The sequence below is a fragment of the Paracoccus luteus genome (genome assembly GCF_004522155.1).
GTDB lineage: Bacteria > Pseudomonadota > Alphaproteobacteria > Rhodobacterales > Rhodobacteraceae > Paracoccus > Paracoccus luteus.
The window spans coordinates 223,488-278,504 of record NZ_SDEA01000004.1 but is presented as its reverse complement, the minus strand read 5'-3'; the positions used below and the strand labels follow the sequence as shown (position 1 = coordinate 278,504).

Here is a 55,017-nt window from a genome sequence, read left to right as displayed (position 1 = left end):
GCGGCTGACCGACGCGGCGGGCCTGATGGGCATCCCCTGCCTGTTCACCGAGCAGAACGCCCGGGGCCTGGGGTCCACCGTCGATCAGCTTGCCGTGCCGCCCGGCGCGCTGCAGCACAAGCAGTTCTTCGACGCCTGCCGCGAAGACGGCTTTCTTGACCGCGTGCCCGCGGACGCGCATGTGGTGGTCGCGGGCTGCGAGGCGCATGTCTGCGTCCTGCAGACGGTGTTGGGCCTTTTGGCCGCAGACCGCAGCGTGTGGGTGGTCCGCGACGCCTTGGGCTCGCGCCATGCCCAGAACAAGGACGCGGCGGTCCGCCGGATGGAGCGTCACGGCGCCGAGGTCGTCACGACCGAAATGGTGGTGTTCGAATGGCTGCAGACCGCCGAGCATCCGAGGTTGCGCGAGACGGCCGCGCTGATCCGGTAATCCGCGGGTCGCAAGGACCGTCCCGCTGATCGCCGGGCGGGCCTGACGCCCCGCTGTGCCGGGGGGAACATTGGCCCGGATCGGACGGCCTTTGCCGGGCCAGATCGCCGGCCCTGATCCGACGCATCCTCTGCCAAATCCACGACACGCCCGCGCACCACGGTTCCGCGGCGTGGGCATCGGTCGCGGCCGGCGACGCGGCACCGGCGGGCCTGCCATCCGACCCATCACCCTGCCACGTCCGCCACCCGCCCGCGAAACACGGTTCCGCTGCGTCGGCAATTCGTCCTGCCCCTTGAAGCCGCATTGGCGGTCCCCCTTCGAAGGCGCTATGCGGGACGCCGAACCCCACCCCGAGGAATCAATGTCCTATTTCCCCTCCTGGCGCCCCGCCACTGGTCCCGTGGTCATGCCGGATGAGCGGCTGCCCGCCGCGCAGTCCCTGACGATGGGCATCCAGCATCTGCTGGCGATGTCCGGCTCGACCATCGTGGCGCCGATCCTGATGGGGTTCGACCCGAACGTGGCGGTGTTCTTCTCGGGCATCGGGACGCTTTTGTTCTTTGTCGTCACCGGTGGGCGGGTGCCCAGCTATCTGGGTTCGTCCTTCGCCTTCATCGCCGTGGTTCTGGCGGTGATGGGACAAGAGGGCGCGACCATCGGCCATGCCCTGGGCGGGATCGTCGCCTGCGGCGTCCTTTATGCGCTGATCGGGGTGGTGGTCATGCTGGTCGGATCGGGCTGGGTGGAACGGCTGATGCCGCCGGTCGTGACGGGCACCATCGGCGTGGCCATCGGCCTGAACCTGGCGCCGGTGGCGGTGCAGCAACTGAACGCCTTCGGCAATCCCACGGCGGCGCACACGACCATCGCGCTGTTGACCGTGCTGTGCATGGCGATGGTCGCCTGCCACGGGCCGCAGGCCTCGCGCCGCATCTCGGTCCTGCTGGCGCTGGTGTTCGGCTATCTGCTGGTGCTGACGCTCGGCAACGGGCTGGGCATCGTGCCCGGCATCGATTTCAGCAAGGTCGCGGGCGCCGCCTGGTTCGGGCTGCCCAACTTTGCACGGCCCGAGTTCCACTGGTCCGCGATCACGCTGATCGCGCCGGTGGCGATCATCCTGGTGGCCGAGAACCTGGGCCACATCAAGGCGCTGGGCGCGATCACCGGCCAGAACATGGACCGGTATATCGGCCGGGGCTTTCTTGCCGACGGGCTGGCGACGGTGGTCGCGGGATCGGGCGGCGGCACCGGCGTCACCACCTATGCCGAGAACATCGGCGTGATGGCCATGACCAAGGTCTATTCGACGCTGGTCTTTGTGATCGCGGCCGTTGTCGCCATCCTTCTGGGTCTGTCGCCCAAGTTCGGGGCGATCCTGCAGACGATCCCGGCCCCGGTGCTGGCGGGCCTGTCGGTGTCGGTCTTCGGGCTGATCGCGTCGGCGATGGTGCGGATCTGGGTCCAGAACAAGGTCGATTTCGCCGACCCGCGCAACCTGTTCACCGTGGGCGTGGCGCTGATCTTCGGCGCGGGCGACTTTACCCTGCAGATCGGCGATTTCGCCCTGGGCGGCATCGGCACCTCGACGCTGGCGGCGCTGGTCCTATACCAGATCCTGGGGATCGGCCGAAAGCGTGAGCCGTCGTCAGAACGCGGGCATCACTGAACCCCGGAACCCAGGACGCGCTGGTTCACCAGCTTGTGCCACAGGACGGCGAACCCTTCCTCTGGCGCAAGCCCCTTTTCCAGGATCAGCGGATACGCAAGGAAATGCGGGCGTTCGGCGTCAGGGCGTGTGGCCGGAATGAACCGTTCGGCCCAGCCGCACAGGATGTCGTCGGGCGCGACGGCCCTGACCATCTCATAGTGAAAGAACGCGCTGCGCAGAAAGACGATGGATCGCCAGTATCTCGCCAGTTCCGACAGCAGCAGCTGAAAGAACGAGCCGCCGAACACCAGCAGTTTGCGCCTGCTTTTCGCATGTGGCGACATCATCAGCTGGATGACGCCAGAATTGCGCACCTGCAGCCCGTTCGACGCCTTGGTGATTTCGCCGATCAGGGGGGGCACCGGCCTGATTTCAGATACGGGCGGCGAGCATTTCGCGCCGAGATCGCCGGTGAACTCCTCGGTCCGGGTCGACATGGCCCGCGTGCGGGCGATCTCGCTGTCGTCGCGCAGGCCCAGCATGGCGTGCGCCATCTCGGCACCCAGGAACAGGTTGCCCAGCGGGCTGTAATGCGTGTCGGTGCGGCTTTGCCGCTCGGGGAACCCGTCCAGAACGTCCAGCGGATAGAACAGGTTCTGCGGCCGGACAGCCGGTGGCATCGCCCTTTCCAGCACCGATGCGACCGAACCGGGCGGCATCGAGCCGCGGAAGACGATCGGATCGGGAAACACCCAATGCGAGAAACGGATGCCCCGTTCGGCGCACCAGACCGCGCGGTGGTCGTGATTGGCGGCAAAATGCTCCTCGGCCTCGGCCGGAATGCGGGCCGACGCGCCAAAGCTGTCCAGAACGTGATGGTTGCCCCCGACAAGGATCAGGCGGCCGTCCAGCGCCACGGCGATGTTGGGGGGGACGAGCGTTCCTGCGGGAAAACCTGTGTCCACGCTGCACCTGCGAGCCAGCCCTTACCACCAAGCGTAGGACCAAAACGGCGGCGCACGGGCCAAGGTTCCGGTGCAGCCGCATCGGCATGACGTTCGGCGCAGGATCCCTCGGCCGCCCGGCGGCTTGCATCACGCCGCAACGGCTCGGCTTGGCCTCAGGCGAACGCCGGCTCTGCACCCCACGCGCGCCGCAGGGCCGGTTTGCGCCGCGCGCGCGCATGGCAGAACGGCACCACGACGACAGGGGGCCGCCATGACCGACACCACCACGCCCGCGGCGCACTGGCCGGACGGCCAGCCCGCACTCGGCACCACCGGGGACGAGGGATTCGGCAAGAACAGTCACCTGCATCTGATCGACGGCTCGGCCTTCATCTTTCGGGCGTTCCACGCGCTGCCGCCGCTGACGCGGAAATCGGACGGGTTGCCCATCGGCGCGGTCGCCGGGTTCTGCAACATGCTGTGGAAATACATCCAGGAGGCGAAGGGGCCGGACGCACCGACCCACGCGGCAGTCATCTTCGACCATTCGTCCAAGACCTTCCGCAACGATATCTATGCCGACTACAAGGCGAATCGTCCCGCGCCCCCGGACGAGCTGAAGCCGCAGTTCCCGCTGACGCGCGACGCGACGCGCGCCTTCAACGTCGCCTGCATCGAGATCGCGGATTACGAGGCCGACGACATCATCGCCACCCTGTCCTGCCAGGCCCGCGACCTGGGCGGCCGCGTGACCATCATCAGTTCCGACAAGGATCTGATGCAGCTTGTCGGCGACGGAGTCGAGATGCTGGACCCGATCAAGTCGAAACGCATCGGCCGCGACGAGGTGTTCGAAAAGTTCGGCGTCTGGCCCGACCGCGTGGTGGATGTGCAGGCGCTGGCCGGGGACAGCGTCGACAACGTCCCCGGCGCGCCCGGAATCGGCATCAAGACCGCCGCGCAACTGATTGCCGAATATGGGGATCTGGACAGCCTGCTGGCGCGGGCGGGCGAGATCAAGCAGCCCAAGCGCCGCCAGACGCTGATCGACCATGCCGACCAGATCCGCGTCTCGCGCCGTCTGGTGCAGCTGGACTGCGAGACGCCCATCGACTTTGCGATGGCCTCGCTTGAGGTGCGCGAACCGGACGCGGCGACGCTGATGGATTTCCTGAACACGATGGAGTTCCGCACCCTGACCAACCGGGTGGCGGAGCGGTTCCGCACCGCGCCCCCCGAGCCCGCGCCATCCGCCCCCGAGGCCGAGGCCGCGGCCGCCCCCGACTTTCCCAAGGTGGACTGCAGCGCCTATGTGACGATTTCGGAAGCGGGGACACTGGCGCGCTGGCTGGCTGCGGTCACCCAGCAGGGCGCATTCGCGCTGGATACCGAGACGACCAGCCTTGACGAGATGCAGGCCGAACTGGTCGGCATCTCGATCTGCCCGGCGGTGGGGATGGCGGCTTATATCCCCCTGGGCCATGTCAGCGGCGCGGCCGATCTGTTCGGCGGCGGCGAGCGCGCGGCAGGCCAGATCGACCGGGACGAGGCGCTGGCGATGCTGAAGCCGGTGCTGGAAGACCCCGCGATCCTGAAGATCCTGCACAACGCCAAGTATGACTGGAAGATCCTCGCCCGCCACGGCATCCGCATGGCGCCCGTCGATGACACCATGCTGATGAGCTATTCGCTGAACGCGGCGCTGCACAACCACGGCATGGACGAGCTGGCGCAGGAATACATCGGCCACCGCTGCCAGCCCATCAAGGAGCTGATCGGCAGCGGCAAAAACCAGATCACCTTTGCGCAGGTGCCCGTCGAGGCCGCGACCCGCTATGCCGGCGAGGACGCCGAGATCACCTGGCGCCTGTGGCAGATCTTCCGCCCGCAACTGCCCGCGGCCGGCGTGACCACCGTCTATGAACGGCTGGAACGCCCGCTGATCGAGGTGCTGGCCGGGATGGAGATGGCGGGCGTGCAGATCGACGCGCAGCACCTGAACCGCATGTCCGGGGCCTTTGCGCAGAAGATGGCGCAGCTTGAGGATGAGGCTTACGGGCTTGCGGGCGGCAAGTTCAACCTCGGCTCGCCCAAGCAACTGGGCGAGATCCTGTTCGGCCAGATGGGCATGACCGCAGGCAAGACCGGAAAGTCGGGGGCGCTGTCCACCAGCGCCGACATCCTTGAGGATCTGGCGGCCGAGGGCCATGCGCTGCCGGGCGTCATCCTGGACTGGCGGCAGATTTCCAAGATGAAATCGACCTATACCGACGCGCTGCCGACCTATGTCAACGCCGACACCGGGCGCGTCCACACCAGCTATTCCATCGCCGGGGCGAACACCGGGCGGCTGGCCTCGACCGACCCGAACCTGCAGAACATCCCCGTGCGCACCGACGAGGGCCGCCGCATCCGCGAGGCGTTCGTCGCGCCCCAGGGGCGGCGGCTGGTCAGCCTGGATTACAGCCAGATCGAGTTGCGCATCCTGGCCCATATCGCCGACATCCCGGCGCTGAAACAGGCGTTCGCGGACGGCATCGACATCCACGCGATGACCGCCAGCCAGATGTTCGGCGTCCCCGTGCAGGGCATGGACCCGATGATCCGCCGGCAGGCCAAGGCCATCAACTTTGGCGTCATCTATGGGATTTCGGCGTTCGGGTTGTCGCGCAACCTGCGCATACCGCGCGGCGACGCGCAGGCGTTCATCGACACCTATTTCAAGCGGTTCCCGGAAATCCGCGCCTATATGGACGCGACGGTGCGCGACGCGAAACGCGACGGCTTTGTGCGCACGCTGTTCGGGCGGCGCATCCACACGCCCGGCATCGCGTCCAGCGGCCCGGCGGCGGGCGGCGCGCGGCGGGCCGCGATCAACGCGCCCATTCAGGGCACGGCGGCCGACATCATCCGGCGCGCGATGATCCGCATGCCCGACGCCATCGACGGGCTGGACGCGCGGATGCTGATGCAGGTCCATGACGAGCTGGTGTTCGAGGCGGACGAGGCCGCCGTCCAGCCGCTGATCGCCGCCGCGCGCGCCGTGATGGAAGCCGCCGCCGATCCGGCAGTGCATCTGACCGTGCCGCTGGTGGTCGATGCCGGGTCCGGCGCGACCTGGGCCGAGGCGCACTGATCGTGGCGGGGCAGGGCAAGCATAATCACGGCCACGGCCACGGGCATGACCACGGCCAGGGGCATGGGCACGACCACGGACCGGGCGGGCATGGGCACGATCACGCGGCCGGTCTGGGCGACCGGGCGCTGGTCTGGGCGGTGGCGATCAACCTTGTCCTGACGGGCGCGCAGATCGTGGGTGGGCTGGCGGCCGATTCCGTCGCGCTGGTGGCGGACGGGGTGCACAATTTGTCGGACGCGCTGGCGCTGGTGCTGGCCTTTGGCGCGCGCCGGCTGGCGCAGCGGCCCCCCAGCCCGACGATGAGCTTTGGCTGGTCACGCGCCGAGATCGTCGCCGCCTTCGCCAACTATCTTGCGCTGATCGCCGTGTCCGTCTGGCTGATGGTCGAGGCGTTCGGCCGGCTTGCCGACCCGCCCCCGGTCGCCGCGGGCTTGGTCATGGCGCTGGCCGGGCTGGCGCTGGTCGTGGACCTTGGCACCGCCGCGCTGACCATGCGGCTTGCCCGCGACAGCCTGAACATCCGCGCGGCCTTCATGCACAACCTGGCCGATGCGGGTGTCTCGGTCGCCGTCCTGTTGGGCGGCGTGCTGATCTGGGCCTTCGGCTGGCGGCTGGCCGACCCGCTGCTGACGCTGGGGATTTCCGTCGTGATCCTGTGGCACCTGCGCGGCGATCTGATGCGCGTGCTGCGGCTGTTGATGCTGGGTGCGCCGGGCGGCGTCGATCCGCGCGCGGTGGCCGACACCGTGACGGCGGTGCCGGGCGTCGCCTCGGTCCACCATCTGCATCTGTGGCAGATCGACGAACGGCGCCTGGCCGCCGACATGCATCTGGTGGTGTCGGACGGCGCCGACCCTGCCGCGACGCTGCGGGCGGCCAAGACCGCGCTGGGCGCGCGCCACGCCATCGCCCACGCCACGATCGAGCTGGAAACCGCGGCCTCGGGCTGCGCGGATGACGCGCTGCGCGCCTAGCCGCCTGACGTCAGTGCGCGCCCTCGGCATGGTCGCGGTCCACGACGAACCGCTTGTCGCAATAGCCGCAATCGACCCAGCCGGTTGCGGGAGAGATCGCCAGCCACACGCGCGGATGCCCGCTGCCGCTCGCCTCGTCGCCGTCGCAGGCGACCTTCCATGCGGTCACGACCTGCGTTTCCGGGGCGGGCATGACCTCGCCGTTCTGGTCCTGGTTCGTGGACAGCGGCGTTTCGGTGATCGCGTGGCGCATCGGGGCTCTCTTGTGCTGGGGGGCAAAGGCCGGTTTAACGGCTGCGGACAAAGGCCCCGCCATTCTAGCCATCCCGCGCCCTGCGGCAAGCGGGCCGCCAAGGACCAGCCCCGATGACCGCCCCCCCGACACCCGCCGTGCCCGACGCCGCCATCCGACTGACCGGGCTGCAAAAGACCTATGCCGCCGCCGGACAGGTGCCTGCCAAGCACGCGTTGAAGGGCATCGACCTTGCCATTCCGCGCGGTGCGATATTCGGCCTGCTGGGGCCGAACGGCGCGGGAAAATCCACGCTGATCAACATTCTGGCCGGGCTGGTGAACAAGTCGGCGGGCCGGGTGGAGATCTGGGGATACGACCAGGACGTCAACCCGCGCCAGTCCCGCGCCGCCATCGGGGTGATGCCGCAGGAACTGAACATCGACCCGTTCTTCACCCCCCGCGCCAGCCTCGAGGTGCAGGCGGGGCTGTATGGCGTCGCGCCTCGCGACCGCTGGACCGACGAGATTCTGGCGCTGGTCGGCCTGACCGCGCAGGCCGAAAGCTATACCCGCCAGCTTTCGGGCGGGATGAAGCGGCGGCTGCTGCTGGCCAAGGCGCTGGTCCACCGCCCCCGCATCCTGGTGCTGGACGAACCGACCGCGGGCGTGGACATCGCGCTGCGCCAGATGCTGTGGGACAACGTGCGGGCGCTGAACGCGCAGGGGATGACGATCATCCTCACCACCCACTACCTCGAAGAGGCCGAGGAGATGTGCGACGAGATCGCCATCATCGACCACGGCACCCTTGTCGTGCGCGACCGCACCGCCGCGCTGCTGGCCCGCGCCGACAGCAAGACGCTGGTGATCGACACCGGCGGCTGGGCGGGCGCCGTCCCGACGCTGCCCGACGGGGTCAGCATCGAACGCCGGGCGGATGGGCGGCTGGCGCTGTCCTATGCGCCGGTGCGGGTGCAGGCCGACCGGGTCATCGACAGCCTGCGCGGCGCGGGCGTGCCGATTGTCGATGTGGTCATCGAACAGCCCGACCTGCAGGACGTGTTCCTGTCGCTGACCGGCAGCCGCTGACCGGATCGGGTGGGGGCGGGGACGCAGGGAGCCGGCCGGCGCGGGCAGGGCGGGGCCGAGCGGACAAGCCAGCGCGGGCAGGGCTGCGCCGAGCGGACAAGCCAGCGCGGGCGAGCAAGGCAGCGCCGCGATGCGCCCACCGCGCGGCCCCCCCCACCCGGCGGCAGGTCCGGTTCGCGGCGGGTCAGTCGCGGGCGATCATCCGCCCGATGCTGCGCCCGCCCAGCAGGTGCATGTGGAAATGCGGCACCTCTTGCACGCCATGTTCGCCCGCGTTGGTGATGGCGCGGAACCCCTTGCCGCCCGCGTCCAGCGCCAGCCCCTCGGCCTGGCAGACGCGCGCGACCAGCCGGTGGAAATCGACGATCTCGGCCTCGGACGCGTTGGCCGCGAAATCGTCATAGCTGACATAGCGCCCGCGCGGGATCACCAGCACATGCACCGGCGCCTGCGGGCGGATGTCGCGGAATGCAAGCGCGTGTTCGCTTTCCGCGACCGTGTCGTTCGGGATCTCGCCGCGCAGCATGCGGGCAAAGATGTTGTTGTCGTCATAGGCCACGGCTTGTCCTTTCAGTCGGCGAACAGATGCGGGGTTTCGGCCAGCAGGCGCGCGGTGTCGCGGTCGATGTCGCCCAGGAAACGCTGCAGCGCCGCGGCGTTCAGCTCGGCGCCGGCCCAGGGGGCGATGGTTTCCATCACCGGCAGGTCCAGGTCGCGCAGGCGTTCGGCCTCGTGTTCCAGGTCGCTGCGGACGGCGGGCACCAGCCGGTCCACGACGCCCGCGGCGCTGCCCGCGCCCGCAAGCCCGACGCGGCCGATGTGGCCGCGCACGTAGTCGTCGTCAAAGGCGGATTCGATCAGCAGCACCCGCGCCTCGGCCTTGTCGTCCACGAAATCCTGGATCAGCCCTAGCGCCGCCGGGTCAAGGCAGATCGCCACGCAGTCGGTCTGGAACTGGTCGAACAGCATCCTGACCAGCGCGCGGCGGTGGCGTTCGCGCTTTTCGACCGTGTTCTCGATGCCGCCCATGTCGGGCAGCGCGGCGTCGCGTTCGTTGAACAGGTAATCGACAGCAGGGACGTCGGTCCGGGCGCGCATCTCGGCCGTCAGCCGCTTGGCGACGTGCCATTTCTTGGCCACGATCATCAGCAGCGTGCGGCCCCGGCCCAGGCTGCCCTCGGCCTCCCAGAAGCGTTGGCCGAAGCGGCGCCCGACCCGGCCGCGCTGGGTCAGGAAGCGGAACAGCCCCCCCGCCTCGTTCGAGATCGAGAACACCGTCTCGTCGTTCTGCCACAGCGCGCCCAGCCGCTGGCGCAGCGCGATCGCCTCGGCGCTGATCTTGCGCGCGAACAGGTAATCCTGCCCCAGCAGAAGGTCGTAATGGTCGTTGTGGAACGTCACCGGCATGCCATAGTCGGTGAACATCAGCAGCGTCAGCGTCCGCGACCGGATCTGACGGCGCGGCACGACATGGGGCACGACCGTCTGGAAGAACGTCTCGTCGGGAATCCAGGTCGTCGCGAAGAACCGCATGACGTCGGGCCGTTCGTCGCAGAACGCCAGCAGCTTCTCGATGGTCTGGCGGCGCAGGCACCACCATTGCGACCCGATCATCACCTGGATGTCGTCGGGCACGCGGCGGGTCAGACGCAACCGCTTCTGCAGCTCATAGCTGGTATAGAACCACCATTTCTGCGTGCGCTCGTTGAACCAGTGGCGATAGATCAGCCGTTCGTCCTTGAAGCCGGTCTTGATCCAGTCGCTCTCCAGGAAATCGAAGTTCTCGATGTAATCCAGATCGTGGGCATCAAGGAAATCATGGGCATAGGCGGCGGACTTGATGGGCATGCAGTCGCCCGACAGCATATAGAAATGCGTGGCCGCCGGAAACGCCGCGACGGCGGCGCGCACCGCCTCCAGCGTGGCGGCGACCAGCGACCATTCGCCCCAGCCGCATTTCAGCCGCCGCGCCGCGAAGGTGACACCGGGGTTGCCGTCCAGCGCCCGGCGGATGGCGTCGTAATCGGCGGGCTTGGCGCGGGCGTCAAAGTGGATGGCGACATAGTCGCCCGACTCGGTCAGCCGCCGCGCCTGGGCGATCACGCCCTTTGGATCCTTGTGGCACAGCAGGATGAACGCGATCCGGGCCATCGTCCCTCTCAGGTCAACGAACGCCCTCGCGGCGCATTATCTTGCAGGTCCAGGTTGAATCCCGGCCGCCGATTTGATTTGTGTCCATAACGATTTTCACCGGAGGGGCAAGCCAGCGGCGGCCCCGCGACAAGGGGCACGACATGGGATTTCCCGGCACATGGATGACGGAGAGTGAAGCCCTTGCCTATCGGGTCGTGCCCAAGTGCGCCTGCTCGACCATCGGCCAGATCATGTTCCATTCCGATCATGGGCGGTATTTCGACGGCGACATCCACGATTCTACCACCGGCCTTCACAAATGGAGCCAGGAGGCCAGCCAGCCCCTGATCGAGCGCGCGGTCCGCGACCGAAAGCCGGTGATCTTCACCTGCGTCCGCAACCCTTACGCGCGCATCCTGTCGTCGTTCTTCGACAAGATCGCGGGCGTGCAGCGCAACGGCAAGCGGTATCGCGGCAACCTGGTGCCGCAGCTGATGCAGCGTTACGGCGTCGATGTGGGCAGCCCCGACAACGGGTTCCAGTTCGACCAGATCGCGTCCTTCCGCCGGTTCCTGCTGTTTGCGCGCGACACCATCCGCTGGCGCCGCCCGATGGAACCCGACATCCACTGGTCGGCCATGTCGGGCCATATCGCCACCTTCATCGCGAACGGCGGGCGGTATGACCAGATCTTCTTCACCGAAAAGTTCAACGACGGCATGCAGGCGGTGCTGGACGCGGCCGACACGCCGGTGACGGTGGACGTGGACGCCGTGCCGCGCTTCAACGAATCCGAAGGGCACGGCCCCAAGCGCGCCCACAAGGTCAGCGAGTATTTCGACGATTTGTCGCGGCATCTGGTCTGGGAGATCTACAAGAAGGACTTCCAGCTGTTCCGCTATGACTTCGACAACCCCGACAACAGGATGCCGAAAGGCCCCGTCGATCTGGACGAGGTCCACGCCAAGCTGGGGCGCTGAGACGGGCGGGCGGCGCTGAAGCGCGATCAGGTGCTCCGCGCGCGGCCTCCAGCGCGATCAGGTGCCCCGCGCGGACTCCAGCGCGATCAGGTGGTTGTCCCAGGCAAGGTCGTGGCGCGCCAGCAGGCGCAGGCCGCCCTCGTCCGCCGCCCAGACTGCGCCGCCGCCGTCGGTCAGGGTGAACCCGCCCTGCGGTGCCGGCGCGGCCCCGCACAGGTCGGCGCGGCGCAGCGTCGCGCGATGCGTGCCGTCGGCGGCAAAGATCATAGCCACCCCGCCGCGCGGCGATGTCACGACGATCCGGCCGTCCGCGTCGGCGGCGACGGATCCCGCATAGCCCTGCATCGCAAAGGCGTCCGCCTCGGGGCAGGGGCACAGCGTCAGCGCCCCGTCCGGCGGCGCGATGCCCAGCAGCGGCACGGGGTCGGCCGCGTCGCCCTGCCACTGCATCGCGAAGGCCGCCCCCTGCGGCAGCAGCGCCAGATGCCGGATCGAGTTCTGTGCCAGATCACCCGGCAACTCGCGCAGCGAGAGGATTGCGCCGGTTTCGTCCAGCACCGTCAGGTTCGGCCGCATGCGGTCGAGGTTCAGCGGCGTGCGGTCGGTCGGATCGGTCTGGATGCCGCCATTCGCCACCACCAGCCGCCCGGCGGCGTCCCGGCGCAGGTCGTGCGGGCCGATGCCGCCGCTGTCCCATTCGCCGATGCGCTGAAACCCCGCCTCGGCATCCCAGACGCCGATGCGCCCGGCCGATCCCTCGGCCACCACCTCGGACGTGTAAAGCCGCGCCCCGTCGGCCGAAAACGCGCCGTGGCCGTTGAACTGCCGTCCCGGCGGCGGGGTCAGGCGCGCCAGCACCCGCCCGTCTCGACAGTCCAGCGCGACCCCGAACGTGCCGGGACGACGGGCAAAGGCGACCGCCACGGGCCGGTCGGGGTGGGCGGCGGCGGCGTGTCCCCGGTCGGGCAGGGGGACGGCGAACACGACCGCGCCATCCGCGCCCAGGCCGTGCAGCGCATGGCTGCCGTCAGGGCGGCGCCCCGCGGCCAGATAGGCGGGCGCGCCCACGGCGGCCCAGCCCCGGCGCGGCAGGATCGCCGCCGCCGCCAGCCCCGCCAGCATCGTCCTGCGTGTCGTCATCAGTCGCCATCCTGTGCGTTGAACCCGACCGAAAGCCCCAGCCCGCCGCCGATCTCGACCTCGGCCTCGGCGCGGGCGGCCTGAACGGCCTGCTGCAGGATCTCGACCTTCAGCCGCCCCGAGGGGTCGGCCACGCCCGCGAAGACGGGATCGTCCAGCCGTTCGGCCAGCCCGATGGCGCGGTCGAACGCCGCGCGGGTGCGGGGCGCGTCGGGATACAGCGCCAGCGCCATGTCGCGCAGCCCGGTCAGCGAGCGCGTGACATTGGCAAGGCTGCGGCCCGACGCCACCGCCTCGGCCCGTTCCGGGCGCGGCGCGTCAAAGCTGCCCAGGGGACGGCCCAGCCGCTTGTCGGCAAGCGCCGTCAGGCCGGTTGCGACCTGCGTGAACAGGGCGGCGCGCGCCTCGGTCTGCGTCAGGAAATCGGTGTTGCCCGGCCCGCCGGGTTCCAGCAGCCGGGCGGCATAGCCGTCCCATTCGGCCCGCACCTCGGCCGCCATGCGGGCCAGATCGGCGGCGGTGGCGCGGCGCAGGCGGCACAGATAGTCGGCGTCGCCGGTCAGCGGGGACGGATAGACCAGCCGCTCCAGCCCCGAGAGGCCGCGCACCGCCACCGACAGATCGGCAAAGGCGGCGGGGTCGTCCACGGCGGGCGCGGCCGCGTCGATCAGCGCCTGCTGCGCACGCGGGCCGGATGCCTTGGGGTCGGGCCAGAACGATATCGCCAGCGCGCGCCCGTCCTGTTCGACCGGGCCGATCCGCAGAAAGTCGATGGCGGCCCAGGCGTCCCAGACAGCGGCAAAGCCGGGGTGCAGGGCTTGCGGCGCACAGTCCGCCTGCGCCGTGCGGTCCAGATCGGCGGTGGCATCGGCCAGACGGTCATAGGCGGGCAGGATCACGTCGCCCACCGCCTCGGCCACGTCGGCCGACGCGGGCGTCGCCATCAGCAGCGCCAGGGCCAGCGCGCGGATCACAGCGAACCCAGCCATGCCAGCACCGCATCGCGGTCCGGCGCGGGCAGGGCGGCAAAGCCGTCGCGGGCCGCCTGCGCCTCGCCCCCGTGCCACAGGATCGCCTCGGTCAGCGACCGGGCGCGGCCGTCGTGCAGATAGGTTTCGCTGCCGGTGACCTGAGCGTTCAACGCAATCCCCCACAGCGGCGCCGTGCGCCATTCGCGCCCGTCGGCGCGCGATTCCGGCCGGTGGTCGGCCAGCCCCTCGCCCATGTCGTGCAGCAGCATGTCGGTGTGGGGCCAGATCAGCTGAAAGCTCTGTTCCGGCTGGCCGGTCAGGCGATGGGTCACGAACTTGGGATTGTGGCAGGCGGTGCAGCGCAGCGTGTGGGCCAGTTCCTTGCCGCGCAGCACACGGCGGTCGTCCAGCCCGCGCCGCGCGGGAACGGCAAGGTTGCGCGAATAGAACGTCACCAGATCAAGGCTGGCGGAATCGACCTCAAGCCCGTCGCGGACACCCGGTTCCTGCCCGGCGGGCGACCGGCGGCAGTCGGCCTGCGCCGCCGTGCATTCGCCGGCGGGATCGGGATAGATGCTGTTCGACAGCCCCATGTCGCCCGCGAATGCGCCGGCTGATTGCTGCCGGATCGTCGGCGCCCCGGCCTTCAGCCCGAAGCGGCCCAGCATCGGGCGGTCGTATTCGTCCGACCAGACGATGTTGGGCCGCCCCGAGATGCCGTCGCCATCGGCGTCATCCTCGTCCGCCAGCGCCACGATGTCGGCGACCGGCACGGCCTCGAGCAGGCCGAGACCGATCATCTGCGGCGCCAGCCGGGGCGAGATCATCAGCCCCGCGTCGGGCGGCCCGAAGGCGGGCTGTTCGACGGCATAATGCGGCTGACGCAGGCTGACCGTGGTGCCGTCGCCCAGCGTGACCGGCCGTTCGGTCCAGCTCACGCCCATCCGCGCCTCGGGCCGGTGGCCGGCCAGCGCCAGATCCTGCAGCTGACCGCCATAGACCGGGTCGGGGCGCGTCGGGATATAGCCGGGGATCGTCGGCTGATCGTCTCCGCCCGGCACCGACAGGCGCAGGAACATCGACACGCGGCTGTCGTCCGGCCCCGCGGGCGGGCGGCCGCGGCCGTCCTTGACGTGGCAGTTCTGGCAGGCGCGTGCGTTATACAGCGGCCCCAGCCCGTCGCTGGCGCGGGTGGAAGCGGGCGCGCCGACCCACAGCTTGCGGAAGATGCCGTTGCCGATCTTGAAGTCCATCTCGCGCGCGACCGGCATGTTCGCCGACAGCTGCGAAAATGCGTCGGCGGTCGGGATGAACCGCGTGGTCGCCGCGCCCCCCGGCTTGGCCTCGAACGGCTCGGGCACCGTGAAGTCCGTGGGCGGGGCGGTGACTCGGGCGATCCGCCCGCGTTCCTCGTCGGTGCGGGGTATGACCGACAGATGCGGTTCGGTCCGCCAGTCGGCGGTGGCGGCGGGGCGCACGTCGGGTGGGGTCGCCGTCACCGGGTCGCTGGGCAGCTCGGGCTGGACGGAATGGGCCGCCGATCCCAGCGACAGGGCCAGAAGGCAGGCGGCGGCAAGACGGGGCAGGGCAGTCATGGGACCGGGAACCGTCGCGGGCGCGGGCGCGCGCCGCCAAAAGGGGAAAAGGCCCGGCCGCCGGGCGGCCGGTCCGATGCGTCGCGCCCCCGGACGGGCCGGGGTTCGCCGTCACTCGGCCTTGTCGGCCGGCTTGGCGTTCAGCAGGCCAAAGTTCTGGGCGCCGATCTGGTCGTGCAGCGCCAGCTGGGTTTCCAGAAAGTCGATGTGGCCTTCCTCGTCGGCGATCAGGTCGTCGAACAGCGCCTTGGACACCTGGTCGTTGACCGACGAGCAATATTGCCGCGCCTCGAGATACAGGGTGCGGGCGTCATGCTCACCGGCAAGGTCGGCCTCCATCGTCTCGCGGATGGTCTGGCCGATGCGCAGCGGGTCCAGCTTTTGCAGGTTCGGATGGCCTTCCAGAAAGATGATGCGCTGGATCAGCCGGTCGGCGTGGTTCATCTCCTCGATGGACTCGGCGCGCGACTTTTCGGCGATGCGGCCGTAGCCCCAGTCCTCTTGCAGGCGGTAATGCAGCCAGTATTGGCTGACCGCCGTCAGTTCGGACCTCAGCGCGGCGTTCAGATAGTCGATGACCTTGGGATCACCCTTCATGGTCGACCTTTCGTTCAGTTCGCCGCCCGATGGCGAAGGCCGCGCAGCGCCGCCGGCACCGCCCGCGGATCCGCCTCGACCGCGAAACCGTCCGCGGTCCGCATCGTCGCGACAAAGAGTTTCATGCACCCGCCGCAATCGGCGCGCCTGCCAAGCGCGTGATAGATCTTGCCGGGCGTCACGATCGTATCAGGATCGGCGGCGCGCATCCAGCCGACCGCCGCGCGAATCTCGGTGTCCGTGGTCTGGGTGCAATGGCAGATGATCATGGAATCGCCCTTACTGGAAAACCGCGTCCGGGTCGTCGAGGCTGTCGGACCCCTCGAACGCGATGGCGTTCAGTCCCAGCGCGCCCACCGCGCGTTCGATGGACTTCGTCTGCCGCACCAGACCGTCGATCCCGGCGGTGATCGCGGCCTCGCCCTCGGCATTGCCGGGGGCCAGCATCTGGTCATAGGCCATGCCGCCCTCGGCCTTGTCGCGCAGCGCGCCAAGCGCCGTCATCGTGGCCTCCAGGTCGGCGCGCAGCGCCTGATCGACGGCGGCGTCCTTGCCGGCCACCAGCTGCGACAGCGACGGGCCGGTCAGTTCGGTGCCGTCGAGGCGGGCATAGCGGCCCAGATAGACGTTCTGGATGCCCAGGCCGTCGAAATAGTGGCTCAGGTGCGTCTGGTCGGAAAAGCAGTCGTGCTCTTCCTCGGGGTCGTTCAGCATCAGGCCCAGCTTCATCCGCTCGCCCGCCTGTTCGCCATAGGACAGGCTGCCCATGCCGGTCAGCATGGCCATCAGCCCGGCCTGCGGGTCGTCGGTGACGGCCTTGCGCGCGGCCCCGTCCGCGTCCCAGTTCGCCGCCATCTCTTCAAGGTCGCTGACCAGCAGGTCGGTGGCGGCGACCAGATAGGCGGCGCGGCGGTCGCAGTTGCCGCCGGTGCAAGCGTCGCCCCGAACGTAATCGGTGAACGGCCGGTTGCCCGCGCCCGGCCCGGTGCCGTTCAGATCCTGCCCCCACAGCAGGAACTCGATCGCGTGATAGCCCGAGGCGACGTTCGCCTCGATCCCGCCTGCCTCGTGCAGCTGTTCGGCGATGAGCGCGGGGGTGATCTGCGCGGCGTTCACCTGCCCGCCGTTCAGCGCCAGCGTCGGGTTGGCGATGACGTTCAGGTTCGACAGTTCGTTGTCCTCGGCCGAGGGCGTGCCGGCCGCGACATAGTCGATCAGCCCCTCGTCCAGCGGCCAGGCGTTCACGCGGCCTTCCCAGTCGTCCACGATGGGATTGCCGAAGCGGAACGCCTCGGTCTGCTGGTAAGGCGCGCGCGCGGCGGTCCAGGCCGTGCGGGCGGCGGTCAGCGTCGCGTCGGACGGGTCGGCCACCAGCCGGTCCACGGCGGCCCGCAGGTCGCGCGCGGCGGTCAGGCTGTCGCCATAAGCCGCGGCGGCGATGTCGGCATAATGGGCCACCACCTGATCGGGCGCCGGTGCCGCCGAATGGGCGGGCAGCGCGACCGACAGCGCAAGGGCTGCGGCGGCGGTCAGGCGGGCGGTGGGACGGGCAGGGGACAGGCGAGTCGGACGGGCCATGAGAACTCCTCTTGGCGCATACCTGACAAAATCCATTTGTCGAGTAAAGAGCCAAGTGCAGCCCGGCCCGCCAGTGCGCCCGCGTTCAGATCGCGGGCGAGTGGCCCTTCGCCTCCATCTGATAGCCGTCGAACATGCGCGCGACCATCCGGGTCAGCGGGCGCCCGCGTTCGGGGATGGTCAGGCCGCGGTCCGTCACCGTGACCATGTCGCCGAACTGCGCCTTGACCGGCGCGAACACCGCCGCCAGCGTCGCGGGGGTAAAGCCGTGGTTGCGGATGAACTCGTCCGCGCGCACCTCGAAATCGCACATCAGCGCCTCGATCATGCGCGACCGCCAGATGTCCTCGGGCGTGAAGGCATGCCCGCGCGTGGTCGAGAACCGCCCCTCGCGGATCGCCTTGACATGGGCGCCGGTCGCGGGCGCGTTCTGCGCGTAACCCTGCGGAAAGCGCGAGATCGACGACGCGCCCATGCCGATCAGCACCTGCGCCTGGTCGTCGGTATAGCCCTGGAAATTGCGCCGCAGCAGCCCGGCCTTTTGCGCCACCGCCAGCCCGTCGCCGGGGCGGGCGAAATGGTCGATGCCGATCTCGTCATAGCCGTCGGCGACCAGCAGGTCGCGCGCCACCTCGAACAGGCGCAGCCGCGCGTGCGCGTCGGGCAGGGCGTCCTCGGGGATCATCACCTGCCGCTTGGCCATCCACGGCACATGGGCATAGCCGTAAAGCGCAATGCGATCCGGCGACAGCGCCATCAGCTTCTGGATCGAATCCGCGATCCGCTGCGGCGTCTGGTGCGGCAGCCCATACAGGATGTCGGCGTTCAGGCTGGCGATGCCGCGGTCGCGGATCATGCGGACCGCCTCGGCGGTGATCTCGAAGCTCTGGTCGCGGCCGATGGTCTGCTGGATCGCGGGGTCGAAATCCTGCACGCCGATGCTGGCGCGGGTCAGCCCGGCCTCGGCCAGCGCATCCATCCGCGCCTCGTCGATCTCGTTCGGGTCGATCTCAACGGAAAACTCGGCGCCATCGGCCAGCGGAAAGGCGTCGAAAACCGCGCCCGCGACGCGCCGCATCATGTCGGGCGGCATCAAGGTGGGCGTGCCCCCGCCCCAGTGCAGGCGCGACAATTTGACGCCCGGGGCCAGCTGCGCCTTCAACAGCTCCAGTTCGGCCAGCAGGATGTCGGCATAGGCGCGCACCGGCGCGTCCGACTGCGTGCCCTGCGTGCGGCAGGCGCAAAACCAGCACAGCCGCCGGCAGAACGGCACGTGCATGTAAAGCGATATGGCGCCCCCGGCGGGCACCGCCTGCACCCAGCGGGTGAAATCGGCGGCGTTGACGGCGGGCTTGAAATGCGGGGCGGTGGGGTAACTGGTGTATCGCGGCACGCGCGCGTCAAACAGTCCCAGCCGGGTCAGTTGCGATTCCTGTTCCATGCGCCTAGCCTAGACACCGAAAGGCGCGGACCCACATTGACCGAGATCAAGACGATACAGCCCGACTGCAACGCCCATCCGTTGCAGGTCGCCTGCCAAGCCTGTCCGATCCGCTATCGGGCGGTCTGCGCCACGTGCGAGGCCGACGACCTGGGCCGTCTGGAATCCACGAAATACTATCGCCGCTATGACGCGGGCCAGACGGTCGTGCTGTCGGGCGACCGGATGGACTTCGTGGCCTCGGTCGTGTCGGGCGTGGCCAGCCTGACCCAGACGATGGAGGACGGGCGAACCCAGATGGTGGGGCTGCTGCTGCCGTCGGACTTTCTGGGGCGCCCGGGCCGCGGCACCGCCGCCTATACGGTGACCGCCACGTCCGAACTGCTGCTGTGCTGTTTCCGCCGCCGCCCGTTCGAGGCGCTGATGATCCGCACGCCCCGCATCGCCGCGCGGCTGCTGGACATGACGCTGGACGAGCTGGACGCGGCGCGCGAATGGCTGCTGCTGCTGGGCCGCAAGTCGGCGCGGGAAAAGATCGCGTCGTTCCTGGCCATCCTTGTGCGGCGCGACGCGGCGCTGCGCCAGTCCACGCCCGCCGGCCGCATGGCCATCGACCTGCCGCTGACGCGCGAGGCGATGGCGGACTATCTGGGGCTGACGCTGGAAACCGTCAGCCGCCAGATCTCGGCGCTGAAGCGCGACGGCGTCATCGGCCTGAACGGCAAGCGCCACGTCATCGTCCCCGACTTCGGCCGCCTTGTCGCGGAAAGCGGCGACGACGCCGACGGCGGCCCGCTGAGCTGACGCGAAGGCCCGCGGCGGGGGCGATCAGCGCGCCATCAGCACCGGCAGCGTGGCGCGTTCCAGCATATAGCGCGTCGCCCCGCCCAGGATCGCCTCGCGGAACCGCGAATGGCCATAGGCGCCCATCACGATCATGTCGGCGCCGATTTCCACGGCGCGGCGGTTCAGCACCTCGGTGATGGTGGGCAGCGTCTTGGCCAGCACGGCGATGTCGGCCTTGACGCCGTGGCGCGTCAGCATCTGGCACAGCGCGCCGCCGGGGTCGGACCCTTCGGCCGAATGGGGCGCGGGATCGACGATGGCGATCTCGACGGCATCGGCGGATTTCAGCATCGGCAGGGCGCGGCGGACGGCCGCCATCGCCTCGTCGGCCTGGTTCCAGGCGATCAGGATGCGCCGCCCCATTGTCGGGATCGTCTCGGGCTTGCCGGGCAGGATCAGGACCGGGCAGCTGCCCTCGAACATCTCGGCCTCGACCACCGCCTCGGCGTCGACGGCGGCGCGCTCGCCATAGGGGCGGCTTTGCACGGCGATGTCGGCAAAGCGCGCGCGCATCCCGATCAGCCCCGACACGCCGCCCATCTGCGCGACGGCGCTTTCGGCCGACCAGCGGATATCCTCGCGCGCCAGGCGGTCGCGCACCTCGGTTTCCAGCGCGCCGGCGGCGGCCATCGCCCGGTCGATGGATTCCTGAAAGACATAGGCCGACGCACCGGCATAGTAATAGCCGGTCTGGGTATGGTCCACGCCAAGCAGGAAGACGTCCAGATGCGCGTCCTCGCGCCGCGCCAGCGCGACGGCGGCGTCGATCTGGTCGGTCTGGCCGGGCTGGGTCACGACGGTCAGGATGGTCTTGTAGCCCATGTCTGCACTCTCCTGCTTGATGCGGGGCGGCGGCGCGGTCGCCGCCGGGATGACCATACGCCGCAGGCGCCGCCTGATTTGTTGACCCAGATCAAGGTTTCGTCAACTGTTGGCGGACTAAGCATTAGGCCGAGACGGCCCCCGGAACGCGCCCGCGCGATTCGGGGGCCGGCAGGATATGGGGACAAGTCGGATGTGGGATACCTTCAAGCTGATCGCGCTGGGCGTCGTCGCGGTGTTCGCCGCGATCGCGGCCAACTATGCGCGCGATCTGGCCTATATGGTCAACGCCCTGACGGTGATGCTCGCGGCCGGGCTCACCTTCATGTGGGTGCTGCGCAACATGGAGGGCGAGCGCGTGGCCGCCCCGGCCAACGAATACCTTGACGGCGTCGTCCGCGCGGGCGTGATCGCGACCGCCGGATGGGGCGTCGTGGGCTTTCTTGTCGGCGTGATCATCGCCGCGCAGCTGGCCTGGCCGGTGCTGAACTTTTCGGACGCCGCGCAGGGTTACCTGAACTTTGGCAAGCTGCGGCCGCTGCACACCAGCGCCGTGATCTTCGCCTTTGGCGGCAACGCGCTGATCGCCACGTCGTTCTATGTCGTGCAGCGGTCCTGCGCGACGCGGCTTTGGGGCGGGAACCTCGCCTGGTTCGTGTTCTGGGGCTACAACCTGTTCATCGTGCTGGCGGCCAGCGGATACATCCTGGGCGCCACCCACTCCAAGGAATACGCCGAGCCGGAATGGCATGTGGACCTGTGGCTGACGATCGTCTGGGTCGCGTATCTGGCGGTCTATCTGGGCACGATCATGCGCCGGCGCGAACCCCACATCTATGTGGCGAACTGGTTCTATCTGTCGTTCATCGTCACCATCGCCATGCTGCACATCATCAACAACCTGGCGGTGCCGGTCAGCGTCTTCGGGTCCAAGTCGGTGCAGCTGTTCGGCGGCGTGCAGGACGCGATGACCCAGTGGTGGTACGGCCACAACGCGGTGGGCTTTTTCCTGACCGCCGGGTTCCTGGGCATGATGTATTACTTCATCCCCAAACAGGCCGAGCGTCCGGTCTATAGCTACAAGCTGTCGATCATCCACTTCTGGGCGCTGATCTTCATGTATATCTGGGCGGGTCCGCACCACCTGCACTATACCGCGCTGCCGGAATGGGCGGCGACACTGGGGATGGTGTTTTCCATCATGCTGTGGATGCCCAGCTGGGGCGGCATGATCAACGGGCTGATGACCCTGTCGGGCGCCTGGGACAAGCTGCGCACAGACCCGATCCTGCGGATGATGGTCGTCGCCGTCGGCTTCTACGGCATGGCCACATTCGAGGGGCCGATGATGTCGATCAAGGCCGTGAACAGCCTTTCGCACTATACCGACTGGACCATCGGCCACGTCCATTCCGGCGCGCTGGGCTGGAACGGCATGATCACCTTCGGCGCGCTTTATTACCTGACCCCGCGGCTGTGGGGGCGTGAGCGGCTGTATTCGCTGCCCGCGGTCAGCTGGCACTTCTGGCTCGCGACCATCGGGCTGGTGCTCTACGCCTCGTCGATGTGGGTGTCGGGCATCATGGAAGGGCTGATGTGGCGCGAGGTCGACAGCCAGGGCTTTCTGGTCAACGCCTTCGCCGACACCGTGATCGCGAAATACCCGATGCTGATCGTGCGGACGCTGGGGGGCGTGTTCTTCCTGGCCGGGGGCGTGGTGATGTGCTGGAACCTGTGGGCCACCGTGGCCCGCCAGCCCCGCGTCGCCGACACCCGCGTCGCCGTGCCGGCCGAATAAGGAAAGGGGTCCGACATGGCCATTCTCGACCACCACAAGATCCTGGAAAAGAACGCCACGCTGCTGCTGGTCTTTTCGTTCCTGGTCGTCACCATCGGCGGCATCGTCCAGATCACGCCGCTGTTCTATCTGGAAAACACCATCGAAAAGGTGGAAGGGGTGCGCCCCTATACCCCGCTCGAGCTGACCGGGCGCGACGTCTATGTCCGCGAGGGCTGCTATGTCTGCCACAGCCAGATGATCCGCCCCATGCGCGACGAGGTCGAACGCTATGGCCATTACAGCCTCGCCGCGGAATCGATGTATGACCACCCGTTCCAGTGGGGGTCCAAGCGCACCGGCCCCGACCTTGCGCGGGTGGGCGGGCGCTATTCCGACGAATGGCACATCGACCACCTGAACGACCCGCGCGCCGTGGTGCCGGAATCGATCATGCCCGCCTATGGCTTCCTGCGGAACCGCATGATCGAGCCTGCGCACGTCGCCCAGCGGCTGCAGGCGGACCGCATGGTCGGCGTGCCCTACAGCGACGAGATGATCGCCGAGGCGCGGGCCGACTTCATCGCGCAGGCCGACCCGGACGGGGATGCCGAGGCGCTGCAGGAACGCTATCCCGGCGCGCAGCAGCGCAACTTTGACCGGCAGGCGGGTGTGTCCGAGATGGACGCGCTGATCGCCTATCTGCAGGTCTTGGGCACGATGGTCGATTTCTCGACCTTCGAACCCGACCCGACGCGCTGAGAGAGGGCGGGATGGACCGTTATTCCTTCCTGCGCCAACTGGCCGACAGCTGGGTGCTGCTGGCGCTGGTGCTGGTGTTTCTGGGCGTCATCCTGTTCGTCTTCCGGCCCGGCGCGCGCCGGCTGCACCGGGACGCCGCCGAAAGCATCTTTCGCAACGAGAAGAAACCCGCATCCGGCGAACCCGTCGCTCCGGGCAAAAAGGAGGTCAAGTGATGGCCGATCCCACCTCTGACGATCCCGCCGCGGGCGGTCCCGGTGCAGACGGCCCCGGCGCGGGCGATCCCCGGCCGGCGGCGCCCGCCGCGGCCCCGACCGCAACCCCGACTGCGCGCGAGGCCGAGGTCGCCGAGAACATGGGGGTCAGCGCGACCGATCCCCACACCAGCCCGGCCAATCCCGAAAACCGCATCTCGGTCGGCCGCCGCGCAGCCGACGCCGAAAACGCCGAGCAGATCCTGCAGAACGCGCCCGAGGCGATCATTGGCGTCCGCCCCGGACACGGCGCCCGCAAACCCGTGCGCCGCAAGCCGGGCAAGCAGCCGGTCGAGGTCGCCTCGACCGGGCACAGCTGGGACGGGATCGAGGAATACGACAACCCCCTGCCGCGCTGGTGGCTGTGGACGTTCTATGCCACGATCATCTGGGCCATCGGCTATGTCATCGCATTTCCCGCGATCCCGCTGGTGACCAAGGCGACCGAGGGGTTGCTGGGCCGCACCACCCGCAACGAGGTCGCGGCCGACATCCAGCGTTTCGACGCGGCCAACGCGCCGATCCAGGCGCGGCTGACGTCCGTCGATCTGGCGGCGATCAAGGATGACCCGGAGCTGATGAACTATGCCGGCAACGCGGGCGCAGCGGTGTTCCGCACCTGGTGCGCGCAGTGCCACGGTTCGGGCGCGGCGGGTGCGTCGGGCTATCCCAACCTGCTGGACAACGACTGGCTGTGGGGCGGCACGATCGAGGACATCCACACCACCCTGCTGCACGGCATCCGCAGCCCGGACGACCCGGACACGCGCTATTCGGAAATGCCCCGGTTCGGTCTGGACGAGCTGCTGGACGACGCGCAGATCAGGCAGGTCACGCAATATGTGCTGTCGCTGTCGGGCCAGCCGCACGATGCCGCGGCCGCCGGCGCCGGCGCGACGGTCTTTGCCGAACAATGCACCGCCTGCCACCTCGAGGACGGGACCGGCGACCGCGCGCAGGGCGCGCCCGACCTGACCGACGCCGTGTGGCTTTACGGCCGCGACGGCCAGGCCGATGCGGCGACGATCCAGCGCATCGTCCACGACGGCCCGTTCGGCGTGATGCCCGCCTGGTCGGACCGGCTGAGCGAGGCCGACATCCGCGCCGTGGCCAGCTATGTCCACGGGCTGGGGGGCGGCGAATAGCCCGCTGGCCCGACCGGTCTGAACCCGGCGGGGCGCGATCTGGGCGGACCTGCGGTGACGCCCGGAACGCGGGGGCGACGACACCGGCGGGCGGCAAGGATGCCCGCCCGTCGGGTGCGGGACGACGGCGCCCCCGCCGCGGCGGCAACGGTGGCGCGGGCGGGTGCGACAATCTTGACCATGCCGGTCACATCCAACCTCTCCTATATGATCGAAGGTTCGCCGAACCCCCGCCGCCCCCGGATCGTTGATGCAGGTCATCGTTGCCCGGTGCCGTGCCCGGCAGCGCGAGCCTGCGCCACAGGAGACCCGATTCATGTCCACGACCGAGCCGGAGCCGACGCGCCTTTACGCCGCGCGCGAGCCGATCTTTCCCCGCCGGGTCCGCGGCACGTTCCGCAGCCTGAAATGGGTCATCATGGCCATCACGCTGGGCATCTATTACATCACGCCCTGGATCCGCTGGGACCGCGGCCCCGGCATGCCCGACCAGGCGGTGCTGGTCGATCTGGCGAACCGCCGGTTCTTCTTCTTCTGGATCGAGATCTGGCCGCACGAGTTCTATTTCGTCGCGGGGCTGCTGGTCATGGCCGGGCTGGGGCTGTTCCTGTTCACCTCGGCGCTGGGGCGGGTCTGGTGCGGCTATGCCTGTCCGCAGACCGTGTGGACCGACCTGTTCATCCAGGTCGAACGCTGGATCGACGGCGACCGCAACGCCCAGGTCCGCCTGTATGACGCGCCCTGGGACGCGCGAAAGATCCGGCTGCGCGCGGAAAAATGGCTGTCGTGGCTGCTGATCGCGCTGCTGACCGGCGGGGCCTGGGTGTTCTATTTCGCCGACGCGCCCACGCTGTTCATGGACTTGCTGCGCGGTCAGGCGCACCCGGCCGCCTATATCACCATCGCGATCATGACCGCGACGACGTTCTTCTTTGGCGGCTTCGCGCGCGAGCAGATCTGCATCTATGCCTGCCCCTGGCCGCGCATCCAGGCCGCGATGATGGACGAGGACACGCTGACCGTCGCCTATCGCGAGTGGCGGGGCGAGCCGCGCGGCAAGATCCTGAAGGGCGAGGCGACGAAATCCGACGTGCCCCCGGTCCCAAGGGCGACTGCATCGACTGCCTGGCCTGCGTGAACGTCTGCCCGATGGGCATCGACATCCGCGAGGGGCAGCAGCTGGAATGCATCACCTGCGCGCTGTGCATCGACGCCTGCGACGACGTGATGGCCAGGATCGGCAAGCCGCGCGGGCTGATCGACTATATGGCGCTGAAGGACGAGACGGCCGAACGCACCGGCGCCGCGCCCAAGCCGCTGATGAAGCACGTCCTGCGTCCGCGCACGCTGCTGTATTTCACCCTGTGGGCGGCAATCGGGATCGGGCTGGTCGTGGCGCTGTTCATGCGTTCGCCCTATGACCTGAACGTCTCGCCCATCCGCAATCCGCAGTTCGTCACGATGGCCGACGGGTCGATCCGCAACACATATGAGCTGCGGCTGCGCAACAAGCAGGGCGCGGACAAGCAGTTCGCCGTGGGTGTGTCCGACGACGAGGGCGGCCAGCTGCCCGCGCTGTCCATCGCGCTGGAAGGCGGCGCGCCGTTCGTGGACGTGAATGCCGACGAGACCTATCAGCAGCGCGTCTATCTGACCGCGCAGCCGGGTTCGCCCCTGGCCGAGGGGGCGCAGACGCCGTTGACCATCTGGATCGAGGATGCGACCGATGGCCGGCGGGCATCGGTCGAGACGGTATTCCATGGAACGGGCAGGTAAGATGGCGCGCGAACTGACCGGGCGGCATGTCCTGGCGATCACGCTGGCGGGGTTCGGCGTGGTGATCGGGGTCAACCTGCTGCTGGCCGTCAAGGCGGTCGGCACGTTTCCCGGCCTTGAGGTCAGGAACAGCTATGTCGCCTCGCAGGTCTTTGACCGCGAGCGTGCGGCGCAGGACACCCTGGGGTGGACCGCGACGCCGGAATACGACGGGCGCGACCTGACGCTGATGATCCGCGACCGCGACGGCAACCCGGCGCCCGTCGCCTCGCTGTCCGTGACGGTCGGGCGGCCGACCCATGTGCGCGACGACGTGACGCCCGAGTTCACGTATCACGACGGGTTGTTCCGCGCGCCCCTGGCGCTGGCGCCGGGGCAGTGGAACATCCACTTGACCGCGACGGCGCGGGACGGAACCCCGTTCCGTCAGCGCATCGACCATTTCACCGGCGGCAGGGTGCGGTGATGACGGACGTCGGCGCCGACTATGACGCGCGCTTCAGCGCCTGCCCGGCCTGCGACGCGGCGCCCTTGGCGGAACGCGTGGCCGGGCGGGTTCGGGCGGATGCGGGCACGGTCATCCTTTCGCTGCCGACCGCGCATTGCGCGGCCTGCATCACCGACGTGGAACGCGCGCTGACGGCGCATCCGGGCGTCAGGTCGGCGCGCGTGAACCTGTCGCTGCGCCGCGTGACGGTGGATGCGCCGGGGCTGTCGGCCGACGGCCTGATCGCGGTGCTGGACCGCATCGGCTTTCCCGCGCATGAACTGGACCCGGCGGCGCTGAGCGCGACGACCGCCGACCGGCAGGGCCGCGACATCCTGATGCGGATCGGGGTCAGCGGTTTCGCCATGATGAACATCATGATCCTGTCGGTCGCCGTCTGGTCGGGGGCCGACGCCGCCACGCGCGACCTGTTCCACTGGATTTCCGGGGCCATCGCCCTGCCGACCGTCGCCTTTGCCGGGCAGCCGTTCTTTGCCAGCGCATGGCGGGCGCTGCGGGCGGGCCGGCTGGGCATGGACGTCCCGATCTCGCTGGCGCTGATCCTGGCCAGCGCGATTTCCGTGTTCGAGACGATCCACCAGGGCCATCACGCCTATTTCGACGCGGCGGTGATGCTGTGCTTTTTCCTGCTGGTCGGGCGCTATCTCGATTACCGCACCCGCGCCGTCGCCCGTTCTGCCGCCGAGGAGCTGACCGCGCTTGAGGTGCCGCGCGCCATCGCGCTGGTGGACGGCGTCGAAACCCCGGTGCTGGTCGCCGACCTTGCGCCCGGCGACCTGATCCTGATCCGCCCCGGCGCGCGCGTCGCCGCCGATGGCGTGGTCGGGACGGGCAGTTCGGACATCGACCGCTCGCTGCTGACCGGGGAATCCGTGCCGGTCGCGGTCGGACCGGGGCAGGCGCTGTCGGCGGGCGAGGTGAACCTGACCGGCCCGCTGACGCTGCGCGTCACGGCGGCGGGGCGCGACAGCTCGCTGGCGCGGCTGACCGCGCTGGTGGCGGCGGCGGAATCGGCGCGCGGACGCTATACCTCGGTCGCCGACCGCGCCAGCCGCGCCTATGCGCCTGTCGTGCATCTGCTGGCGCTGGCCAGCCTGGCGGGGTGGCTGGTGGCGACCGGCGACGCGCGGCTGGCGCTGAACGTGGCGGCGGCGGTTCTGATCATCACCTGCCCCTGCGCGCTGGGGTTGGCGGTGCCTGCGGTGGTGACGGCGGCGTCCGGGCGGCTGTTCCGCCGCGGGCTGCTGATCAAGGACGGCACGGCGCTGGAACGGCTGGCCGACTGCGACACGGTGGTGTTCGACAAGACCGGCACGCTGACGATGGGAACGCCGCAGGTGGTGACGCTGGACGGGCTGGATGCGGATGCGCGCGCGGTCGCGCTGGCGCTGGCCGCGGCCTCGGGGCATCCGCTGTCGCGGGCGCTGGCCGCGGCGCTGGACGGGACGGACCCGGCCGCCATTGGCGATCTGCGCGAGGTGCCGGGATATGGCGTCGAGGGAACATGGCAAGGCCGCCCGGTCCGGCTGGGCCGCGCCGACTGGGCCGGCGCGTCGGCCGAGGCGGCGGATGCCCCCGGTGCCGCCACCTGGCTGGCGCTGGACGGCGCGGTGCTGCGGGTCGATTTCACCGACAGCCTGCGCCCCGGCGCGCGGGCCTGCGTCGCGGGGCTGAAGGCGCGGGGCCTGCGGGTCATGCTGCTGTCGGGCGACAATCCGGCCGCGGTCGCGGACATCGCCGCCCGGCTGGGCATCGCCGAATGGCGCGCGCAGGCCACCCCGCAGGACAAGGCCGCCGCCGTGGCCGATCTGGCGGGGCAGGGCGCGCGGGTGCTGATGGTCGGCGACGGGCTGAACGACACCGCCGCGCTGGCTGGGGCGCATGCCTCGATTTCGCCCGCAAGCGCGCTGGACGCGGCGCGGGTGGCGTCCGACATGGTGCTGATGGGCAGCGACCTTGCGCCGGTGGCCGAGGCGGTGGGCGTCGCCCGCAGCGCCGCGCGCCGCATCCGCGAGAACTTTGCGCTGTCAATCCTCTACAACATCGTCGCCGTGCCGTTCGCGGTGGCGGGGCTGGCCACGCCGCTGATCGCCGCGCTGGCCATGTCGCTGAGTTCGATCAGCGTGACGCTGAACGCGCTGCGGGTGCGGTGATGGAGGTTCTGGTCTTCCTGATCCCCGTGTCGCTGGGTCTGGGCGGGCTGGGGCTGGCCGCGTTCCTGTGGGCGCTGCGCCACCGCCAGTATGACGACCCCAAGGGCGACGCCGAACGCATCCTCAGCACCGAATGGGACGACCGGCCCAAGCCCAAATAGGACTGGCGCTGCCGCCGTGCTGCACGAGGCGGCGGGGCGGATCGGCGTTCGTGCGCAACCCATCGCGGCCCCCCGCGATTTCTGTTCGCCGCGCCGGACGGCGCAGGCTATACGACAGGCGTCGCCTGCCCGATCGGGGCTGGCGGTCCGGGCGCAGACCCGCAACAAGGCCCAAGCGACAATCCGGGGGGATACAGTGTCACGCATCGTCAAGCGCGCCGCCGCCATCGCTATCGCGGCCGCCACCGCCGCGCAGGCGCAGGCCGAGGACATCAAGGTCGGCCTGCTGCTGCCGTTTTCGGGCGTCTATGCCGCGCTTGGCGAGGAAATCGAGGCGGGCTTCCGCCTTGGGCTGGACAGCTTTGGCGCGGACAGCGGCGCCACTTTCGAGATCCTGCGCGAGGACAGCGAGGCCTCGCCCCCGGTGGGGCTGGCCAAGACCCGCAAGCTGATCATGCAGGACCGCGTGGATGTGATGGCGGGGGTCGTCAGCTCGGGCGTGCTGGCGGCGATCCGCGACGTGGTGGACGGCGCCAAGGTGCCGCTGATCGTCGCCAACGCCGGCAATGACGAGGCCACGGGCAAGGCCTGCAGCCCCTATATCACCCGCATCTCGTTTTCCAACGCGCAGCTGAACCGGCCGATGGGCAAATACCTTGTCGACCACGGCGTGACAAAGGTGGTCACGTTCGCCCCCGACTATGCCGCCGGGCAGCAGATGATGAAGGCCTTCGGTGATGCCTTTGTCGCCGCAGGGGGCGAGATCGTGGCGCAAGAGTTCACGCCCTTTCAGAAGACGCAGGATTTCGGCCCCTATCTCGCCAAGGCGAAAACCAGCGGCGCGCAGGCGGTCTATGCGTTCTATGCCGGCAGCGAGGCGATCGCGTTCGTCAAGCAGTATGACAGCTTCGGGATGAAGGAGGCGCTGCCGCTCTATGGGCCGGGCTTCCTGAACTCGCAGCTTTACGTGGGCGCGCAGGGTGCGGCGGCGCAGGGCATCGTGACGGCGCTGCACTATGTCCCGACCATCGACAACGCGGCCAACAAGGCCTTTGTCGCGGCGTTCACCGCGCAGGCGGGGCACCTGCCGTCCGAATACGCGGTGCAGGGCTATGACGCCGCCCGCGCGCTGGTCGAGGCGGTCAAATCCGGCGCGACCGACCGGGAAAGCCTTGCGGCGGCGCTGCCCCGGACCAGCTTTGACGGGCCGCGCGGCAAGACCGCCATCGATCCTGCCACGAACAACATCATGCAGCCGATCTATGTCTATGACACCGTGGCCGGTCCCGACGGTCCCACGCAGAAGGTGCTGGCCCAGTTGCCGGTCGAGGTCGATCCGGTGAACGGCTGCGAGATGGCCACCCTGAACTGAACGCCGCCTCGGCCGAGGCCCGGATTGACTGTAATCGGAAACAAGGGGGCGCGATGCAGGGCGATCTGGGCTTCTGGGTGCTGCAGGGCCTGAACGCCCTGCAACTGTCAATGCTGCTGTTCCTGCTGTCGGTGGGGCTGACCGTCATCTTTGGGCTGATGCATTTCGTCAACCTCGCCCACGGCGCGCTTTATGCGTTCGGCGCCTATGCGGCGGCGACGGCGGGCGCGGCCCTGGGGTTCTGGGGCGGGCTGCTGATCGCGCCGCTGGCGGTCGCGGCGCTGGGGGTGCTGCTGTATCTGGGGTGCATCCGGCGGATGCGCCGGGCGGGGCCGATGGCGCAGGTGCTGGTGACCTTCGGGCTGATCTTCGTCATGCTGGACCTGACGCGGATCGTCTGGGGCGCGCAGGCGCTGTCCGCGCCGGTTCCGGCGGTGCTGGACGGGCGGGTGGCGGTGCTGGGTGTCGAATACCCCGCCTATCGGCTGTTCGTGATCGCGCTGGGGCTGGCGATCTGGGGGGCGCTGGCGCTGGTGCTGAACCGCACGCAGATCGGGGCCATGATCCGCGCGGGCGTGGACAACGACCAGATGGCGGCCTGCATGGGCATCGACGTGGAGCGGATGTTCTTTGTCGTGTTCTGCGTCGGCTGCGCGCTGGCGGGTCTGGCGGGCGCGGTCGCCGCGCCGATCCTGTCGGTGACGCCCGACATGGGGCTGCAGATCCTGGTGCCGACGCTGATCGTCATCGTGATCGGCGGACTTGGCAGCCTGAACGGGGCGGTCGCGGGATCGCTGATCTATGGGGCGGTGCAGACCTTCGGGGCGGTGCTGTTCCCGCAGCTCGCCTCGATCCTGATCTATGGGCTGCTGGCGGCGGTGCTGATCCTGCGCCCTGCGGGCCTGTTCCCGGCGCGGGGCTGAGCGATGTTCCGCCACACCGCCCTGCGTTTCTGGACCCTTGGCCTTGTCGCCGCCGCGGCCGTGCTGCGGGTGCTGACCGCCGAGTATTTCGGGCTGGAGCTTGTGGCCGAGATCGCGATCCTGGCCATCCTTGTCATCGCGCTGGACATGGTCGCGGGCTTTGGCGGCATGGTGTCGCTGTGCCACGGCGCGCTGATGGGCGCCGGGGCCTATGGCTACGCCATGCTGACCGTCAAGGCCGGGCTGGCGCCACCCGCGGCCTTTGCCGGCGCCGTCGCCATCACGGGCGCGGCCGCCTGGGCGATCGGCGCGGTCTGCGGGCGCAGCCAGGGCATCTATTTCATCATGGCGACGCTGGCCTTCGGGCAGATGGCCTATTCCATCGTGTTCGAACAGCCTGCCTTCGGCGGCGATGACGGCATGTCCGGCGTGCCGCGCATCGACCTGTCGCTGATCGGGGTGGATTTGAACGACCCGCGCAGCTTTGCGTTCTTTTGCCTGCTGCTGCTGGGCGGGGTCTATTGGTTCGCGACCCATGTGCTGCAGGCGGGGCTGGGCCGCACCCTGACGGGGATCATGCACAACGAACAGCGGATGCGCGCGCTGGGGGTCAACGTCTGGCGCATCAAGGCCGACATGTTCGGCCTGTCGGGCATGATCGCCGCGGTGGCGGGGGCGCTGGCGGCGCAGCATGTGATGTTCGTCTCGCCCGGCCTGCTGAACTGGACCGTCTCGGGCGAGGCGCTGGTCGTGGTGATCCTGGGCGGGCTCGGCACGATCATCGGCCCGGTGATCGGCGCCATCGCCTTTGTCATGCTGAAACATGAAATCAGCGCGCATACCGACTACTGGCATCTTTTCGTCGGCGTCATCCTGATCGCCGTGGTGATGAGCCGCGCGAACGGGATCTTCGGCTGGGTGGAACAGCGGCTGTCGCGCGCGCGGAAGGTCACGGCGGGGGACGCAATCGACGCGCAGGGCCGCACGGATGCGGCGGGGACAAGGGCGCGCGACGATGCTTGAGACGCGGGGCCTGTCGAAACGCTTTGGCGCCGTCCATGTCACGCGCGACGTCTCGCTGCGCCTGCAACGCGGCGAGCGGCGGGTGATCCTTGGACCCAACGGGGCGGGCAAGACGACGCTGTTCAACCAGCTTGTGGGCGAGACACGGCCCGACGCGGGCCAGATCCTGCTGGCGGGCGAAGACGTGACCGGCCTGACCGTGCAGGCGCGCGCCCGGCGCGGCCTGTCGCGCAGCTATCAGCGCAACACGCTGTTCGACGGGCTGACGGTCGAGGAGAACCTGGGCCTTGCCGCCGCCGTCGCGCATGGCCACTGGCATTCCATCCGCCACGACAGCCTGACCCGCCACGACGTGCGGGACACCGTGCGCGAGGTGGCCGAACAGCTGCGGCTGATGCCCCACCTGCACGCCCGCGTCGGCGATGTGTCCTATGGCGTGCGCCGCCAGCTTGAGGTGGCGGTGGCGCTGGCCACGCGCCCGCTGGTCCTGCTGATGGACGAGCCGACCTCCGGCGTCGGGCCTGAGATGTCCAGGGGCTTTCACGACCTGCTGAACGACCTGCCGCGCGACCTGACGCTGCTGATCATCGAACACGACATGGATCTGGCCTTTGCCGTCGCCGACAGCATCACCGTGCTGAACCACGGCGAGGTCGTTTTTGACGGCTCGCCCGAGGACGCGCGCGGCAGCCGGCTGCTGAAGGACATCTATCTGGGACACTGGGCCGATGCTTGAGCTGAGCGGGGTCCAGTCCGGCTATGGCGAGACGCGGGTGCTGCACGGCATGACCTTTCGCGCCCGTCCGGGGCGGGTGCTGGCGATCCTGGGGCGCAACGGCGCGGGCAAATCCACGACGTTGAAGACGGTGATGGGCCTGCTGCCGGCGACCGCCGGGCAGATCAGCTTTCAGGGCCGGCCCTTGCACCGCGAACGCCCGCATCGCATCGCCCGCATGGGGCTGGGCTATGTGCCGGAAACCCGCGACATCTTTGCGTCGCTGACCGTGCGCGAGAACCTCGACCTGGCCGCGCGCCGCTTTCCGGTGCCGCCCGGCGGCTGGACGCGGGATCGCGTGCTGGACCTGTTCCCCCGTCTGGGCGAGCGGATGGGGAACGGCGGCATGCAGCTGTCGGGGGGCGAGCAGCAGATGCTGGCCATCGCCCGCACGCTGCTGATGAACCCGCGCCTGCTGATCCTGGACGAGCCGACCGAAGGGCTGGCGCCGATCATCGTCAGGCTGATCCACGACCGGCTGATGGACCTCAAGCGCACCGGCCTGTCGATGGTGCTGGTCGAACAGAACTTCGGCTTCGCCACCAGCCTGGCCGACGACGTGGTGATCGTCAGCAAGGGTCAGGCCGTCTGGTCGGGCGGGCCTTCCGACATCCGCGCCGACACCGGGGCGCAGCACCGCTGGCTGGGCGTCTGAGGCGATCTGTCCGGGCAACACGGCCCACCGGTGGCGCGCTGGCGACAGGTCCGCGCAATCCCGGGGCCGCGCGGCGCACAGGGGGCGGCAAGCAAGGCAGAGCGCCGATCCCGGCCGCGCGGCGGTCAGTCCACGACCATGAAAAAATCCTGCCAGCGGCGACGCTGGCAGGATCATGCGGTTCGGCAGCCCGTGGTCGAAACCGCAGCGGGCGATGGCGGTTCCCCGATGTCAGGGCCCGGTCACCGTGCAGTTCTGCGCCTTCGACCCGATCTTGCCGCAGATCAGGTTGGCGGCGTTGCGGGTCATGCCGGTGAACTGCGCCTCCCACCCGCGCCGCGTGTTGTCCACGTGGCGGCGCGCGTCGTCCAGAACGGACGTTTCCTGCAATGCGGTGCGCAGCAGCAGCTGTTCGGCCTCGTGCTTGGACGCATAGACGCCCAGCGAGACGCCATAGCTGCGGCTGCCCTTGGTCGAGGTGCGCGAGACGATCTCGGTCGCCTCGGGTTCCGACCGGTCGCCCTCTTCCTCCATCGCCGCAAGGATCACGGTTTCCGATTTGCGGCGCGGCGCGGTCGATGACGCCAGCCGGGACGGCAGGGTCGCCGCCTCGACCGCCGGGATCGTCGAGCCTGGTGTCTTTTTCGCCACCTTCACCGCACTTTCGCTGCGTGGTGCGGGGCTGGGCCGGTCCGCCTCGACCGGCGCGGCGGGGGCGGCCGCAACGACGACCGGTTCGGCTTCTGCCGCGCGGGAACGGCCGGGCCGGGGCAGGGGGCGGGCGCTGGACGCCAGCCGGACGGCGGGCGCGGCCTCGGCCGCGGCGGGCGTCGCCGGCGCGGCGGCGGGCATCGCCTGCGCCTCGGCCAGGGCGGCCGTCACGCGGTCGCCGCGCGGAACCGGGGGCGCGGCCGCCACGGCGGTCCGGCGCGCGGGTTCGGCCGCCTCGGGCTTCAGCCGGACCGGCGCCACCGGCGGCGCCTCGGCCCGCGCCACTTTCACCGAACGCTTCTTCTCGACCAGATAGGCGGGGGCGTCGGGCCTTATTTCCTTCACCCGGGTCGGCGCGCTGCCGAAGCCTGCGTCCAGCAGCTGGGCCATGACCGCGTTGCGTTGCGCCGTGGATTGCCCGCCCAGCACGGTCGCGATGATCCGCTTGGGCCCGCGCTGCGCCGACGCCGTCAGGTTGAAGCCTGCGGCGCGGGTATAGCCCGTCTTGATCCCGTCCGCGCCCTTGTAGCTGTCAAGGAACCGCTTGTTCGTGCTGGACACGGTCGCAATCCCCGCGTCGGCCGAACGGCGCGAAAAGATCGAATAATACTGCGGGAAATCATAGAACAGCCGCCGCCCCAGGATCGTCATGTCGCGCGCAGACGAATGATGCCCCGACTGCGTCAGCCCGTTGGCGTTGCGGAACACGGTGTTGCGCATCCCCAGCGCGCGCGCCATCGCGGTCATCTGGCTGCCGAACTGCGGCTCGGACCCGGCCAGTCCCTCGCCGATCACCGTGGCGGCGTCATTGGCCGATTTGACCGCGGCGGCGCGGATCAGATAGCGCAGCTCGATCTTTTGCCCGGCGCGCAGCCCCAGGCGCGACGGCGGCTGGGATGCCGCGTGCGACGACACGGTGAACCGCGAGTCCAGCCGGACCTGACCCCGTTCGATGGCGGTGAACGCCATGTAAAGCGTCATCATCTTGGTCAGCGAGGCGGGATGCAGCCGCGCGTCCGCGTTCTGCGAATAGATTTCCTTGCCGGTTCGCGCATCCATCACAAAGGCGGCGAATGGCGCGGCGACGGCCGCTGGGGGCGCAAGCGCGCTCATAACGGCGATCAACCCCGCGACGAGGGTCATGACGATTTTTTGCACTGTCCCGCTCTCTCTGCCTGCGAGGGCGCGTTCATCATGGCACGCCCTTCGTTAATGCCCTGACAATAGCACGGGCGTTTTCATCCCGAAACCGCGTTTTTCCCTGATTTGTACGCGCGGGCCGATCGCCGCGCGCAGCCCGGCGCCCTTTCCTTGGCGGGCCGAGTGTCTATATTGCTGGCGTTCGACCCCTTGCCCCGACGCCGACCAGGAACCGACATTGACCCAGCCGCGCACGCCGCAGCCCCGCATGAGCGACCCCGGAAAGCCGCAGGATCCCGGCGGCGACGCCGATCTGGCGACCAAGGTCAAGCCCAGGACGCAGCGCCCGCCGCTGTACAAGGTGCTGTTGCTGAACGACGATTTCACCCCGATGGAGTTCGTCGTCCATATCCTGGAACGGCTGTTCGGCATGACCCACGCGCAGGCGATCGAGATCATGCTGACCGTGCATCGCAAGGGGATCGCCGTGGTGGGCGTCTTCTCGCACGAGGTGGCGGAAACCAAGGTGGCGCAGGTGATGGAACTGGCGCGCCGCCAGCAGCACCCGCTGCAATGCACGATGGAAAAGGAATGACATGGCCGGATCGCGGCTGGAACTGATCGCCCCGCCGGCGGGCCGGCTGTTGCTGGTCGGCCCCCGCGCCACCGAGGATTTGCAGGGGTTCGCTCCGGACGATACCGTCGTGGTGCAGGGGTTCCGTCCCGATCACGACGCCCTTGCCGGGCGCGGCTTCCGCGTGGTTCCGACGCCCGCGGCGGTGCCGGGGGCGGATTTCGCCGCCGCGATCGTGTTCCTGCCCCGCGCCAAGGCCGAAGCCCGCGCCCGTGTCGCCGCCGCCGCCGCGCGGCTGGCCCCCGGCGCCAGCCTGTGGGTCGACGGGCAAAAGACCGACGGCATCGATTCGATGCTGCGCGACCTGCGCGCGCTGGCGGCGGTGGACGAGGTGCAGTCGCGCGCCCACGGCAAGATCATGCGCCTGACCGTCCCGCAGGGCGACTGGCTGCCCGCCGACTGGGCGGGGGCCGAGCGGGTGGTCGGGGACGGCTTTGTCACTGCGCCGGGCGTCTTCTCGGCCGATGCGGCCGATCCGGCCTCGCAGGCGCTGGCGGCGGCGCTGCCCGACCGGATGCCGACCCGCGTCGTCGATCTGGGGGCGGGCTGGGGCTGGTTGTCCGCGCTGGTGCTGGCCCGCCCGGGCGTCGAGACGCTGCACCTGGTCGAGGCGGACGCCGTCGCGCTGGACTGCGCCCGGCGCAACGTGACCGATCCGCGCGCGGTGTTCCATTGGGCGGACGCGACGAGTTTTCGCCTGCCCGATCCGGTGAACGGGGTGGTCATGAACCCGCCCTTCCACGACACCCGCAGCCCCGACCCGCATCTGGGCGCGCGCTTCATCCGGGCGGCCGCCGGGCTGTTGACCGGGGCGGGGCGGCTGTGGATGGTCGCCAACCGGCACCTGCCGTACGAGCCGGTGCTGGCCGAGCATTTCGCGCAGGTGCAGGAGATCGCGGGCGACGCGCGGTTCAAGGTCATCACCGCGACCGGGGCGGGGCGGCCCAGGCGGCGCTAGGTCATTCGGGATGCGCCGCGCGGCAGGCGCGGACGACCTGTTCGGCCCGCGGCAGCAGCGCGGCCTGGCGCGCACTGAGGTTGTCGCGCTTGCGCGTCTCGGCCGCCGGGTCGATGGGCACGCGGTAACGCTCGATGTCGGTCACGTCGCGCAGGCAGGGCCGGTCCACGATGCGCCGGTTGCCGTCCTTGTCGCGCCAGACGGACGAACAGTCGCGCCAGACGGTGCGGGTGACCTCGCGCTCTTCCCAGGCATAACCGCGCGCCAGATTGCCCTGCACCTCGTCCAGCAGGTTCGTGACGACGCGGTATTCGCGGGTGTTCTGCGCGATGCACTGCTGCTGGGGGGTGCCGCAGGCGGCCAGCGTCACGCAGGCCAGCGCGGTCAGGGCAAGGTTGCGGGTCATCGGGGCGGCCTCTAATCAGGGACGGCCAAGCCTAGCGCCGCGCCGCGCGCCCCGCAAATCACGAAAGAGGCCCGCGATGGACATGACAGAACAGCGCAGCGCCGCGTCGCGGTGGTTCCGCGATCTCCGCGACCGGATCACCGCCGCGTTTCAGGCGCTGGAGGATCGCGGCCCCGGCGACGCGCCGCCCGGCCGGTTCACCGTAACCCCGACCGAGCGTGCGGGCGATGGCGGCGGCGGCATCATGTCGGTGATGCGCGGCGGCCGCGTGTTCGAGAAGGTCGGCGTCAACTGGTCCGAGGTGCATGGCACGCTGGCGCCCCGCGCGCAGGCGGCGATGGCCGCGCGCGGCGTTCCGGGGATGGCGGACGACCCGCGGTTCTGGGCGTCGGGCATCAGCCTGGTCGCGCATATGCAGAACCCGCATGCCCCGGCCGTCCACATGAACACCCGGATGTTCTGGACGCCGGGCGCGTGGTGGTTCGGGGGCGGGGCGGACCTGAACCCCTGCATCGAGTATCCCAGGGATACGGCACATTTCCATGACACGCTGCGCATGGCCTGCGCGGCGCACGGGGCCAATTACTATGACCGCTTCAAGGCGTGGGCGGACGAGTATTTCTTCATCCCGCATCGCGGCCGTGCGCGGGGCGTGGGCGGCATCTTCTATGACGACCTGAACAGCGGCGACTGGCAGGCGGATTTCGCGTTCACCCGCGACGTGGGCGCGGCCTTCCTGCCGGCGTTCCTGCCGCTGGCCGAGGCGCGGATGGCGCAGCCCTGGAGCGACGCGGACCGCGACGCGCAGCTGATCCACCGCGGGCTTTATGCGGAATACAACCTTGTCTATGACCGCGGGACGAAGTTCGGGCTGGAGACCGGGCACAACGCCGACGCCGTCCTGATGAGCCTGCCGCCGCTGGCGAAGTGGGTCTAGGGTTCAGCCTGCCGCCAGCAGCCAGCCCACGCCTGCGACGATCAGCGCCATGCCCAGCATCTGCGCTTGCGTCATCGCCTCGCGCCGCCGGCGGCTGACCGCAGCGGCCAGCGCGACCTCGACCAGCGCGAGGGTGCGGACGTTCGCCGCCGAGGTCAGCGCAAAGCCGAGAAACCAGAACTGCGAGGCGAGGGCGCCCAGCAACCCCGCGCCAAGCGATTCGCGCCACGCTAGCGCCATGCCGCGCAGCGCGCCCCGGTCGGCCAGCGCCAGCCAGCCGCCCACCACCAGAATCTGCAGCGTCATGGACAGCACAAGGATCGTCGCCGCCCGCATCATCTCGCTGCCCTCGGGCAGGGCGAGGATTGCCCCGCGAAAACCGACTGCAGACAGGCCGAACAGCGCCCCCGCTGCGACCGCCACCGCCGCAGCCCCCGGCGCGGCGCGGCCCCAGCCCCCGCCCGACGCCATCAGAACCCCCAGCGTCGCCAGCGCGATGGCGCCCGCGCGCTGCGGTCCCAGCGGCTCGGCCAGGATCAGCGCGCCCATGAGGGCCAGCGTCACCGGCTCGGTCTTGATCAGGGCGGTGGCGACCGCGAACCCGCGAAGCCGCATCGCCGTCAGCATCAGCGCGGTGGCGCCCACCTGCGCCGCCGCCCCCATCGCGGCAAAGCCCAGCGACCGCGCGCCGGGCAGCGGCACCGGTTCGGCCAGTGCCAGCACCCAAAGAAACAACAGCGCAAAGGGCATGCCGAAGAGGAACCGCACCCCTGTCGCACCCATGGTTCCGATGCGCGCGGTCAGCCCGGCCTGCGCGGCATTGCGCCCGGTCTGGGCGGCGGCGGCGATCAGCGTGGCGACGATCCACATGCCGCCCGTGCCCCTGTCAGCCCGCGCCCTTGTCAGCCCGTGCCCGTGTCAGCCGCCCGCGCGCACGGTTTCGATCATCAGCGCGACATTGTCGGGATCGGCATCCGGCGTGATCCCGTGCCCGAGGTTGAAGATATGCGGCCCGCCGGCAAGGGCGCGGACGATGCGCCGCGTCTCGTCCACAAGCTCCGGCCCGCCGGTGACCATGTGCCGCGGGTCCAGATTGCCCTGCACGCAGCCGCCGGGACCGGCGCGCTGGACATTCATCGCGGCCCATTCGGCGCTGACCCCGTTGTCCAGCGCCACCGCGTCGGCCCCGGTCGCGGCGGCAAAGCCGACATAGCGCGGCCCCGCCTCGCGCGGGAAGGCGATGACCGGGATGCCGGGGTGGCGGTCGTTCAGCGCGGCGATGATCCGCGCCGTGGGCGCGACCGCGAAATCGTCGAAATCCTGCCCGCGCAAACTGCCCGCCCAGCTGTCGAACAGCTTGACGACCTCGGCCCCGGCCTCGATCTGGGCCGACAGATATTCCACCGTCGCGTCGCCGATGCGGTCGATCAGCGCGGCAAAGGCTGCGCGGTCCGCCTGCTTCATCGCGTGTGCGGGGGCCTGGTCCTTGGTGCCGCGCCCCGCGACCATATAGGTGGCGACGGTCCAGGGTGCGCCCGCAAAGCCGATCAGCGTCGTTTCCGCGGGCAGTTCGCGGCGCAGGATGCGCAGCGTCTCATAGACCGGGGCCAGCGTGTCGTGGACCGAGCCGGCGGGGCGCAGGGCGGCAACGCCCGCGGCGTCGGTGATGGTGGACAGGCGCGGCCCCTCTCCGGTGACGAACCACAGGTCGGACCCCAGCGCCTGCGGCACCAGCAGGATGTCGGCGAACATGATCGCCGCGTCGAAGCCGAACCGCCGGATCGGCTGCAGCGTGACCTCGGCCGCAAGGTCGGGGGTATAGCACAGCTTGAGGAAGTCGCCCGCCTGGGCGCGGGTCGCGCGGTATTCGGGCAGATAGCGCCCCGCCTGCCGCATCATCCAGATCGGCGGGACCGGCAATGTCTCGCCCGCCAGGGCGCGCAGGATGGTCTTGGTCGGGCGGGGGGCAGGGGGGGCGGCGATCAGGGTCATGCGCCCTTGTGGCAAGGCCGCCCGCCGGCTGCAAGCGGCAGGGCGACGCATCCGCCGCGGCAGCGGTTGTCAACGCAGCCGCGCGGCGCTAACCGGGGCGCATGGACGCGCTTCCCACCCCCTCCCGCCCGCTTCGCATCGGAACCCGCGGTTCGGCCCTGGCGCTGGCGCAGGCGCACGAGACCCGCGACCGCCTGATGGCCGCCCACGACCTGCCGCAGGACGCGTTCCAGATCGTGGTCATCAAGACCACCGGCGACCGCGTGCTGGACCGCCCGCTGAAGGAAATCGGCGGCAAGGGTCTGTTCACGCGCGAGATCGAGGACGCGCTGCTGGACCGCCGCATCGACATCGCCGTCCATTCGATGAAGGACATGCCGGTCTTGCAGCCCGAGGGGCTGGTCATCGACTGTTACCTGCCCCGGCAGGACGTGCGCGACGCATTCGTCAGCCGCCGGTGGGAGTCGGTCGCGGCCCTGCCGCCCGGCACGGTCGTCGGATCGTCCAGCCTGCGCCGTCGCGCGCAGCTGATGCATCGCCGTCCGGACCTGAGGCTGGTCGAGTTTCGCGGAAACGTGCAGACGCGGATGAAAAAGCTGGACGACGGCGTGGCCGAGGCGACGTTTTTGGCGCTGGCAGGCGTGACGCGGCTGGGGATGCTGGACGTGGTGCGCGGCGTGATCGACACCGATGACATGCTGCCGGCGGTCGCGCAGGGCGCGATCGGGGTGGAACGGCGAGAGGCGGATTCGATCGCCGCATCGCTGCTGGCGCCCATCTCGGACCTGCCGACGACGCTGCGGGTCGAGGCCGAGCGCGCGTTCCTGGAACGCCTGGACGGGTCGTGCGAGACGCCGATCGCGGGGCTGGCCGAGGTGGCCGGCGACGGGCTGCGCCTGCGCGGCGAGATCCTGCTGCCGGACGGGTCGCTGTCGATCCGGGGCGACCGCGAGGGTCCGGTTGCGGACCGCCGCCGCATGGGCCGCGATCTGGCCGAAGAGCTGCTGGCGCGGGCGCCTGCGGATTACTTTGACCTGATGGGCATCAACGCCGAACGCCGGTCGCCGCCGGTCCGTTGAGGCGAGCTGCCACGGCAGGGGGATGGTGGACCGTCACCCCGCGACGACCAGGCCGCCGAGGCAGATCCGGGCGCAAGACGATCCGCTGAGCCCCTGACGGCGTGGCGGGTCTTGCCGGCAGTGATGCTGCGGGGGCGACCGCAGCCAAGCGCCCGGCGGGTCTAATAGCTGCGGATCAGGCCCACCAGGCGGCCCTGCACCTGCACCTTGCTTTCGGGCAGCATGCGGGTTTCATAGGCCGGGTTGGCCGCCTCGAGCGCGATCATGCCGGCGCGGCGGCGATAACGCTTCAGCGTCGCCTCGGACCCTTCGACGAGGGCCACCACGATGTCGCCGTTGTCGGCGTGGTCCTGTTCGCGGATCACGACCACGTCGCCGTCGTTGATCCCCGCCTCGATCATCGAATCGCCCCGCACCTCAAGCGCATAGTGGTGGTCGCGGCCGGTCAGCATCGAGCCGGGAACGGCGATATGGTGCGACACCTCGGATATCGCCTCGATCGGGACGCCGGCGGCGATGCGCCCCATGACCGGCAGTTCGACCGCCGGGCTGTCCGTGATCGTCATCGCGCCGCGCGGTCGGGCCGCGGGCGCGGCGCGGTCATTCGTGATGACGCGGGGCGTGAACCCGCCGGTCGCGTCAGCCGACGCGGCGCTGCCGCGCATCAGCGCGTCGGGCAGGCGCACGATTTCCAGCGCCCGCGCGCGGTGCGGCAGGCGGCGGATGAATCCCCGTTCCTCCAGCGCGGTCACAAGGCGGTGGATGCCCGATTTCGACCGCAGGTCGAGCGCGAGTTTCATTTCGTCGAACGACGGTGGCACCCCGTCGCGCGCCATGCGCGCCTGGATGAATTCCAGCAACTGGATCTGTTTTCTTGTCAGCATGCCCGTCGTCCCCCGCAAGGCGGTTGTGTTCCGCGAATGTTCTAGCGCGATCATCCTTGCAGGTCAATGACTAAGCTGATTCGGATTGAGAAACGGTTAATTGCGCAAGGCAATGAAGCGGACCGGGGATCCCGCCGGTTTCGCGGCATCGCCGGCCGGCCGGACCAGCAGCGAATCCGCCCTTGCCATCAGCCGCACGCGCGCCGAATCCTGGTCCGCGAACGGGGTGACGACGATGCCTTCCCCGTCCTCGGTGCGCGTCGCGCGCAGGTAATGCTGGCGGTCGCCCTCGGCTGCCAGCGCCGTCCCCAGGACGCCGTGGCGCAGGCGGGGACCGGGCGCAGGGTCGCCCTGCATCGCGCGCAGCAGGGGCTGCAGGAACAAGACCGCGCAGACCATCGCCGACACCGGGTTGCCGGGCAGTCCCAGCATCGCGGACGTTCCCAGCCGCCCCGCCATCAGCGGCTTGCCGGGGCGCATGGCGATGCGGTGAAAGGCGCGGTCGATGCCCAGATCGGCAGCCACGCGGCCGACAAGATCGTGGTCGCCCACCGACGCCCCGCCGATGGTGACGATCACGTCATGGCCGGCGGCGGCGGCGAATGCCTGGCGCAGGCTGGCCTCGGTGTCGCGGGCGAGGGGCAGGATCGTGGCGATGCCCCCCGCCGCCCGCACCATCGCCGCGACGGCAAGGTCGTTCGAGCTGATGATCTGCCCCGCGCCCGGCATCTCGCCTGGTCGCACCAGCTCGTCCCCGCCCGCCAGGACGGCCACGCGCGGCGCGCGGGCGACGGTCACGGCGGGCAGGTTCATCGCGGCCAGCAGCGCAATGTCCGCGGCATCCAGCCGGCGGCCCGCGCCGAGAGTGTCGCCCGACGAAAAATCGTTTCCCCGCGGGCGGATGTTTGTCTTTGACGATGTCGTTTCCAGGGTGACGAGATCGCCGTCGCGGCGCGCATCCTCCTGCATCACCACACGGTCGGCGCCCTGCGGGACCGGCGCGCCGGTAAAGATGCGGACCGCCTGCCCGGCGCCGAGGGTGCCTGTCCACCCGGCGCCCGCGGCCGACTGGCCCACCACGGCCAGCGGCCCCGCACCGTCGGCGGCGCGCACCGCATAGCCGTCCATCGCCGCGGCGTCGAAGGGCGGCTGCGTCATGCGCGAGGCGGCGGGTTCCAGCAGCCAGCGCCCGGCCGCGTCGACCAGCGCAACGGTTTCGCCCTGCGGCGCGGGGGCGAGGTCAAGGACCAGCGCCAGCGCCTCGTCCACGCTGATCATCGCGCGGGTCCGGTGGCGTCGGCCCTGAACGCCCCGGATTTGCCGCCGGTCTTGGACAGCAGGCGAACGCCCTCGATCCGCATGTCCTTCTGGGCGGCCTTCAGCATGTCATAGACGGTCAGGGCGGCGACGGTGGCGGCGGTCAGCGCCTCCATCTCGACCCCGGTGCGGCCGGTGGTGCGGGCGGTCGCGGTGATGCGGACGCCGGGCAGCGCGGGGTCGGGCACAAGGTCCACGGCCACGCGGTCCAGCGGCAGCGGGTGGCACAGCGGGATCAGATCGGCGGTGCGCTTGGCACCCATGATCCCGGCCAGCCGCGCCACGCCCAGAACGTCGCCCTTGGCCGCGCCGCCCTGTGCCAGCGCAAGGGTGCCCGGCGCCATGACCACAAGCGCCTCGGCCACCGCCTCGCGCAGCGTGGCGGTCTTGCCCGAGACATCGACCATGTGCGCCTGCCCGGCGTCGTCGAAATGCGTCAGCGTCATGGCGCAGGCGTCCCCAGGATGGCACGGGTGGCGGCGGTCACGTCGGGCTGGCGCATCAGGCTTTCCCCGATCAGGAAGCGGCGGACCCCCGCGTCCATCACCCGCGCCAGGTCGTCGTGCGTGAACAGGCCGCTTTCGCAGACCACGTCGCGACCGGCGACGCGCGGCGCAAGTTCAAGCGTCGTCGAAAGATCAAGATCGAAGGTCTTGAGATTGCGATTGTTGATCCCGATCAGCGGCGCGTCCATCCGCAGGGCGCGATCCAGCTCGGCGGCGTCGTGCACCTCGATCAGCGCGTCCATGCCCCAGTGGCGGGCGGCGTCCGCCAGATCGGCCGCAAGCGTGTCATCGACCGTGGCCATGATGATCAGGATGCAGTCGGCGCCCCAGGCCCGCGCCTCGGCCACCTGATAGGGATCGTAAAGGAAATCCTTGCGCAGCACCGGCAGGGTGCAGGCCTCGCGCGCGGCGGTCAGGAACGCGGGCGCGCCCTGAAAGCTGGGGCCGTCGGTCAGCACCGACAGGCAGGCCGCGCCCCCGGCCTGATAGGCGCGGGCCAGCGCGGGCGGGTCGAAATCGGGGCGGATCAGGCCCTTGGACGGGCTTGCCTTCTTGATCTCGGCGATCAGCGCCGGGCCGGTTGCGGCGGCGCGGGTCAGTGCGGCGGCAAAGCCGCGCACCGGGGGCGCCTGCCGGGCGGCGGCCTCGACATCTGCCAAGGGGCGGGCGGCGCGGGCGCTGGCGATTTCGTCCAGCTTATAGGTCTTGATGCGGTCCAGAATATCCATGCGTCCGGTTGTGGCCCGCCGCGGCCTGCGGTGCAACCGGGATCACCCCCAGCGCACGGGCGTCTCGCCGCGCGCCGCCAGCCACGCGTTCACCCGCGAAAACGGTCGCGAGCCGAAGAACCCCCGCCGCGCCGACAGCGGCGACGGGTGGGCGCTGGCGATCACCAGATCGTCCGCGCGGGGCAGCCCTCGCACCGCCGCCTGCGCGTGTGCGCCCCACAGCACGAACGCCAGCGGCCGGTGCGCCTGTGCGGCGGCGATGGCCTGCCGGGCCAGCCGGTCCCAACCCCAGCGGGCATGGGCGCCCGCGTTGCCGGGCGCAACGGACAGCGCGGTGTTCATCAGCAGCACGCCCTGGGACGCCCAGTGCGACAGGTCGCCCGACGCCGGGCGCTGACCCGTGTCAGCCGCCAGTTCGGCATAGATGTTGGCCAGCGAGCGCGGCAGCGCCACGCCCGCGTTGACCGAGAACGCCAGCCCGTTGGCATGGCCGGGCGTGGGATAGGGATCCTGCCCCAGGATCACGACGCGGGTCGTGTCGGGGGTCAGCGAGTCCAGCGCCGCAAAGACGCGGGCGGGGCCGGGCAGCCAGTCGTCCCCCGTCAGCCGCTCGCTGATCGTGGGCCAGTCGTCGGCAAAGAACGGCAGATGCGACCAGGCGGCAGGGGGCGCGGGCTGCGGGCCACGGCCGGGCAGGGGCAGCGGCAGGTCGCCCTGCGCCGCGCCTAGGCCGGTGCCGCGCACAGGGACACCAGCCGCGCCAGCCGGTCGCGGGCGGCACCGGAATCGATCGATTCGCGCGCGATGTCCGCGCCTTGACGCAGGTCCGACGCGCGCCCGGCGATCAGCAGCGCGGCGGCGGCGTTCAGCAGCACGGCGTCGCGATAGGCGCCCGCCGATCCGTCCAGCAGCGCGCGCAGGGCGGCTGCGTTCTGCGCGGGCTCGCCGCCCACGATGGCCTCGAACGGGTGGACGGGCAGGCCCGCATCCTCGGGGGCGATCTCGAAGCTGGTGATCGCGCCGTCGCGCAGCTGCACTACCTGCGACGGCGCGGCAATCGACAGCTCGTCCGTGCCGTCGCCGCCGTGGACCAGCCATGCCGCCTGCGAACCCAGCGCCTGCAGCGTCTCGGCCATCGGGCGCAGCCATTGGGGCGCGAACGCGCCGGTCAGCTGGATGCGCACGTCCGCGGGATTCGTCAGCGGACCCAGCAGGTTGAAGATGGTGCGCGTCCCCAGCTCCGCCCGCGCGGGGCCGACATGGCGCATCGCGGGGTGATGCACCGTCGCCATCATGAAACACAGCCCGATGGCGTCCAGCGCCGCCTGCGCACGCGCGACGCCACCCTGCACGTCGATGCCCAGATGGCTCAGCGCGTCGGCGGACCCGGATTTTGACGACAGGTTGCGGTTGCCGTGCTTGGCCACCGGCACGCCCGCGCCCGCCACGACAAACGCCGTCGCGGTCGAGATGTTCAGCGTGCCCTTGCCGTCGCCGCCGGTGCCGACGATGTCGATGGCGCCGGCGGGCGCGGTGATGCGGTTCATGCGCACGCGCATGGCGCGGACGGCGGCGGCGATCTCGTCCACCGTCTCGCCGCGCACGCGCATCGCCATCAGCAGCCCGCCGATCTGCGCGGGCGTGGCCGCGCCGTCGAACAGCGCGCCGAACGCGGCATAGGCTTCGGCCGGGGCCAGCGGGCGGGTCGCGGCCAGGCCGATCAGCGGGCGGATGTCGGTCGGCGCCTCGGTCATGCCGCGGCCCCCAGCCGGTTGGAACAGCGCGACAGGAAGTTGCGGATCATGGCGTGCCCGTGTTCGGACCGGATGCTTTCGGGGTGGAACTGCACCCCTTCGATCGGCAGGGTCCGGTGCGCCAGCCCCATGATCGTGCCGTCGGCCGCCGTCGCGGTGACGCGCAGGGCGTCGGGCAGCGTCGCCGGATCGACGGTCAGCGAGTGATAGCGCGTCGCGCGCAGGGGCGAGGGCAGGCCCGCGAACAGCCCCGTGCCGTCGTGGCCGATGTCGTCGACCTTGCCGTGGACGATGCGGGCGGCGCGGATCACGTCACCACCGAACGCCTCGCCGATGGCCTGGTGGCCAAGGCAGACGCCCATCACCGGCACGCCCGCATCGGCCGCGGCGCGGATCAGGGGCACGATGATGCCCGCCTGCGCCGGCGCGCAGGGTCCGGGAGAGATCAGGATGCCCGATGCGCCCCGCGCCAGCGCCTGTTCGACCGTCAGCGCGTCGTTGCGCACGACCTCGACCCGCGCGCCCGCCTCGCCCAGGTAATGCACGAGGTTCCAGGTAAAGCTGTCATAATTGTCGATCATCAGGATCCGCGCGCCATCGGCGGTGCGGGATGCGTGAACGATCGGGGGCGACAGCGGCGCGGAGGTCATCGGCAGGGGCCTTGCAAGGGGGGGTGAACCGCCTGTTGCGGTCAGCTATAGATGTGCCAAAGCGGCGTGGGGGGTCAACCCCGGCGCCGGATTTGCACGGGCACGGCGCCCGGACGGACGGGGGCGCAGGCGATGGGATTCTGGACCGGGCTGGTGCAGGGAACGCTGATGTGCGGGGCGGCGCTGGCCGCCCTGTCGCTGGCGCTGCCCGAGGCCGGAAGGGACCGGCCGGACGCGCCGGGGGAAAGCGCCGGGGCCGGAGACCGTGGCCCGTCTGCCGCGCCGCTCGCCGGACCGGTCCGGGACGAGGCTGCCGCGCCGCCCGGCCGGGCGTCCGCTGCAACTGATGCGCGCGACAGTCAGCCTGCGCCTGCCGCCGCGCCGGATGCCCGCGCGCAGCCCGTGCCGGCGCCGCCCGACGACGCCATCATCCCGTCCGCCGATGCAGCCCGTCCCGCCCCCGCGTCCGAGCGTCTGCCCGAGCCGGTCGGATCGGAGTTCCGCCGCGCGGCCGACGACGAGCCGCGGGTGCCCGCGCCGCTGGGTGCCCCCACGGTGGCGACGCTGAACGTCCAGGCCGCCGCGCCGGCTGCACCGGAAACGCACCCCGCGCGCCAATCGGCCCCGGCCGTCCGGCCCGACCCCGGTGCGACGCCGGTCGCACCCGCCGCATTGGCGCGCGGTGCCGACAGCCCGGAACTCGCCGCCGCGCCCGCGGCAGAGGCCCCGATCCCCGTCGCACCGCCGGGGCGGGTCGCGGTGCCCGCCCTGGACCGCCTGCCGGAACGCGGGCGTGATCCCGTCGCGGCGCAGGCGGCCGGGACGGGCGATATCTCGGATCGCGACGCGGGTCTTGGCGCCAGCCTGCCCAGCGACGGCAGCGAGGCCGCCACGCAGGGCGGTTTGTCCGACAGCGCGGCAGCCGTCCGGGGCGACGGCGAAGACGCCACGCGGCGCGTCGGCGCGCCGCCGGACGGCACGCCGCCGGTCGCTGCGCGGGCTTCCCGCCCGGCCCTCGCCGCCCGGCCGGCGGAGCCGGGCCCCGCTGCAGCACGCCCCGCCCCCGACCTGCGCCTGCCCGCGCCGCTGGCTGGCCTTGCCGCGCCGCCCGCGCCGGGCAGCGCGCCGCCCGCCGCCGTGCCCGCGCTGCCGCCCCCCGCCGACGACCCGACCGCGCGGCCCGACCTGTCCGACCTTCGCCCCTGATAAGGAGCCGATGCCCATGCTGCCCCTGAACCCGTCGATTGCCGCCACCTTCCGCCCCCCGGTGATGGAGGCGCGGCGCTGGCTTGAGGGCGTCACCTTTCCGCCCGATCGCCCGCTGATCAACGTCAGCCAGGCCGCGCCCGTCGATCCGCCGCCCGAACCGCTGCGCCGGGCCATCGCCGACGCCGCGCTGGACCGGGCCGAGGCGCATCTTTACGGCCCGGTGCTGGGCAATGCCGACCTGCGCGCGCAGGTCGCGGCGGACTGGTCGCGCGCCTATGGGGGCCGGGTCGAGCCTGCGAATGTCGCGATCACGCAGGGATGCAACCAGGCATTCTGCGCCGCGATGGCGACGCTGGCGCGGGCGGGGGACGAGGTGATCGTGCCCGTGCCGTGGTATTTCAACCACAAGATGTGGCTGGACATGCAGGGGGTGCGGGTCGTGCCGCTGCCCTGCGGGCCGGGGATGGTGCCGGACCCGGGCAGGGCGGCCGCGCTGATTTCCGACCGCACGCGGGCCATCGTGCTGGTCAGCCCCAACAACCCCTCGGGCGCGGAATACCCGCCCGAGGTGGTGCGCGGTTTCGCCGAACTGGCGCGCACGCGCGGGCTGGCGCTGGTCCTGGACGAGACCTATCGCGACTTCGACAGCCGCGATGGCGCGCCGCACGATCTGTTCACCGACCCGGACTGGGGCGACACGCTGATCCAGCTTTACAGCTTTTCCAAGGCGTATCGGCTGACCGGCCACCGCGTCGGCGCGCTGATCGCCAGCACCGACCGCATGATCGAGGTCGAGAAGTTCCTGGACACGGTTTCCATCTCGACCGGCCAGCTGGGCCAGATCGGCGCGCTGTGGGGGATGCGGAACCTGGGCGGCTGGCTGGCCGGCGAGCGCGCCGAGATCCTGGCGCGCCGGGACGCCACGGCGCGCGCCATGACCGCGCTGCCCGGCTGGCAGGTCATGGGCTGCGGCGCCTATTTCGCGTGGGTGCGGCACCCGTTCGACATCCCCTCGTCGGACCTTGGCCGCCGGCTGGTGGCCGAGGCGGGCGTCCTGCTGCTGCCGGGCACGATGTTCATGCCGGCAGACGACCCGGACGGCGCGCGCCACCTGCGCATCGCCTTTGCCAACGTGGATGCCGGCGGCATCGCGGCGCTGGCCGACCGTCTGGCCGCGTTCCGCGCCTGACCGCCGCGCCGCGCTTGGTCTTGCTGCCCCGCAAGGCGCGGCCTAAACACGGCGCGACGAAAAGGGTCGGACAGCGGCCAAGGACGAGGGGACGGACATGGGCAGCCTGCGGACCAAGGGCAAATCAACCGTGGTGTGGCTACTCATGGGGATGCTGCTGCTGGGGCTGGGCGGCTTTGGCGTCACCAGCTTTTCGGGCAGCTCGACTGCCGCGATCGGGGCGGTGGGCGATACCTCGGTCGGCACCGACGATTATCTGCGCGCCATCCAGTCCGAGATGCAGGCGTTTTCCGCGCAGACCGGCCAGCCGGTGACGGCCGAAACCGCGCGCGCCTTGGGCGTGCCGCAATCGGCGCAGGCGCGCCTGTTCACCGCCGCCGCGCTTGAGGACGAGGCCCGCCAGCTGGGCCTGTCCGTGGGCGACGAGGCGGTCGCCCGCCAGATCGTCGCCGCGCCGGGCTTCCAGACCCCGTCCGGCCAGTTCGACCGCGCCCGCTATACCGACCTGCTGCGCCGCGAGGGGCTGAGCGAGGCCGAGTTCGAGGGCGACGTCCGCATGGACGAGGCCCGCCTGATCCTGCAGCGCGCCGTGGTGGGCGGCGTCACCGGCGCCGAGACGATGCGCGACCGCACCGCAGGCTGGCTGCTGGAACGCCGCGACATCGCCTGGGACGAGCTGACCGCCGCTGACCTGCCCGCGCCGGTCGCCACCCCCGACGAGGCCACGCTGACCGCCTGGCACCAGGCCAACGCCGACCGCTTTACCGCGCCCGAAACGCGCAAGATCACCTATGTCTGGCTGACGCCCGAGATGCTGGAGGCCAGCGTGACGCTGGATGAGGCCGCGCTGCGCGACCTGTATCAGCAGCGCATCGACGAGTTCCAGCAGCCCGAGCGGCGCATGGTCGAACGGCTGGTCTTCAACGACGAGGCCGCCGCCACGGCCGCGAAGGCGCGCATCGACGCGGGCCAGTCCTCGTTCGAGCAGGAAGCGAACCTGCGCGGGCTGGAGCTGACCGACATCGACCTGGGCGAAATGGCCGAAGGGGATCTGGGCGCGGCGGGGGCGGCGGTCTTTGCGCTGGACCAGCCCGGCGTCGTCGGCCCGTTCATGACCGACCTGGGTCCGACGCTGTTTTCCATGAACGCGATCCTTGAACCCGCCAACATCACCTATGAACAGGCCGTCCCCGACCTGCGGGCCGAGGCCGCCGCCGACCGCGCCCGGCGCGTGATCGAGGAGCAGGCCCCCCAGTTCGAGGATCTGCTGGCCGGCGGCGCCACGCTTGAGGACATGCCGGGCGCGACGCCCATGCAGATCGGCAGCATCGACTATTCCGCCGACACCCCGTCCGAGGGGATCGCCGCCTATCAGGCGTTTCGCGAACGCGCCCGCGCCCTGACCGCCGAGGACTTTCCCCAGCTTTACCAGCTGGACGACGGCGGGGTCTTTGCGCTGCGGCTGGACAGCCTTGTGCCCCCTGCGCTGATCCCGTTCGATCAGGTGCGCGACCGCGTGCTTGAGGACTGGACGCAGGCCGAGACCGGGCGGCTGCTGAAATCCCTGGGCGAAGATCGCCGCATGGCGCTGGAATCGGACGCGCCCGCGCCCGCTCCGGCAGATGGCGCCGCCGCGGTCCCGGCCCCCGCCGCGACGCTGGTCCCCGTGGCCGGGCTTGAACGCGACGGCGCCATCGAGGGCGTGCCCGGCGACGTCGTCAGCCACGCCTTTCGCCTGAAAGAGCCGGGCGAGATCGCCGTGGTCGAGGCCGAGAACCGGGTCTTCCTTGTCCGCCTTGACCGCATCATCCCCGCCGACCTGACCGTGGACGAGGCGCAGCGCGTCGTCGATGGCGTCGGCAACCGGCTGACGGAGTCGCTGCAGGCCGATCTGTTCGACGCCTATGCCCGCGCGCTTCAGGTGTCGCACGGGGTCACGCTGAACCAGTCGGCGCTGAACGCCGCCAACGCCCGGATCCAGTGATGGACCTGTCGCCCGACTTTGCCGGGTTCAAGCAGGGCTGGGCCGAAGGCCGCAACCAGCTGGTGACGCTGCGGCTGGCCGCCGACCTGGACACGCCCGTCAGCCTGATGCTGAAGCTGGCCGAGGCCGAGCCGCTGTCCTTCGTGCTGGAAAGCGTCACCGGGGGCGAGGTGCGCGGCCGCTATTCCATCGTCGGCATGAAGCCCGACCTGGTATGGGAATGCCGGGACGGCCGCGCGCGGATCAACCGCGAGGCGCGCTATGCCGAGGCGTTCAGCGACGATCCGCGCCCGGCGCTGGACAGCCTGCGCGCGCTGATCGCCGAAAGCCGGATCGAGATGCCGGACGGCGTGCCCCCGGTCGCGGCGGGGCTGTTCGGCTATCTGGGCTATGACATGATCCGGCTGGTGGAACATCTGCCGGACGTGAACCCCGACCCGATCGGCGTGCCCGACGCAATGCTGCTGCGCCCGTCGGTCGTGGCCGTGCTGGACGGCGTCAAGGGCGAGGTGACCTTGTGCGCACCCGCCTGGCACGATCCGGCGGTGCCCGCCCGCGCCGCCTATGCCCAGGCGGCCGAGCGGGTGATGGAGGCGCTGCGGTCGCTGGACCGCCAGCCGGCCGAGCCGCGCGCGCTGGGGCGGGGCGGCGCGATCGGCCAGCCGCGGTCGAACTTTGCCCACGCCGATTATCTGGCCGCGGTGGAAAAGGCCAAGGATTACATCCGCGCGGGCGACATCTTCCAGGTCGTGCCGTCGCAGCGGTGGGCCATCGACTTTCCGCTGCCGCCGTTCGCGCTGTATCGCAGCCTGCGGCGGACGAACCCCTCGCCCTTCATGTTCTTCCTGAACATGGGCGGCTTTCAGATCGTCGGCGCCTCGCCCGAGATACTGGTCCGCCTGCGCGAGGGCGAAGTGACGATCCGCCCCATCGCCGGCACCCGCCCCCGCGGCGCCACGCCCGAGGAGGACCGCGCGAACGAGGCCGACCTGCTGGCCGACGAGAAGGAACTGGCCGAGCATCTGATGCTGCTGGATCTGGGGCGCAACGACGTGGGCCGGGTCGCCCGCATCGGCACCGTGCGCCCGACCGAACAGTTCATCATCGAACGATACAGCCACGTCATGCATATCGTCAGCAACGTCGTGGGCGAGCTGCGCGAGGGCGAGGACGCGCTGTCGGCGCTGCTGGCGGGGCTGCCGGCGGGGACGGTCAGCGGCGCGCCCAAGGTGCGCGCAATGCAGATCATCGACGAGCTGGAGCCGGAGAAGCGCGGCATCTATGGCGGCGCAGTCGGCTATTTCGCCGCCAACGGCGAGATGGACATGTGCATCGCGCTGCGCACCGGGGTAGTCAAGGACGACACGCTGTATGTCCAGTCGGGCGGCGGTGTCGTCTATGACAGCGTGCCCGAACTGGAATACCAGGAATGTGTCCACAAATCCAAGGCGATGATCCGCGCCGCCGAGGGCGCGGCCCGTTTCGTGCGGGGCAACGGCTAGGCTGATCTGAGGCCCGCGTCAGCGCGCCGAGGCGGCCTTGGCGGTCTGCTCCTGGCGGGCGCGGCGCAGCCGCTGCGCCTCTTCGACGCGCATCTGGGCCTTCATCTTGCCCGCTTCCTCGTCGCTGGTATCCTCGACCAGCTCATAGCGGCGGATTTCCTTGGTCATGCGAAGTCACCTCGCAAACGCGTGACGTGGTCGGGTCAACGTGCGGGACGCGGCCCGGTTCCACGGAACCTGTGCGGCGCCCCGCTGGTTTCGCCTGCATGACCCAGGAGGCGATCATGAAGCCAGACCCCGAAAACGAACCGACGCAGCCGCGCCACGCGATCAGCGATGACAAGCGGGGCGAATCCGGCGCGGACCCGTCGATCCTGCAGAACGAATACAAGGGCGAGGCGGAACAGGACGGCATCCCCGCCAACGGCACCATGCCCACCGAGCCGCGCGGCCCCGACGACGTCGGCGCCTGAAGGAAAAGGAGATCCCCATGCCCAACCAATCGTTCGAGCGCAACGGCTATGCGCCCCCCCGAGACGTCACCGCCGAGGAGGCCGAGCGCAACAAGCGCCAGCAATCCGTGCAGGACGCCGCCATCCGCGACCCGGACACGGCCAAGGGTGACGCGCCGCCCGCAAAAAGCGACAAGGCCACCGGCTGAGACTGCCGGGCAGGGGCCGGCTGCGGTCTCGTGCCCCCAATTGGCGCGGCCGGCATCGGCCGCGCCCGCCCACCCCTCAGTCGGTGCCGCGATAGGGTTCGACGTATTGCAGCGCCATGTCCCAGGGGAAAAAGATCCAGGTGTCCTGGCTGACCTCGGTCACGTAGGTTTCCACCATCGGCTTGCCCTTGGGCTTGGCATAGACGGTGGCCAGATGGGCGCGCGGGAACATGGAGCGCACCAGTTCCAGCGTGCGGCCTGAATCGACCAGATCGTCGACGACCAGCACGCCATCGCCGTCGCCCATCAGTTCGGCGTCGGGCGATTTCAGCACGGCCAGCGATCCCTGCTCGCCCTTGCGATAGGACTTCACGCTGATCGTGTCGATCGTGCGGATATCCAGTTCGCGCGCCACGATCATCGCGGGCACCATGCCGCCGCGGGTGATCGCCACGACCGCCTTCCAGTCGCCGTCCGCCGGCCCATGTCCGTCCAGCCGCCATGCCAGCGCGCGGGCATCCCTGTGCAGCTGGTCCCAGCTGACGTGAAAGCCCTTTTCATGGGGCAGGCGGTCCGACGGGGTCTTGGCCATTGGCGTTCCTTTCAGTGGCGCAGGATCAGCGACAGCCCCAGCGCGCCGATCAGCGCGCCCGCGATGCGGTCGATCCATGTCTTTGCGCCGTAATAGCGCCGCCGGACGGGTCCGGTCGACATCAAAGCCGTCACGGCCGCGTAAAACCCCAGCTCGACCGCCAGGGCAACCCCATAGACGACCGCCGGGGCCGCGCCGTGCAGCGACGGAAAGACGGACATGATGACTGCCGAATAGAACAGCGCGGGCTTGGGGTTGGACAGGTTCAGCGCCACGCCGCGCGCGAATCCGGGGCCGCTGACCGTCTCGCCCGCCATGTCCAGTGGGTCGGCG

55 protein-coding genes and 1 pseudogene (2 of these 56 running past the window's edge) are annotated in these 55,017 nt (G+C 70.2%); 30 read left to right on the top strand and 26 right to left on the bottom strand.

Translation table 11 applies throughout. The annotated features are described in order from the left end of the window. Positions 1-430, top strand: partial view of an isochorismatase family protein gene (locus EPA64_RS07970; RefSeq protein WP_134725736.1) — the 3' portion only. 104 nt of this gene lie to the left of the window's left edge; the window shows 430 of its 534 coding nt (coding positions 105-534); its start codon lies beyond the left edge, outside the window; it ends in the stop codon at positions 428-430. A 331-nt stretch (positions 431-761) separates the two neighbouring features. Then, a complete protein-coding gene (locus tag EPA64_RS07965) occupies positions 762-2,099 on the top strand; it encodes a solute carrier family 23 protein (protein ID WP_246026667.1) in 1,338 nt (445 codons plus the stop codon). Here the strand turns inward: EPA64_RS07965 and EPA64_RS07960 are convergent. Beyond that, complete coding sequence (locus EPA64_RS07960; RefSeq protein WP_134725735.1) at positions 2,093-3,046, bottom strand: pyridoxamine 5'-phosphate oxidase family protein; 954 nt, start codon at positions 3,044-3,046, stop codon at positions 2,093-2,095. The two genes, EPA64_RS07965 and EPA64_RS07960, sit on opposite strands and share 7 nt — an antisense overlap. Positions 3,047-3,299: 253 nt before the next feature. On the opposite strand from EPA64_RS07960, the gene polA reads away from it, so the two are divergent. After that, entirely contained in the window at positions 3,300-6,164 is a 2,865-nt protein-coding gene (gene polA, locus EPA64_RS07955) for a DNA polymerase I (protein ID WP_134725734.1), read from the top strand. A 2-nt stretch (positions 6,165-6,166) separates the two neighbouring features. After that, entirely contained in the window at positions 6,167-7,141 is a 975-nt protein-coding gene (locus tag EPA64_RS07950; protein ID WP_134725733.1) for a cation diffusion facilitator family transporter, read from the top strand. A 10-nt stretch (positions 7,142-7,151) separates the two neighbouring features. Here EPA64_RS07950 and EPA64_RS07945 read toward each other — a convergent pair whose 3' ends face one another. Beyond that, positions 7,152-7,334, bottom strand: a complete 183-nt coding sequence (locus EPA64_RS07945) for a zinc-finger domain-containing protein (RefSeq protein ID WP_134725773.1) — start codon at positions 7,332-7,334, stop codon at positions 7,152-7,154. 173 nt (positions 7,335-7,507) lie between these two features. Here EPA64_RS07945 and EPA64_RS07940 point away from each other — a divergent pair, with 173 nt between their 5' ends. Next, positions 7,508-8,464, top strand: coding sequence for an ABC transporter ATP-binding protein (locus EPA64_RS07940; protein ID WP_246026666.1), 957 nt, complete (start codon positions 7,508-7,510; stop codon positions 8,462-8,464). 184 nt (positions 8,465-8,648) lie between these two features. Here the strand turns inward: EPA64_RS07940 and EPA64_RS07935 are convergent, their stop codons facing one another. Together EPA64_RS07935 and EPA64_RS07930 are read right to left on the bottom strand one after the other, a co-directional pair. Then, positions 8,649-9,023 (bottom strand): HIT domain-containing protein, encoded by a 375-nt coding sequence (locus tag EPA64_RS07935; RefSeq protein WP_342773359.1) that lies wholly within the window; start codon positions 9,021-9,023, stop codon positions 8,649-8,651. Between the two features lie 11 nt (positions 9,024-9,034). After that, positions 9,035-10,615: a DUF5928 domain-containing protein gene (locus tag EPA64_RS07930; RefSeq protein WP_134725732.1), complete on the bottom strand. Its 1,581-nt coding sequence runs from the start codon at positions 10,613-10,615 to the stop codon at positions 9,035-9,037. A gap of 143 nt (positions 10,616-10,758) precedes the next feature. On the opposite strand from EPA64_RS07930, the gene EPA64_RS07925 reads away from it, so the two are divergent. After that, positions 10,759-11,577 (top strand): sulfotransferase family protein, encoded by an 819-nt coding sequence (locus tag EPA64_RS07925; protein WP_134725731.1) that lies wholly within the window; start codon positions 10,759-10,761, stop codon positions 11,575-11,577. 57 nt (positions 11,578-11,634) lie between these two features. On the opposite strand, the gene EPA64_RS07920 is transcribed toward EPA64_RS07925, so the two are convergent. The 7 genes from EPA64_RS07920 to hemN form a co-directional block, all read right to left on the bottom strand. After that, entirely contained in the window at positions 11,635-12,717 is a 1,083-nt protein-coding gene (locus EPA64_RS07920) for a DUF1513 domain-containing protein (protein ID WP_134725730.1), read from the bottom strand. After that, positions 12,717-13,706 (bottom strand): imelysin family protein, encoded by a 990-nt coding sequence (locus EPA64_RS07915; protein ID WP_134725729.1) that lies wholly within the window; start codon positions 13,704-13,706, stop codon positions 12,717-12,719. The genes EPA64_RS07920 and EPA64_RS07915 overlap by 1 nt, the downstream gene beginning before the upstream one ends. Further along, positions 13,688-15,283 (bottom strand): di-heme oxidoreductase family protein, encoded by a 1,596-nt coding sequence (locus tag EPA64_RS07910; protein ID WP_134725728.1) that lies wholly within the window; start codon positions 15,281-15,283, stop codon positions 13,688-13,690. Before EPA64_RS07910 ends, EPA64_RS07915 begins: the two co-directional genes overlap by 19 nt. A gap of 111 nt (positions 15,284-15,394) precedes the next feature. Beyond that, positions 15,395-15,880, bottom strand: coding sequence for a bacterioferritin (bfr, locus tag EPA64_RS07905; protein WP_134725727.1), 486 nt, complete (start codon positions 15,878-15,880; stop codon positions 15,395-15,397). A gap of 14 nt (positions 15,881-15,894) precedes the next feature. Continuing rightward, on the bottom strand, positions 15,895-16,149 hold the full coding sequence (locus EPA64_RS07900; RefSeq protein ID WP_134725726.1) for a (2Fe-2S)-binding protein: 255 nt from the start codon (positions 16,147-16,149) through the stop codon (positions 15,895-15,897). A 10-nt stretch (positions 16,150-16,159) separates the two neighbouring features. Next, positions 16,160-17,458 carry an imelysin family protein gene (locus tag EPA64_RS07895; RefSeq protein ID WP_134725725.1) on the bottom strand — a complete coding sequence of 433 codons (1,299 nt, stop codon included), beginning with the start codon at positions 17,456-17,458 and terminating at the stop codon, positions 16,160-16,162. A gap of 85 nt (positions 17,459-17,543) precedes the next feature. After that, complete coding sequence (hemN, locus tag EPA64_RS07890; RefSeq protein WP_134725724.1) at positions 17,544-18,899, bottom strand: oxygen-independent coproporphyrinogen III oxidase; 1,356 nt, start codon at positions 18,897-18,899, stop codon at positions 17,544-17,546. A gap of 81 nt (positions 18,900-18,980) precedes the next feature. On the opposite strand from hemN, the gene fnrL reads away from it, so the two are divergent. Continuing rightward, the gene (gene fnrL, locus EPA64_RS07885) at positions 18,981-19,703 is read left to right on the top strand and encodes a transcriptional regulator FnrL (protein WP_246026675.1); all 723 of its coding nucleotides are present in this window, start codon (positions 18,981-18,983) and stop codon (positions 19,701-19,703) included. A gap of 24 nt (positions 19,704-19,727) precedes the next feature. On the opposite strand, the gene EPA64_RS07880 is transcribed toward fnrL, so the two are convergent. Then, positions 19,728-20,567: a universal stress protein gene (locus EPA64_RS07880; protein ID WP_134725722.1), complete on the bottom strand. Its 840-nt coding sequence runs from the start codon at positions 20,565-20,567 to the stop codon at positions 19,728-19,730. A gap of 193 nt (positions 20,568-20,760) precedes the next feature. Here EPA64_RS07880 and ccoN point away from each other — a divergent pair, with 193 nt between their 5' ends. From ccoN to EPA64_RS07815, 13 genes and pseudogenes are all read left to right on the top strand, one after another. After that, on the top strand, positions 20,761-22,365 hold the full coding sequence (gene ccoN / locus EPA64_RS07875) for a cytochrome-c oxidase, cbb3-type subunit I (RefSeq protein ID WP_134725721.1): 1,605 nt from the start codon (positions 20,761-20,763) through the stop codon (positions 22,363-22,365). A 15-nt stretch (positions 22,366-22,380) separates the two neighbouring features. After that, on the top strand, positions 22,381-23,106 hold the full coding sequence (gene ccoO, locus EPA64_RS07870) for a cytochrome-c oxidase, cbb3-type subunit II (RefSeq protein ID WP_134725720.1): 726 nt from the start codon (positions 22,381-22,383) through the stop codon (positions 23,104-23,106). Between the two features lie 11 nt (positions 23,107-23,117). Further along, entirely contained in the window at positions 23,118-23,321 is a 204-nt protein-coding gene (locus EPA64_RS07865; protein ID WP_134725719.1) for a cbb3-type cytochrome c oxidase subunit 3, read from the top strand. 302 nt (positions 23,322-23,623) lie between these two features. After that, positions 23,624-24,505 carry a cytochrome-c oxidase, cbb3-type subunit III gene (gene ccoP, locus EPA64_RS07860; protein WP_425467020.1) on the top strand — a complete coding sequence of 294 codons (882 nt, stop codon included), beginning with the start codon at positions 23,624-23,626 and terminating at the stop codon, positions 24,503-24,505. Positions 24,506-24,821: 316 nt separating this feature from the next. Then, positions 24,822-26,281, top strand: a pseudogene (gene ccoG, locus EPA64_RS16900) (cytochrome c oxidase accessory protein CcoG). 1 nt (position 26,282) lies between these two features. Beyond that, positions 26,283-26,747 (top strand): FixH family protein, encoded by a 465-nt coding sequence (locus EPA64_RS07850; RefSeq protein WP_134725718.1) that lies wholly within the window; start codon positions 26,283-26,285, stop codon positions 26,745-26,747. Further along, positions 26,747-28,942, top strand: coding sequence for a heavy metal translocating P-type ATPase (locus tag EPA64_RS07845; RefSeq protein ID WP_134725717.1), 2,196 nt, complete (start codon positions 26,747-26,749; stop codon positions 28,940-28,942). Before EPA64_RS07850 ends, EPA64_RS07845 begins: the two co-directional genes overlap by 1 nt. After that, positions 28,942-29,103, top strand: a complete 162-nt coding sequence (ccoS, locus tag EPA64_RS07840; protein ID WP_134725716.1) for a cbb3-type cytochrome oxidase assembly protein CcoS — start codon at positions 28,942-28,944, stop codon at positions 29,101-29,103. Before EPA64_RS07845 ends, ccoS begins: the two co-directional genes overlap by 1 nt. A 196-nt stretch (positions 29,104-29,299) precedes the next feature. Beyond that, a complete protein-coding gene (locus EPA64_RS07835; protein WP_246026665.1) occupies positions 29,300-30,475 on the top strand; it encodes an ABC transporter substrate-binding protein in 1,176 nt (391 codons plus the stop codon). Between the two features lie 53 nt (positions 30,476-30,528). Continuing rightward, positions 30,529-31,398 carry a branched-chain amino acid ABC transporter permease gene (locus EPA64_RS07830; RefSeq protein WP_134725714.1) on the top strand — a complete coding sequence of 290 codons (870 nt, stop codon included), beginning with the start codon at positions 30,529-30,531 and terminating at the stop codon, positions 31,396-31,398. 3 nt (positions 31,399-31,401) lie between these two features. After that, positions 31,402-32,421 carry a branched-chain amino acid ABC transporter permease gene (locus EPA64_RS07825; protein WP_134725713.1) on the top strand — a complete coding sequence of 340 codons (1,020 nt, stop codon included), beginning with the start codon at positions 31,402-31,404 and terminating at the stop codon, positions 32,419-32,421. Further along, positions 32,414-33,157, top strand: a complete 744-nt coding sequence (locus tag EPA64_RS07820) for an ABC transporter ATP-binding protein (protein ID WP_134725712.1) — start codon at positions 32,414-32,416, stop codon at positions 33,155-33,157. The genes EPA64_RS07825 and EPA64_RS07820 overlap by 8 nt, the downstream gene beginning before the upstream one ends. Next, positions 33,150-33,851, top strand: coding sequence for an ABC transporter ATP-binding protein (locus EPA64_RS07815; RefSeq protein ID WP_134725711.1), 702 nt, complete (start codon positions 33,150-33,152; stop codon positions 33,849-33,851). Before EPA64_RS07820 ends, EPA64_RS07815 begins: the two co-directional genes overlap by 8 nt. 231 nt (positions 33,852-34,082) lie before the next feature. Here the strand turns inward: EPA64_RS07815 and EPA64_RS07810 are convergent, their stop codons facing one another. Continuing rightward, positions 34,083-35,621 (bottom strand): D-alanyl-D-alanine carboxypeptidase family protein, encoded by a 1,539-nt coding sequence (locus EPA64_RS07810; protein WP_246026664.1) that lies wholly within the window; start codon positions 35,619-35,621, stop codon positions 34,083-34,085. A 349-nt stretch (positions 35,622-35,970) separates the two neighbouring features. Between EPA64_RS07810 and clpS the strand changes: the two genes are divergently transcribed. Together clpS and EPA64_RS07800 are read left to right on the top strand one after the other, a co-directional pair. Then, positions 35,971-36,297, top strand: a complete 327-nt coding sequence (gene clpS, locus EPA64_RS07805; RefSeq protein WP_134725709.1) for an ATP-dependent Clp protease adapter ClpS — start codon at positions 35,971-35,973, stop codon at positions 36,295-36,297. Between the two features lies 1 nt (position 36,298). Beyond that, positions 36,299-37,294, top strand: coding sequence for a class I SAM-dependent methyltransferase (locus tag EPA64_RS07800; protein WP_134725708.1), 996 nt, complete (start codon positions 36,299-36,301; stop codon positions 37,292-37,294). A 1-nt stretch (position 37,295) separates the two neighbouring features. On the opposite strand, the gene EPA64_RS07795 is transcribed toward EPA64_RS07800, so the two are convergent. Beyond that, the gene (locus EPA64_RS07795) at positions 37,296-37,700 is read right to left on the bottom strand and encodes a hypothetical protein (protein WP_134725707.1); all 405 of its coding nucleotides are present in this window, start codon (positions 37,698-37,700) and stop codon (positions 37,296-37,298) included. A 76-nt stretch (positions 37,701-37,776) separates the two neighbouring features. On the opposite strand from EPA64_RS07795, the gene hemF reads away from it, so the two are divergent. After that, positions 37,777-38,637: an oxygen-dependent coproporphyrinogen oxidase gene (hemF, locus tag EPA64_RS07790; RefSeq protein ID WP_134725706.1), complete on the top strand. Its 861-nt coding sequence runs from the start codon at positions 37,777-37,779 to the stop codon at positions 38,635-38,637. A 3-nt stretch (positions 38,638-38,640) separates the two neighbouring features. Here the strand turns inward: hemF and EPA64_RS07785 are convergent, their stop codons facing one another. Next, positions 38,641-39,507: an EamA family transporter gene (locus EPA64_RS07785; protein ID WP_134725705.1), complete on the bottom strand. Its 867-nt coding sequence runs from the start codon at positions 39,505-39,507 to the stop codon at positions 38,641-38,643. Between the two features lie 48 nt (positions 39,508-39,555). Beyond that, on the bottom strand, positions 39,556-40,629 hold the full coding sequence (gene hemE, locus EPA64_RS07780) for a uroporphyrinogen decarboxylase (protein WP_134725704.1): 1,074 nt from the start codon (positions 40,627-40,629) through the stop codon (positions 39,556-39,558). 101 nt (positions 40,630-40,730) lie between these two features. Here hemE and hemC point away from each other — a divergent pair, with 101 nt between their 5' ends. Next, on the top strand, positions 40,731-41,708 hold the full coding sequence (hemC, locus tag EPA64_RS07775; protein ID WP_134725703.1) for a hydroxymethylbilane synthase: 978 nt from the start codon (positions 40,731-40,733) through the stop codon (positions 41,706-41,708). A gap of 161 nt (positions 41,709-41,869) precedes the next feature. Here hemC and lexA read toward each other — a convergent pair whose 3' ends face one another. The 7 genes from lexA to EPA64_RS07740 form a co-directional block, all read right to left on the bottom strand. Beyond that, entirely contained in the window at positions 41,870-42,592 is a 723-nt protein-coding gene (lexA, locus tag EPA64_RS07770; RefSeq protein WP_134725702.1) for a transcriptional repressor LexA, read from the bottom strand. Between the two features lie 96 nt (positions 42,593-42,688). Continuing rightward, on the bottom strand, positions 42,689-43,870 hold the full coding sequence (locus tag EPA64_RS07765) for a molybdopterin molybdotransferase MoeA (RefSeq protein ID WP_134725701.1): 1,182 nt from the start codon (positions 43,868-43,870) through the stop codon (positions 42,689-42,691). Further along, a complete protein-coding gene (gene moaC / locus EPA64_RS07760; protein WP_134725700.1) occupies positions 43,867-44,355 on the bottom strand; it encodes a cyclic pyranopterin monophosphate synthase MoaC in 489 nt (162 codons plus the stop codon). The genes EPA64_RS07765 and moaC overlap by 4 nt, the downstream gene beginning before the upstream one ends. Continuing rightward, complete coding sequence (gene trpC, locus EPA64_RS07755) at positions 44,352-45,143, bottom strand: indole-3-glycerol phosphate synthase TrpC (RefSeq protein WP_134725699.1); 792 nt, start codon at positions 45,141-45,143, stop codon at positions 44,352-44,354. Before trpC ends, moaC begins: the two co-directional genes overlap by 4 nt. A 42-nt stretch (positions 45,144-45,185) precedes the next feature. After that, positions 45,186-45,839 (bottom strand): uracil-DNA glycosylase, encoded by a 654-nt coding sequence (locus EPA64_RS07750; RefSeq protein ID WP_134725769.1) that lies wholly within the window; start codon positions 45,837-45,839, stop codon positions 45,186-45,188. A 29-nt stretch (positions 45,840-45,868) separates the two neighbouring features. Beyond that, on the bottom strand, positions 45,869-46,897 hold the full coding sequence (trpD, locus tag EPA64_RS07745; protein WP_134725698.1) for an anthranilate phosphoribosyltransferase: 1,029 nt from the start codon (positions 46,895-46,897) through the stop codon (positions 45,869-45,871). After that, a complete protein-coding gene (locus tag EPA64_RS07740) occupies positions 46,894-47,478 on the bottom strand; it encodes an anthranilate synthase component II (RefSeq protein WP_246026672.1) in 585 nt (194 codons plus the stop codon). The genes trpD and EPA64_RS07740 overlap by 4 nt, the downstream gene beginning before the upstream one ends. 201 nt (positions 47,479-47,679) lie before the next feature. On the opposite strand from EPA64_RS07740, the gene EPA64_RS07735 reads away from it, so the two are divergent. The 4 genes from EPA64_RS07735 to trpE all read left to right on the top strand — a co-directional run bounded on the left by EPA64_RS07735 (position 47,680) and on the right by trpE (position 53,431). Next, a complete protein-coding gene (locus EPA64_RS07735) occupies positions 47,680-48,753 on the top strand; it encodes a hypothetical protein (protein ID WP_134725696.1) in 1,074 nt (357 codons plus the stop codon). 16 nt (positions 48,754-48,769) lie between these two features. Further along, positions 48,770-49,945 (top strand): aminotransferase, encoded by a 1,176-nt coding sequence (locus EPA64_RS07730; RefSeq protein WP_134725768.1) that lies wholly within the window; start codon positions 48,770-48,772, stop codon positions 49,943-49,945. 97 nt (positions 49,946-50,042) lie between these two features. Continuing rightward, a complete protein-coding gene (locus EPA64_RS07725; protein WP_246026663.1) occupies positions 50,043-51,929 on the top strand; it encodes a peptidylprolyl isomerase in 1,887 nt (628 codons plus the stop codon). Further along, entirely contained in the window at positions 51,929-53,431 is a 1,503-nt protein-coding gene (trpE, locus tag EPA64_RS07720; RefSeq protein ID WP_134725695.1) for an anthranilate synthase component I, read from the top strand. The genes EPA64_RS07725 and trpE overlap by 1 nt, the downstream gene beginning before the upstream one ends. Positions 53,432-53,449: 18 nt before the next feature. Here the strand turns inward: trpE and EPA64_RS16280 are convergent, their stop codons facing one another. Then, positions 53,450-53,599 carry a hypothetical protein gene (locus EPA64_RS16280; protein WP_167626621.1) on the bottom strand — a complete coding sequence of 50 codons (150 nt, stop codon included), beginning with the start codon at positions 53,597-53,599 and terminating at the stop codon, positions 53,450-53,452. A 116-nt stretch (positions 53,600-53,715) separates the two neighbouring features. Between EPA64_RS16280 and EPA64_RS07715 the strand changes: the two genes are divergently transcribed. Continuing rightward, positions 53,716-53,904: a hypothetical protein gene (locus EPA64_RS07715; protein WP_134725694.1), complete on the top strand. Its 189-nt coding sequence runs from the start codon at positions 53,716-53,718 to the stop codon at positions 53,902-53,904. Positions 53,905-53,921: 17 nt separating this feature from the next. Next, the gene (locus EPA64_RS16275; protein ID WP_167626620.1) at positions 53,922-54,092 is read left to right on the top strand and encodes a hypothetical protein; all 171 of its coding nucleotides are present in this window, start codon (positions 53,922-53,924) and stop codon (positions 54,090-54,092) included. A gap of 76 nt (positions 54,093-54,168) precedes the next feature. On the opposite strand, the gene gpt is transcribed toward EPA64_RS16275, so the two are convergent. Then, the gene (gene gpt / locus EPA64_RS07710; RefSeq protein ID WP_134725693.1) at positions 54,169-54,684 is read right to left on the bottom strand and encodes a xanthine phosphoribosyltransferase; all 516 of its coding nucleotides are present in this window, start codon (positions 54,682-54,684) and stop codon (positions 54,169-54,171) included. An 11-nt stretch (positions 54,685-54,695) separates the two neighbouring features. Next, positions 54,696-55,017: the 3' portion of a LysE family translocator gene (locus EPA64_RS07705; RefSeq protein WP_134725692.1), read on the bottom strand. Its footprint extends 290 nt past the window's final position; only the last 322 of its 612 coding nucleotides appear in the window; its start codon lies beyond the right edge, outside the window; it ends in the stop codon at positions 54,696-54,698.

Bases quoted from the DNA above. Each gene is read 5' to 3' on its own strand.
- EPA64_RS07965 (WP_246026667.1), top strand. From the start codon at position 762: ATGCGGGACGCCGAACCCCACCCCGAGGAATCAATGTCCTATTTCCCC.
- polA (WP_134725734.1), top strand. From the start codon at position 3,300: ATGACCGACACCACCACGCCCGCGGCGCACTGGCCGGACGGCCAGCCC.
- EPA64_RS07945 (WP_134725773.1), bottom strand. From the start codon at position 7,334: ATGCCCGCCCCGGAAACGCAGGTCGTGACCGCATGGAAGGTCGCCTGC.
- EPA64_RS07940 (WP_246026666.1), top strand. From the start codon at position 7,508: ATGACCGCCCCCCCGACACCCGCCGTGCCCGACGCCGCCATCCGACTG.
- EPA64_RS07930 (WP_134725732.1), bottom strand. From the start codon at position 10,615: ATGGCCCGGATCGCGTTCATCCTGCTGTGCCACAAGGATCCAAAGGGC.
- EPA64_RS07925 (WP_134725731.1), top strand. From the start codon at position 10,759: ATGGGATTTCCCGGCACATGGATGACGGAGAGTGAAGCCCTTGCCTAT.
- EPA64_RS07920 (WP_134725730.1), bottom strand. From the start codon at position 12,717: ATGACGACACGCAGGACGATGCTGGCGGGGCTGGCGGCGGCGGCGATC.
- EPA64_RS07915 (WP_134725729.1), bottom strand. From the start codon at position 13,706: ATGGCTGGGTTCGCTGTGATCCGCGCGCTGGCCCTGGCGCTGCTGATG.
- EPA64_RS07910 (WP_134725728.1), bottom strand. From the start codon at position 15,283: ATGACTGCCCTGCCCCGTCTTGCCGCCGCCTGCCTTCTGGCCCTGTCG.
- bfr (WP_134725727.1), bottom strand. From the start codon at position 15,880: ATGAAGGGTGATCCCAAGGTCATCGACTATCTGAACGCCGCGCTGAGG.
- EPA64_RS07900 (WP_134725726.1), bottom strand. From the start codon at position 16,149: ATGATCATCTGCCATTGCACCCAGACCACGGACACCGAGATTCGCGCG.
- EPA64_RS07895 (WP_134725725.1), bottom strand. From the start codon at position 17,458: ATGGCCCGTCCGACTCGCCTGTCCCCTGCCCGTCCCACCGCCCGCCTG.
- hemN (WP_134725724.1), bottom strand. From the start codon at position 18,899: ATGGAACAGGAATCGCAACTGACCCGGCTGGGACTGTTTGACGCGCGC.
- EPA64_RS07880 (WP_134725722.1), bottom strand. From the start codon at position 20,567: ATGGGCTACAAGACCATCCTGACCGTCGTGACCCAGCCCGGCCAGACC.
- ccoN (WP_134725721.1), top strand. From the start codon at position 20,761: ATGTGGGATACCTTCAAGCTGATCGCGCTGGGCGTCGTCGCGGTGTTC.
- ccoO (WP_134725720.1), top strand. From the start codon at position 22,381: ATGGCCATTCTCGACCACCACAAGATCCTGGAAAAGAACGCCACGCTG.
- EPA64_RS07865 (WP_134725719.1), top strand. From the start codon at position 23,118: ATGGACCGTTATTCCTTCCTGCGCCAACTGGCCGACAGCTGGGTGCTG.
- EPA64_RS07850 (WP_134725718.1), top strand. From the start codon at position 26,283: ATGGCGCGCGAACTGACCGGGCGGCATGTCCTGGCGATCACGCTGGCG.
- EPA64_RS07845 (WP_134725717.1), top strand. From the start codon at position 26,747: ATGACGGACGTCGGCGCCGACTATGACGCGCGCTTCAGCGCCTGCCCG.
- ccoS (WP_134725716.1), top strand. From the start codon at position 28,942: ATGGAGGTTCTGGTCTTCCTGATCCCCGTGTCGCTGGGTCTGGGCGGG.
- EPA64_RS07830 (WP_134725714.1), top strand. From the start codon at position 30,529: ATGCAGGGCGATCTGGGCTTCTGGGTGCTGCAGGGCCTGAACGCCCTG.
- EPA64_RS07825 (WP_134725713.1), top strand. From the start codon at position 31,402: ATGTTCCGCCACACCGCCCTGCGTTTCTGGACCCTTGGCCTTGTCGCC.
- EPA64_RS07820 (WP_134725712.1), top strand. From the start codon at position 32,414: ATGCTTGAGACGCGGGGCCTGTCGAAACGCTTTGGCGCCGTCCATGTC.
- EPA64_RS07815 (WP_134725711.1), top strand. From the start codon at position 33,150: ATGCTTGAGCTGAGCGGGGTCCAGTCCGGCTATGGCGAGACGCGGGTG.
- EPA64_RS07810 (WP_246026664.1), bottom strand. From the start codon at position 35,621: ATGGATGCGCGAACCGGCAAGGAAATCTATTCGCAGAACGCGGACGCG.
- clpS (WP_134725709.1), top strand. From the start codon at position 35,971: ATGAGCGACCCCGGAAAGCCGCAGGATCCCGGCGGCGACGCCGATCTG.
- EPA64_RS07800 (WP_134725708.1), top strand. From the start codon at position 36,299: ATGGCCGGATCGCGGCTGGAACTGATCGCCCCGCCGGCGGGCCGGCTG.
- EPA64_RS07795 (WP_134725707.1), bottom strand. From the start codon at position 37,700: ATGACCCGCAACCTTGCCCTGACCGCGCTGGCCTGCGTGACGCTGGCC.
- hemF (WP_134725706.1), top strand. From the start codon at position 37,777: ATGGACATGACAGAACAGCGCAGCGCCGCGTCGCGGTGGTTCCGCGAT.
- EPA64_RS07785 (WP_134725705.1), bottom strand. From the start codon at position 39,507: ATGTGGATCGTCGCCACGCTGATCGCCGCCGCCGCCCAGACCGGGCGC.
- hemE (WP_134725704.1), bottom strand. From the start codon at position 40,629: ATGACCCTGATCGCCGCCCCCCCTGCCCCCCGCCCGACCAAGACCATC.
- hemC (WP_134725703.1), top strand. From the start codon at position 40,731: ATGGACGCGCTTCCCACCCCCTCCCGCCCGCTTCGCATCGGAACCCGC.
- lexA (WP_134725702.1), bottom strand. From the start codon at position 42,592: ATGCTGACAAGAAAACAGATCCAGTTGCTGGAATTCATCCAGGCGCGC.
- EPA64_RS07765 (WP_134725701.1), bottom strand. From the start codon at position 43,870: ATGATCAGCGTGGACGAGGCGCTGGCGCTGGTCCTTGACCTCGCCCCC.
- moaC (WP_134725700.1), bottom strand. From the start codon at position 44,355: ATGACGCTGACGCATTTCGACGACGCCGGGCAGGCGCACATGGTCGAT.
- trpC (WP_134725699.1), bottom strand. From the start codon at position 45,143: ATGGATATTCTGGACCGCATCAAGACCTATAAGCTGGACGAAATCGCC.
- trpD (WP_134725698.1), bottom strand. From the start codon at position 46,897: ATGACCGAGGCGCCGACCGACATCCGCCCGCTGATCGGCCTGGCCGCG.
- EPA64_RS07740 (WP_246026672.1), bottom strand. From the start codon at position 47,478: ATGATCGACAATTATGACAGCTTTACCTGGAACCTCGTGCATTACCTG.
- EPA64_RS07735 (WP_134725696.1), top strand. From the start codon at position 47,680: ATGGGATTCTGGACCGGGCTGGTGCAGGGAACGCTGATGTGCGGGGCG.
- EPA64_RS07730 (WP_134725768.1), top strand. From the start codon at position 48,770: ATGCTGCCCCTGAACCCGTCGATTGCCGCCACCTTCCGCCCCCCGGTG.
- EPA64_RS07725 (WP_246026663.1), top strand. From the start codon at position 50,043: ATGGGCAGCCTGCGGACCAAGGGCAAATCAACCGTGGTGTGGCTACTC.
- trpE (WP_134725695.1), top strand. From the start codon at position 51,929: ATGGACCTGTCGCCCGACTTTGCCGGGTTCAAGCAGGGCTGGGCCGAA.
- EPA64_RS16280 (WP_167626621.1), bottom strand. From the start codon at position 53,599: ATGACCAAGGAAATCCGCCGCTATGAGCTGGTCGAGGATACCAGCGAC.
- EPA64_RS07715 (WP_134725694.1), top strand. From the start codon at position 53,716: ATGAAGCCAGACCCCGAAAACGAACCGACGCAGCCGCGCCACGCGATC.
- EPA64_RS16275 (WP_167626620.1), top strand. From the start codon at position 53,922: ATGCCCAACCAATCGTTCGAGCGCAACGGCTATGCGCCCCCCCGAGAC.
- gpt (WP_134725693.1), bottom strand. From the start codon at position 54,684: ATGGCCAAGACCCCGTCGGACCGCCTGCCCCATGAAAAGGGCTTTCAC.